Genomic DNA, 56,658 nt, shown 5'->3' on the forward strand with positions numbered 1-56,658 from the left:
TACGTCAACACCGTGCTCCGGCACCGACGCGATGAGGCGACGGTGATCGGTCCGTCGACCGACGCCTTCACGATGCCGATCGAGACGATCCCGTCGACCGACACCGCCGCGTTCGCCGCGCTCGACCCCGACGACGACGGCGACTGGCGCGCGAACGTCTGACCCCGCCACTCGCGCCTCGACCGGCGGTGCGGGGGGGCCCGCTACTCGGCGCGGAGCTTGGAGATCTCGTAGAGCGTGACCGATGCGGCGATGCCGGCGTTCAGGGATTCGGTCGCCGCGGTGATCGGAATCGAGACGATCGCGTCGCACGTCTCGGCGACGAGCCGCGAGAGCCCCTTGCCCTCGCTGCCGACGACGACCACGATCGGACGGTCGGCCCAGGTGAGACCGGGCAGCGAGACGTCGCCGTCGCCGTCGAGGCCGAGCACGAAGACCCCGCGCTCCTTCAGCGCCTTGAGCGTCTGGGTGAGGTTCGGTGCCATCGCCACGGGCACACGGGCGGCGGCGCCGGCCGAGGTCTTCCATGCGGCCGAGTTCACGCCCACCGAGCGGCGCTGCGGCACGATCACGCCCTGCCCGCCGAACGCGCCGGTCGAACGCAGGATCGCGCCGAGGTTGCGCGGGTCGGTGATGCCGTCGAGCGCGACGAAGAGCGGCGTCTCATCACGGGCGAGCACCTCGTCGAGCAGTTCGATCGGGTGCGCGTACTCGTAGGGCGGCACCTTGAGGGCGAGGCCCTGGTGCACGCCGCCCTCGCCGGCGAGGCGGTCGAGCTCGGGCCGCATGACCTCGAGAATCGGGATTTCACGATTGGTGGCGATCTTGATCGCCTCGCGCACCCGGTCGTCCATCTCGACGCGGGCTGCGACGTACAGGGTGGTCGCGGGGATGCGCGCCCGCAGTGCCTCGACGACCGAATTGCGGCCCGTCACGATCTCGGACTCGTCGCCGGACTTCGCGCGGCGCGCCGCGCCCGATGCGCCACGCGGTGCGCCGGCACGCTGACCCGAGCCCTGACCGGCGACCCTCTTGCCGCCTGAGGCGCGGTATCGCTCCTCGGCGGCCTTGCGCTTGCCGGCGGGGTGCCACGCACGGTCTTCCGCCTTCGGCGTCGGCCCCTTGCCCTCGAGCGCCTGCCGGCCCTGCCCGCCGGAACCGACCTGATTGCTCTTGCCCTTGCGCACGGCTCCGGCCCGCGACTTTCCGCTGCTGCCCTTCATAGTCCCAAGCTCCAATGTGTTCCGGTCTGGCTGTCTTCGATGGTGATGCCCGCGGCCGAGAGTTCGGCGCGGATGCGGTCTGCGGCAGCGTAGTCCTTCGACTCGCGCGCAGCCTGGCGGTCTTCGATGAGTCGGGTGACGAGCGCGTCGAGCGCGGATGCCGCGGGGCCGACGTCGGCCGACGCCCACCGCGGGTCGCGCGGATCGATGCCGAGCACCTCGACCATGGCGACGACCTGGCCGTGCGCCACTGCGGCGTCGTGCAGTTCGTCGGCGTCGAGCGCCTGGTTTCCGGCGCGCACGGTGTCGTGCAGCACGGCGAGCGCCTGCGGCACGCCGAGGTCGTCGTCCATCGCCGCAGCGAACGGCTCGGGGATGATCGGGCCGCCGACTCCGGCGTACCGGGTACCGGCGAGCCGCCGTTCGACCCGGGCGAGGAACCCGCGGATGCGGTCGACCGCCGCCTCGGCCTCGGTGAGCGAGCCGGGCGCGTAATCGAGCGTCGAGCGGTAATGCGCCGCCCCGAGGAGGTAGCGCACGGCGAGCGGCGAGGCGAGGTCGAACAACTCCGCGGCGTAGACGGAGTTGCCGAGCGACTTCGACATCTTCTGCCCGCCGACGTTCACCAGGCCGTTGTGCACCCAGTACCGTGCGTACCCGTCGCCGGCGGCCGTCGATTGGGCGAGCTCGTTCTCATGGTGCGGGAATCTGAGGTCGAGGCCGCCGCCATGGAGGTCGAACTCGGTGCCGAGATAGCGGGTGGCCATGGCCGAGCACTCGATGTGCCAGCCCGGGCGGCCGTCGCCCCACGGTGACGACCAGCTCGCCGAGTCGGGTTCCGTCTCCTTGCGGCCCTTCCAGAGTGCGAAGTCGCGGGGGTCGCGCTTGCCGCGCGGGTCGGCGTCGGCCGCCGCCTCCATGTTCTCGCGGGCCTGACGCGTGAGTTCGCCGTAGCCGGGCCAGCTCGCCGTGTCGAAGTACACGTCGCCCGAGGCATCCTGCGCCGCATAGGCGTGCCCGCGCTCGATGAGGCGAGCGATGAGTTGCTGCATCTGCGAGACGCTCGCGGTCGCCCGCGGCTCGTACGTGGGGGCCATGATGCCGAGCGAGGTATACGCAGCCGTGAACTCGAGTTCGACGCGGTAGGCGAGCGCCCACCACTGTTCGCCCCCTGAGTCGTCGATCGCGGCGTTCAGGATCTTGTCGTCGATGTCGGTCACGTTGCGCACGAAGGTGACGTCGTTGCCGCGGTAGGCGAACCAGCGCCGCATGAGGTCGTAGACGAGTGCGCTCCGGAGGTGCCCGATGTGCGGGCTCGATTGCACCGTCGGACCGCAGACGTACATGCCGACGTGTCCCTCGCGGAGGGGCACGAAGTCACGCAGGGCCTGGGCCTTCGAGTCGTAGAGTCGCACGGTCACTCGGCAAGCCTACCGGCCGGGTGTGTCGGGACCCGCGCGAGCCCCGGCTCAGCCGACGGGGAGCAGGAGCGCTGTCGCGATCGCCGCGACGCCCTCGCCGCGGCCCGTGAACCCCAGCGCGTCGCTCGTCGTCGCGGACACGCTCACCGGCGCGTCGAGCACTCGCGACAGGAGCACCTCTGCCTCGCCTCGCCGGGGGGCGAGCTTCGGCCGGTTGCCGATGATCTGCACCGAGACGTTGCCCACCCGCCATCCGGCCGCCTCGATGAGCCGCCTGGTCTCGGCCAGGAACACCTCGCCGTGCGCGCCCGCGAAACGTGCGTCGGCGGTGCCGAACACCTGCCCGACATCGCCGAGCCCGGCCGCGCCGAGCAGCGCATCGCAGATCGCATGCGCCGCGGCGTCGCCGTCGGAATGGCCGGAGAGGCCGCGCTCCCCCGGCCATTCGAGGCCGGCGAGCCACAGCGGCGTGCCGGCATCCTCGGCGAACGCGTGCACATCGGTGCCGGTGCCGATCCGCGGCGCCGGCGTGGCCGCGGCCACGCGCGCGCCGCGCTCGGCCACGAGCTGCTCGGCGCGGTGCAGGTCGGCGGGCACCGTGATCTTGAAGGCGCGCACGTCGCCGGGCACCACCTCGACGACGAGTCCGGCGGATGCCACGAGTGCCGCGTCATCCGTGAACTCGCCGTCGACCGTGGCATACGCGTGAGCGAGCGACGATAGAGGAAAGCCCTGCGGCGTCTGCACCGCTCGGAGGGTCGTGCGGTCGACCGTCTCGATCACCCGCCCGTCTTCCGAGACGCGCTTGACCGTGTCGACGACGTCGAGGGCGGGCACGATGCCGCGGCGGCGCGCTCGAACCGCACCGGCGACCTCGTCGAAGAGCAGGGCGGGAGCGAGGGCGCGGGCGGCGTCGTGCACGAGCACCGTGTCGACCGTCGCCGGGAGAACGGCGAGGCCGCTCGCGACCGACTCCTGACGGGTGGATCCGCCGGCGACGACATCGAGAGCTGCGGATGCCGCGGCCGCGACGGGCTCGAACCTCAACCGAGTGGAGTCGACCCGGTCGGCGGGCACCACGAGCACCAGGTGGGGCGTCTCGCGCATGCCGAGCACGGCATCGACGGCCACCGACAGGATCGTGCCGACGCCGAGGGGCACGAAGGCCTTGGGCTCGGAATGGCCGAGCCGGGTGCCGCTGCCCGCGGCGACGACGATGACGGCGATCACTGAACTCACGGTTCGAGCGTAGTCGCGTCGACGGTCGGGCGGTCCTCGAGACGGCGCCGGCGCCGGCTGCTCGGCCGGCGTCGGGGTGAAATGCCGAACGGCGGGTGCACCCTGCACCCGCCGTTCGGAGAGAGGACTCGCTAGGAGGCGAGCACCTCGTCGAGCACGGTCGAAGCCGCCTCTTCGTCGGTCTTCTCGGCGAGCGCGAGCTCGGAGATGAGGATCTGACGGGCCTTCGCGAGCATGCGCTTCTCGCCGGCCGAGAGGCCGCGATCCTGATCGCGGCGCCACAGGTCGCGCACGACCTCGGAGACCTTGATCACATCGCCCGAGGCGAGCTTCTCGAGATTCGCCTTGTAGCGGCGCGACCAGTTGGTCGGCTCCTCGGTGAACGGAGCGCGCAGTACCTCGAAGACCTTGTCGAGGCCCTCTTTGCCGATGACGTCGCGAACGCCGACCAGGTCGACGTTCTCTGCGGGCACCTCGATGACGAGGTCGCCCTGCGTGACGTTCAGCTTGAGGTAGAGCTTCTCTTCACCCTTGATGATGCGTTTCTTGACCTCGGTGATCGTTGCGGCACCGTGGTGGGGATAAACGACGGTTTCGCCAACCTCAAAAAGCATGAATAGATGTCCTTTCGGCAACTATCAGGATATCACATTCGGGATCATGCTAAGGTTCCGCCTCCCTTCCGGAGCGGTGCCGCCCGTACGATATGCTCGGATTCGATCCCAACGCGCCCGGGCGACTGCCCGCGCGCACGCAAGCACTTGGAGGTTCTGTGAAGGCGCGTATCGCGGCATCCGCTGCTCTGGCCCTCGGTATCGCGCTCGGCGCGAGCGGATGCTCGATGCTCACGTACCAGGCCACGACCGAGCACTACGACGCGAGCGACGGCGTCTCGGTCGACGTCGGCGAACTCGACCTCCGCAACATCCTCATCGTCTCCGATGACGGCGTCGACGGCACGCTCGTCATGACCGTCGTCAACAACGGCACCGAAGACGTCGACCTCGGCGTGCAGTTCGGCGTCGGCGGCGGCGAGACCGTCGACATCGAGGTCGAAGCCGGCTCCGAGGTCGTGTTCGGCGTCGACGACATCGAAGGCACCGACACCGTCGAGCCTGTCGTGCTCGAAGACATCGACACCCTGCCCGGAGCCTTCCTGCCGATGTACTTCCAGTACGGCAGCGCCGAAGGCGTCGAGAAGCTCGTGCCGGTGCTCGACGGGCGACTCCCCGAGTACAAGCGGCTCGTTCCCTGAGCTGACTGCAGAACCGGTCGAACGAACGGGTGGGGTGCTCCGGCACCCCACCCGTTCGTGTCGTCGCGCGGGCGCGAAGCCGCGTGTGCTCGAGGCTCGGAGGCCTCGAGGCTCGAAGGCCTCAGGCCTCAGGCCTCAGGCCTCAGGCCTCAGGCCTCAGGCCTCAGGCCTCAGGCCTCAGGCCTCGAAACGGTAGCCGAGGCCGCGCACCGTCACGAGCTGGACCGGCTCCGACGGCTGCTTCTCGATCTTCGAACGGATGCGCTTGATGTGCACGTCGAGCGTCTTGGTGTCGCCGAAGTAGTCGGATCCCCACACCCGGTCGATGAGCTGACCGCGGGTGAGCACTCGCCCGGGGTTGCGCATCAGCAGCTCGAGCAGCTCGAACTCTTTCAAGGGCATCGGCACCGGCTCGCCGTCGACCTGGACCGTGTGCCGGTCGACGTCCATGCGCACACGCCCGCCTTCGATCACCGCCTCGTCGAACTCCTCGATCTCGATGCGGCGGCGCAGCACGGCCCGGATGCGGGCCAGCAGCTCGCGCGTCGAGTACGGCTTCGTGACGTAGTCGTCGGCACCGAGCTCGAGACCGACCACGATGTCGATCTCGGAGTCCTTCGCCGTCAGCATGATGATCGGCACCGTCGAGCGGTTGCGGATCTCACGGCAGACCTCGGTACCCGGCAGCCCCGGCAGCATGAGGTCGAGCAGCACAAGGTCGGCACCCGACTGGTCGAACGCGGCGACCGCCGACGGCCCGTCGGCCGCCACCTCCACCTCGTATCCTTCACGCTCGAGCAGGAAGCTCAGGGGGTCGCTCAGAGCGATCTCGTCTTCGACGAGCAGGATGCGGGTCACGTACGGTCTCCTCGATCGGAGGCTGCGAACTTCGCAGCCGGGGGTGCTGATGCCCTGTTCTTCGGGGTGCGCGTGGGCGCGGCATCCGTTCGCCGGCGGGCACCGGAGCCGGTGTCGGGATCGGCGTCCGCGGTCTCAGGCTCGATCGCGGCCTCGGCCAGCGGAAGCCGGATCATGAAGGTCGCGCCGCGTCCGGGCTGCGACCACACTCGAACGTCGCCGCCGTGGTTCTGCACGGTGTGCTTGACGATGCTGAGGCCGAGACCGGAGCCGCCCGTGTTGCGCGAACGCGCCTGGTCGACGCGGTAGAACCGTTCGAAGACTCGCTCGAGGTCGTCGGCGTCGATGCCGATGCCCTGGTCGGTGACCGCGATCTCGACGACGTCGCCGTCGGTCTTGGCACCGACGCCGACCCGCCCGCTCGGATTCGAATAGGCGATCGCGTTGGCGATGAGGTTGTGCACCGCGACGACGAGGAGGTCGCGGTCGCCGTAGACCTCGGCCTTCGTCGAGGCCCGCACGACCACCTCGACGTCCTTCGCGCCCGCCACGATGCGGTTCTGGTCGACCGCGGCGGCGATGACCTCGTCGACGCGCACGAGCCGGTCGGGCCGCAACGCGTCCCGCGCCTGCAGGCGCGACAGTTCGATGACCTCGCTCGTGATGTGCGCGAGGCGGGCCGCCTCGACCGAGAGCCGGCCGGCGAAACGGCGCACCTGCTCGGGTTCGTCGGCAGCCTGATCGAGCGCCTCGGCGAGCAGGCTCACCGACGCGATCGGCGTCTTCAGTTCATGGCTGATGTTGGCGACGAAATCGCGGCGCACCTCATCGAGCCGATGCGCCTCGGTGCGATCCTCGGCGAGGAGGAGCACGAAGCGAGTGCCGAGCCTGGCGACCCGCACGTGCAGGCGCAGCGTCGAATCACCGAACGGCCCCCGCGCGACGGTCACCTCGTCGACCACGGGCTCGCCACCGCGGCGAACGGATCCCACGAGTTCGAGCAGTTCGGGATGCACGAGCGCCTGCTGCCGCACGAGCCCCATGGCGAGCGCACCGGGCGAGGCCCGGAGCACGTTGTTCGAGGGATCGAGGACGACGCCCGCGGACTCGAGCACATCGAGCACCTGATCGACGCCGTCGGGGATCGACGGCGCGACGACCTTCGCGGCGTTCGATCCGCGGCGCTCGGCCATGTGCAGCACGATCATGAATGCGGCGCCGAGGAAGATGCCGAAGGCAAGGGCGGTGAGCACCACCCAGGTGGGGTCCATGCCACAAGACTAACCAGCCGTTCGCGGGTGATCCGCCGTTGTTCCCCTGTGCGACGGTACGTTAACGAGTATTCAACGCCTCGGCACCTGTTGTTCATCTTGCGCCGAGAGGATGTCCCGGGGCCGGAACGAGCCGGCGCCTCCGCGTCCGGTTCACGGGCCAGAACAGACAAGGATCCACAGACATGCGTGAGGTGTTCCAGCAGGAACTTCGCGAGGTACGGGAGCGGCTCGTCCAGCTCGCCGAACTCGTGGCCGATTCGATCGAGAAGGCGACGCGTGCATTCAACGAGTCCGACGTCAGCCTCGCCGAGGAGGTGATCGCCGACGACGACCGCATCGATCAGCAGACCGTTGCGCTCGACGAGCTCGCCATCACGATCCTCGCTCGCCAGCAGCCGGTCGCCAGAGACCTGCGAATCGTCGTGAGCGCGCTGCGCATCAGCGCCTCCCTCGAGCGCATGGGCGACATGTCGACGCACATCGCCCAGCTCGCCCGCTACCGCTTCCCCGACAAGGTCGTGCCGAAGACCCTGCGGCCCACGTTCGCCGAGATGGGCCGGCTCGACGTCGCGATCGCGCGCAAGCTCGTCGAGCTGCTTCGCACCGAAGACGTGAAGCTCGCCGAGGAGATCCGCAACGAGGACGACGAGATCGACGCCCTGCACCTGCAGGTGTTCGACAAGGTGCTCGGCGAGACGTGGAAGGGGCAGGCCGTCGACACCGTCGACGCCACCCTCGCCAGCCGGTACCACGAGCGGTTCGCAGACCACGCCGTGTCGATCGCGAAGAAGGTGCAGTACCTCGCGACGGGCGACTGGGACCCCGAGAAGGCGGCGCTCTGACGCCTCGCGTCGACGCACTCGGCGCTCAGGACACCTCGTTTCGCACCGGACCCCGGTTATCCGGTGTCCCGTGCGAAACGACCGGTCCCGAGCGCGGGTGACACGCGGAAGGCCCGGTGGATGCGACATCCACCGGGCCTTCGTCGTGCTACTTCTTGCCCTGCGCGGCGACGGCGGCGGCTCCGGCGGCTGCGGCCTCGGGGTCGAGGTACTCCCCCGGACCGAGCGGCATGAAGTCGTCGCCGAGGCGGTAGACGAGCGGGATGCCGGTCGGGATGTTGAGCTCGGCGATGTCGTCGTCGCCGATGCCGTCGAGGTGCTTCACGAGCGCACGCAGCGAGTTGCCGTGCGCCGTGACGAGCACGGTCTTGCCTGCCTCGAGGTCGGGGACGATGTCGGACTGCCAGTAGGGCAGCATGCGGGCGATGACGTCTTTCAGACACTCGGTGCGCGGCAGCTCGTCGTCGGCCAGGTTCGCGTATCGCGGGTCGCCGACCTGCGAGTACTCGGCGTCATCGGCCAGCACGGGGGGCGGAACGTCGAACGAGCGACGCCAGAGCTGGAACTGCTCGGGGCCGTACTTCTCGAGCGTCTCCGCCTTGTCGAGGCCCTGCAGCGCCCCGTAGTGACGCTCGTTGAGGCGCCACGAACGACGCACGTCGATCCACGCTCGATCGGCGACGTCGAGGGCGATGTTCGCCGTCTGGATCGCCCGGGTGAGCACCGAGGTGTGCAGCACGTCGGGCAGCAGGCCCGACTCGGCGAGCAGCTCGCCGGCGCGGGCCGCCTCGGCGGTGCCGAGCTCGCTGAGCCGAACGTCGACCCAACCGGTGAACAGGTTCTTCTGGTTCCATTCGCTGTTGCCATGGCGGAGCAGCACGAGGGTGTGTGGCATGCGAACAGCCTACCGGCGAGGCATCCGCCGGCCGCGCCGATGAAGGCCGATGACGGTGCCGGATGTCGCGGCTCGACCCCTGCGAGCCGCCGCGGGCACCGCTACCGCTTGTGCACGCCGAGCCGCGGCAGTCGGGGAACCTCGACCGCCGCACCGGAATCGGCGGGCACGATCTCGACCTGGGCCGCCGCGACGTCGATGCCGTGGCTCAGCACGATGAGCGGCAACCGGGCCGGCACCGCACGTTTCACGACGGCGAGCGCGACGGGGCCGAGTTCGTGATGCATGACCGCCGTCGTGATGTGGCCGACCACCCGGCGTTCGGGCTCGTCACCCGCTTCGGGTTCGGGCCGTACCTTCTCGCCGACGACCTCGTCGCCGGGCACGGGCAGCACGGTATCGCTGCCGTCGAGGTGCAGCAGCACGAGCCGGCGCGGCGGGCGGCCGAGGTTCAGCACCTTCGCCACCGTCTCCTGCCCCTTGTAGCAGCCTTTGCCGAGGTCGACGGCGCTGCGCAGCCAGTCGAGTTCGTGCGGGATCGTGCGCTCGTCGACCTCGCTCGCGAGCCGCGGGCGCCATGCGGCGACCCGAAGGGCCTCGGCGGCGAGCGCACCGGCCGCCTCGACCCGCCCGGCCCGGACGGCGGCCGCCGCATCGGCGAGCACGGCACGCGGCACGATGCGTTCGATCCAGTGCCACTCGGATGCCGGGTGGCCGGCGTCGTGGGCGTACTGATGGCCCCCTGGGCGCGGCTGCGCCCACGGGTCGACCCAGTCGAGGGCGATGCCGGCCGGGGCGAACGCGGGCGTCGCGGCATCCAGCGCCGTCGTCGACATCGCACCGAGCACGGCGACGTCGGCGCCGGCATCGGCGACCTCGACGCGCAGCATGAACCGCATGCGGTCGAGGAAGGCGGAAAGCGGCGCCGCCTCGTCGCCTTCGACGATGAGCCAGGCCGTGACCCCGTCGTCGATGACGTGGGCGGCGTGCTCGATGCGACCTGAGGCGTCGAGGAAGAGGGCTTCGGTGCCCTCACCCGGAGCGAGCCGATCGAGGGCCTGGCTCGCCATGGAGTGCAGCCACGAGAGCCGGTCGGGGCCCGTCACGGTCACGACGCCGCGGTTGGAGAGATCGACGATCGCCGCGCCTCGCTCGAGATGACGCTGCTCGACGATCGGGTTGCCGTAGTGACCGGCGACCCCGGCATCGATGCCGTCGGCCGCGACGGCCCCGGGCAGGGCCATGAACGGGGATCCGGTCATCAGTCGACCTTCGCGAGACGGGCCGAGGCGTGCGTTCGCAGGTCTTGGCCGAGGGCGGCGATGTCCCACGCCCAGAGCAGGTGCCCGTCGACGAGGCCGTAGAGCCGGGTCGCCGCCGCGTAGTCTTTCGCACCGCGCGCACGCATCACCGCGTCGGTCGCGAGGTCGATGCGCGGCCCCTTGACCTGGCCGAGATAGAGCTCGCTGACCCCGCCGGGGTGCACGAGCGACACCTGGATGTCGAAGCCGCCGTCGGCGTTGCGCAACGACTCGACCGCCTCGGCGTCCTCGAATCGCGGCTCGCCGATCGCGGGCAGCATCGCCGGGCCCTGGTCGCCGTCGCCGAGTTCGCGATCGAGCCGCCAGTAGCCGGTCTCTGTGACGAGGGGCGTGGGATCGCCACCCTCTTCGGCCGGGAAGAGCCAGGTGTACGAGGTGTAGTTCAGGTGCGGGAGCCCGTCATGGCTGAAGCTCACCCGCTGCCCGAACTCGTGCGTGACCGAGCGCTCACCGACCTTGTAGTCGATGACGCCCGAGCCCTCCCAGACGCCGAGGAGCCAGGAGAGCGGCACGAGCTCTGCCGGGAGGTCGACGGGCAGCTCGATCATGGGGTCAACGCTGCCCCTTGAAGAGCTTGAAAACGACCACGCCGCTGACCCACGCGATCGCGAGGCTCGCGAGACCGAGCAGGCCGATGAAGAGGAGTTCGAGGGCGAGCAGCTCTGACATGCTCAGAGTCTAACCGCTCACGGCGACGGTGATGGGCGCGACGGCGATCGCGGCGATCGCGATGACGGCGGCGGCGCCGACGATGCTCCAGCTCGCCCGGATCACGAAGCCGTCGGGGCGCCGCGTCGCGAGCTGCACGATGAGCGCACCGATGACGGATGCCGCGAGCACGATGCCGAGCGCGCCGTAGACGCCGAGCCGGGTGTCGTCGCCGAACCAGGCCGCGGTCCCGGTGGCGGCGAGCGCCACGACCACGACGGCGCCGACGAGCGCGATCGCCCAGATGACGGCGATACCGAGCCATCCACTGCGCGTGTCGGTGTCGCCTGCCATCGTCTCCCCGTTCGTGTCGCAGGGCGCCCTTCGGCGTCCCGTAGTATTGACCGCACCTTACTACTGGAGTGTGTGCGTGGCGCAGCTGCTGATCTTGTCGCCGGCAGCCAACGATGACGTTCTTCCGGCCCTGTCGCTCCTGTCTCACCGAACGCGGATCATTCCCGCTTCGCCTGAGCAGCTGGTCAGAGCGCCCGAATCGGATCTCGTCTTCCTCGACGCCCGCACCAATCTGGCCGGCTCGAAGGCGCTGTCCCAGATCCTCCGCACCACCGGGCTCTCCGTCCCCCTGATCCTGATCGTCACCGAGGGCGGGCTCACCGCGGTCACCCCCGACTGGGGACTCGACGACGTCGTGCTCGAGCATGCCGGGCCGGCCGAGCTCGATGCGCGCATCAGGCTCGCGATCGGCCGCTCGCAGTCCTCGCAGCCGAGCGAGCGCATCCAGACCTCCGGCGTCGTCATCGATGAGGCGAGCTATTCGGCGAAGGTGCACGGACGCCCCCTCGACCTGACGTACAAGGAGTTCGAGCTGCTCCGGTTCCTCGCCGCGCATCCGTCACGGGTGTTCACCCGCGAGCAACTGCTCAGCGAAGTGTGGGGCTACGACTATTTCGGCGGCACTCGCACCGTCGACGTGCACGTGCGGCGACTCCGCGCGAAGCTCGGCGACCTCGACAGCCTCATCGGCACCGTGCGCAACGTCGGCTACCGCTTCAACGTGCACGAAGACGACGAGGGCGCCCCCGTCACCGCGCGATAGCGCAGCGGGCACCGGCCGCGCAATTGCGCGGCCGGCGCCGGCCGCCCGGCAGTTGCGTTACCGTCCGTTGACCAACACCTCATCTCCAGGTCATCCGCCAGTGGCATGATGAGAGGATGACCGCCGACAGCATCCTCGACGACCGCACGGCGAGCGACTTCGACGACGACTTCGAGCCCTTCGACCTCGAGGGTGCACCCGAACTCGCATCCGAGCGCTACCTCGACCGCGAGCTCAGCTGGCTCGCGTTCAATCAGCGCGTGCTCGAGCTGGCCGAGGATCCGAGAGTGCCGGTGCTCGAGCGGGCCAACTTCCTCGCGATCTTCGCCTCGAACCTCGACGAATTCTTCATGGTGCGCGTCGCCGGCCTCAAGCGCCGCATCGTCACCGGGCTCGCCGTGCCCACCAACGTCGGCCGCTCGCCGCTCGACGTGCTGAGCGACGTGTCGGCGAAGGCGCACGAACTGCAGGAGCGCCACGCGGCCGCCTACCAAGAGCTCGTGAAGCCCGCGCTCGCGGAGTCCGGCATCCGCATCATCACGTGGGCCGAACTCGGCGACGACGAGCACGCGCACCTGCGCGACTACTTCTCGAAGCAGATCTTCCCCGTGCTCATGCCGCTCGCGGTCGACCCGGCGCATCCCTTCCCCTACATCTCGGGGCTCTCGCTCAACCTCTCGGTGCGCGTTCGCAACAGCCGCACCGGCCGGCAGGAGTTCGCCCGCGTCAAGGTGCCGCAGATGCTGCCGCGGTTCGTGCGCGTCGAGCCCGCCGAGTCGATCGAAGACGCCCGCTACATCACCCTCGAAGACCTCATCGCCAACCACCTCGGCGATCTCTTCCCCGGCATGGAGATCGTCGAGCACCACGTCTTCCGCGTCACGCGCAACGAAGACGTCGAGATCGAGGAAGACGAGACCGAGAACCTGATCAAGGCGCTCGAGAAGGAGCTGCTGCGGCGCCGGTTCGGCCCGCCCATCCGCCTCGAGATCACCGACGACATGGACGAGGTGACGCTCGGGCTCCTCGTGCGCGAACTCGACGTGACCGAGCAGGAGGTCTTCCGCCTCCCTGCGCCGCTCGACCTCGGCGGACTCTTCGACCTCTCCCGTCTCGACCGGCCCGAGTTGCACTACCCCACGCACGTGCCGACCACCGCGCTGCAGCTGCAGCCGAGCGAATCCAATCTGCGGGCCGACGTCTTCAAGGCGATCTCGCGTCAAGACGTGCTGCTGCACCACCCGTACGAATCGTTCGCCACGAGTGTGCAGGCCTTCCTCGAGCAGGCCGCTGCCGACCCCGACGTGCTCGCCATCAAGCAGACGCTCTACCGCACCTCGGGCGACAGTCCCATCGTCGAGGCGCTCATCGACGCGGCCGAGTCGGGCAAGCAGGTGCTCGCCCTCGTCGAGATCAAGGCCAGGTTCGACGAGCAGGCGAACATCTCGTGGGCGCGCAAGCTCGAGAAGGCCGGCGTGCACGTCGTCTACGGCCTCGTCGGCTTGAAGACGCACTGCAAGCTCGCCCTCGTGATCCGCCAGGAGAAGGGCGGCCTGCGCCACTACAGCCACATCGGCACGGGCAACTACAACCCCAAGACGAGCCGCATCTACGAAGACCTCGGACTGCTCACCGCCGACGACCAGGTCGGCAAAGACCTCACCCGGCTCTTCAACGAGCTCTCGGGCTACGCCATCGAGAAGAAGTTCAAGCGGCTCCTCGTCGCGCCGCTGCACCTGCGCAAGGGGCTGCTCAAGCTCATCGCGGGCGAGATCGACAACGCGGTTGCCGGGCGGCCGTCCGGCATCCGCATCAAGGTCAACTCCATCGTCGACGAGGCCATCATCGACGCGCTCTACCGCGCCTCGAACGCGGGTGTGCCCGTCGACGTGTGGGTACGCGGCATCTGCAGTCTCCGGCCCGGCATTCCCGGCCTCAGCGAGAACATCCGGGTGCGCTCGATCCTCGGTCGCTACCTCGAGCACTCGCGCGTCTTCTCGTTCCTGAACGACGGCGACCCGCAGGTCTACATCGGCTCGGCCGACATGATGCACCGCAATCTCGACCGTCGGGTCGAGGCACTCGTGCGTCTCGCCGACCCGGCGCACCTCGCTGAGATCGACAGGCTCTTCGACCTCGCACTGGCCGAGACCACGAGTGCGTGGTGGCTCGACGGTTCGGGCGAGTGGTCGCGGCAGTCGGTCGACGCCGCGGGACATCCGCTCGACGACCTGCAGAATAGACTCATGCAGCAGATCGGCCAGCGTACCCGCTCTGGAAAGCGGCGGTGAAGACGGCGGTGTCGACGGCGGTCTATGCCGCGGGTGCCATCTGCTGGCGCATCATCGACGGCAAAGTGCACGTGCTGGTGATCCACCGCACGGTCCACGGCGATGTCACCATTCCCAAGGGAAAGGTCGATCCGGGCGAGTCGCTGCCGCAGACGGCCGTGCGCGAGATCGCCGAAGAGACCGGTCTCCAGGTCGCGCTCGGCGTGCCGCTCGGAGTCTCGAGGTATCCGCTGCCGAGCGGGCGCGAGAAGATCGTGCACTACTGGGCCGCCGAGGTGAGCGAACGGGCCCTGCAGCGGTCGACGTTCAAGCCCAACGGCGAGGTCGCCGCGATCGAGTGGGTCACGGTCAAGCGAGCACGCGGCTACCTCAGCTACGGACCCGACGTCGAGCTGCTCGACGCGTTCGCGAAGCTGCTCGACCAGGGCATCACGTCGACGTTCGCGCTCGCCGTCGTGCGGCACGGCAAGGCGGTCAGCCGCTCGAGCTGGAACGGTGAGGATGCCGCGCGGCCGCTCACCGAGCGCGGTGTCGAGCAGTCGGCGGGTCTGGTCGACACGCTCGGCGCGTGGGCTCCGAAGCGCATCGTGACGAGTCCCGCCGTGCGCTGCGTGACGACGGTCACGCCGCTCGCCGCGGCCACCGGCATCGAGATCAAGCGCGACTCCGGCATCAGCCAAGACGCGTGGGAGTCCGGCGACGACGAGGTGCGTCGAGTGGTCGGAAAACGGGTGCGGGCCGGCAAGAGCGCCGTCATCTGCAGTCACGGCCCCGTACTGCCCGAGATCATGCGCGAGATCGCCCTCGCCACCGGCACCCCGCTGGGGTCCTACGTGACGGATGCCGCGGGGCTCGAGGCGGGCGCGTTCAGCGTCGTGCACCTCTCCTCCGAGAGCCCGGGGTCGGGCATCATCGCGATCGAGACGCATGCACCGCGCGCCTGAGTCACGGCTGGCGGGCACCCGTTCCACGTGCGGGCGGGGTGAGCGCGACAGCGGTCGTTCACCTGCTGTTTACCGTCGTGGCGGAAGCTCGTAAGGCGCGCTCATTAGCCTCGCAGACGGGTCGGCACCGACCCACACCTGCAATCCAACCCCGGAAGGGAATCCACGTGAATCTCAAGCGTTTCGGCGTGCCCGCCGTTGTCGCCGTCACGGCCGCGATCGCGCTCAGCTCCTGTGCCTCGAACGAAGGCGGCGCAGCACCGTCGGAGTCGGCCTCCAAGCTCTCGGGCAACCTCGTCGGCGCCGGCGCCTCCTCGCAGGACGCGGCCCAGCAGACGTGGATCGCCGGTTTCCAGATCGCGAACCCCGAGGTCACCATCGACTACGACCCCTCCGGTTCGGGCGCAGGTCGTGAGACCTTCCTCGAGGGCGCCAGCGACTTCGCCGGCTCCGACCGTGCGTTCAAGGACGAGGAGATCGCCGCCGGCGGCTTCAAGAAGTGCGCCGCAGACTCGACCCTCGTCGAGCTGCCGCTCTACATCTCGCCGATCGCCGTGATCTTCAACCTCGAGGGCGTCGACTCGCTCGACCTCGACGCTGCGACCGTCGCGGGCATCTTCGCCGGCACGATCTCGAACTGGAACGACCCGGCGATCGCCGCGACGAACCCCGACGCGAAGCTCCCCGACCTCGCCATCACGCCCGTGCACCGCTCCGACGACTCGGGCACGACCGAGAACTTCACCGAGTACCTCGGCGCCGCTGCATCCGACGTCTGGACCTGGGAAGCTGACGGAGTCTGGCCGTTCGAAGGCGGCGAAGCCGCTCAGGGCACCTCGGGCCTCGTCGACGCCGTGACCAACGGCAACGGCACCATCGGTTACGCCGACGCCTCGCGCGCCGGTGACCTCGGTACCGTCTCGATCAAGGTCGGCGACGAGTTCGTGCCGTACTCCCCCGAGGCCGCTGCCGCCATCGTCGACGTTTCGCCGTTCGCCGAGGGCCGCGCCGAGGGCGACCTCGCCATCGACATCGACCGCACCTCGGAAGAGGCCGGCGTCTACCCGATCGTGCTCGTGAGCTACCTCATCGCGTGCGGCCAGTACGAAGACCCGGCGAACGTCGAACTCGTCAAGGGCTACCTCTCGTACATCGCGAGCCCCGAGGGCCAGGAGGTCTCCGCGACCGACGCCGGTTCGGCGCCGATCTCGGACACGCTCCGCGAGAAGGTCACCGCCGCGATCGACTCGATCAAGTAGTGACATCGTGCCCGACCTCGATCGTTCGCGGCGGGGTCGGGCACGTTCGCGTCTCAAGAACCCGACTCAACAACTCTGAGGATCGCACCAGATGACGTCCGTACCCGGCCCGATCAAGGCGAAGCTTCGCGTCGGCGACCTCGTCTTCTCCCGCTCCGCGGTGTTCGCGGGGTCGATGATCCTCGTCACCCTGGCCGCGGTGGCCATCTTCCTGATCGTGCAGAGCCTGCCGGCCATGGTGGCCTCCAAAGAGGATGCTTCGATCCTCACGACGAGTTTCTGGGACTACGTCGGTCCGCTCGTCTTCGGCACCGTCTGGGCCGCGGCGCTCGCGCTGCTCGTGGCCCTGCCGATCGCCATCGGCATCGCGCTCTTCATCTCGCACTACGCGCCGCGCCGCCTCGCCTCGGTGCTCGGCTACGTCGTCGACCTGCTCGCCGCCGTTCCGTCGGTCGTGTTCGGCCTCTGGGGCATCGGCGTCTTCGCCCCGGCGCTCGTCACCGCCTACGCCTGGCTGAACGAGAACCTCGGCTGGATCCCGCTCTTCAGCGGCACTCCGTCGGCGACCGGGCGCACCATCCTCACGGCCGCCCTCGTGCTCGCCGTCATGGTGCTGCCGATCATGACCGCCATCTGCCGCGAAGTGTTCCTGCAGACGCCAGTGCTGCATGAAGAAGCAGCGCTCGCGCTCGGCGCCACCCGCTGGGAGATGATCCGCACCGCGGTGCTGCCCTTCGGCCGCCCCGGCGTCATCTCGGCATCGGTGCTCGGCCTCGGGCGGGCGCTCGGTGAGACGATGGCCGTCGCGATGGTGCTCTCGGCGTCGCCCGTGATCACCTTCCAGCTGCTCACCTCGGTCAACCCCAACACGATCGCCGCGAACATCGCGCTCAGCTTTCCCGAGGCGTACGGACTGAACGTCAACGTCCTCATCGCCACCGGCCTCATCCTCTTCATCGTGACCTTCGCGGTCAACGCCTTCGCGCGCTGGATCGTCAGTCGCCGCAAGGAATTCTCGGGAGCCAACTGATGACCGTCCAGACCACCCAGGCCCCCGAGACCGGCGCACCCATCGCCAACTCGCTCACCGCCGGGCGACTTCCGAAGTCGGCTCCGTGGACGATTCTGCTCACCGCGGTCGCCGCCGCAGCCGTCGTCTTCGGCGTCATCGCCGCCGGCTCGGGTGGCGGCTACAACTGGGGCGGTGCGCTGTTCATCGGGGCCCTGCTCTACATCCCCTCGATCTGGCTGTTCTCGACGCTCGTCGAAGGACGTCGACGGGCGATGGACCGGCTGGTGACCGCACTGGTCACGGGCGCCTTCCTGCTCGCGATGATCCCGCTCGTCTCGCTCGCGATCACGGTCGTGAGCCTCGGGGCGGCCCGCTTCGACGCCGACTTCTTCTCGATGTCGATGCGAAACGTCACCGGCGAGGGCGGCGGAGCCCTGCACGCGATCATCGGCACCCTGCTGATGACGGGCGCCGCAGCGGTCATCTCCATCCCGATCGGCCTGATGACCTCGATCTACCTCGTCGAGTACGGGCGCGGTCGCCTCGCCCGGGGCGTCACCTTCCTCGTCGACGTCATGACCGGCATCCCGTCGATCGTCGCCGGTCTCTTCGCCTACTCGGTCTTCGCGATCTTCCTCGGGCCCGGCACGCGCACCGGCATCGCCGGCGCCGTCGCCCTCTCACTGCTGATGATCCCCGTCGTCGTGCGCTCGAGCGAGGAGATGCTCCGCCTCGTGCCGAACGAGCTCCGCGAAGCAGCCTTCGCCCTCGGCGTGCCGAAGTGGCTGACGATCGTCAAGGTCGTGCTGCCCACCTCGATCGCGGGCATCACGACGGGCATCATGCTCTCGATCGCGCGCGTCATCGGCGAGACGGCGCCACTGCTCATCGCCGCGGGCTTCACCGCGAGCGTGAACTACAACATCTTCTCAGACCGCATGCAGTCGCTGCCCGTGTACGTGTACACCCAGTACGCGAACCAGGGCAACCCGGCCGAGGCCTACATCGACCGGGCCTGGGCGGCCGCGCTCACCCTGATCCTCATCGTCATGGCGCTGAACCTCGTCGCGAGGCTCGTCGCCCGATTCTTCGCGCCGAAGTTCGGCCGCTGACCCCCGGCAAGCAAAGGAAACCAGTGTCCAAGCGCATCGAGGTCCGCGACCTCAACGTCTACTACTCGAAGTTCCTCGCCGTCGAAGGCGTGACGCTCGAGATCGAGCCCCGCAGCGTCACCGCGTTCATCGGCCCGTCGGGTTGCGGCAAGTCGACCTTCCTCCGCACCCTGAACCGCATGCACGAGGTCATCCCCGGTGCTCGCGTCGAGGGCGAAGTGCTCATCGACGGCAACAACCTCTACGACCCCGACGTCGACCCGGTGCTCGTGCGCCGCCAGGTGGGCATGGTCTTCCAGCGGCCGAACCCGTTCCCGACGATGTCGATCAAAGAGAACGTGCTCGCGGGCGTGAAGCTCAACAACAAGCGCATCTCGAAGTCCGACGCCGACGAACTCGTCGAGCGGTCGCTGCGCGGCGCGAACCTCTGGAACGAGGTCAAGGACCGCCTCGACCGCCCCGGCTCCGGCCTGTCGGGCGGTCAGCAGCAGCGACTCTGCATCGCACGGGCGATCGCGGTCTCGCCCGAGATCATCCTCATGGACGAGCCGTGCTCGGCCCTCGACCCGATCTCGACTCTCGCCATCGAGGACCTCATCGAGGAACTGAAGCTCCAGTACACGATCGTGATCGTGACCCACAACATGCAGCAGGCCTCTCGGGTCAGTGACAGGACGGCGTTCTTCAACATCGCCGGCACGGGCAAGCCCGGCAAGCTCATCGAGTACGCCGACACCACCACGATCTTCTCGAACCCGTCGGTGAAGGCGACTGAAGACTACGTCTCGGGCCGCTTCGGTTGAAACCGCGCCGCGTCAGTCGCGCGGCGAGAGCAGGTAGTCGTTGAACTCGCGCGTCTCCGCCGCGTCGTAGGAGACGGATGCCCCGTCGAGACGGGTCACTCCGACGGCGAGGCGCACACTCGACACGAGCCAGAGCGCGTCGGCCGTGCCGAGTTCGGCGATCGGGATGTCGCGATATTCCGTCGCCCGCCCGGTCGCGGCAAGGTGCTCGAAGAGACTCTGCTGCGTCGTGCCGTGCAGGATCGCGCCCGACGGCGCTGGCGTCGAGAAGACGTCGCCGTGACGCAGGATCACGCTCGACGTCGGCCCCTCCATGACGTACCCGTCTGAGGAGACGAAGATCGTGTCGTCGGCGCCGCGACGGCGCGCCTCGCGAAGCGCGGCCATGTTGGTCGCGTAGCTGAGCGTCTTCGCCCCGAGCAGGAGCCAGGGCGCGTGCTCGGCCGCGTCGTGCGCGTATCCGCGGTCGAGCGTCACGACGGCCACGCCGCGCTCGCGCACGGCGCTGAAGTCCGCCGCGCGGGACGCGTGCAGCCACGCGGTCGGCGCTGGTCCGTGTTCGACCCCGCGGCTCAGCACGAGCTTCAGCGCCCATTGGCCGCGGTCGGGCAGGCTCGCCACGGCTCGATCGATCGCGGCGCGCCACTGCGCGAGATTGGGCTCGGGCAGTTCGCAGATGACCGCCGAGTTGCGCAGCCGGTCGAGGTGCGGGCCGGTCTCCTGCGCATGGCCGTCGATGACGGCGAGCGTCTCGAAGACGCCGTCGCCGCGCTGCGTCGACAGCTCTCCGACCCGCAAGGCCGGCGCCGCCGCGTCGACCTCGCGGAGCGTCGACGCGAGATCGACGTCGCGCGCGTCGGCGGGCACTGGTTCGATGAGGAGGGTGACCGTCTCTGGCATGCTCCGATGCTACGCGGATGCGGCGCGGATGCGGCGCGGAAACGGCGCCCCGTGACATCCGGGCAGGAGAATGGCCGACCGCAGAACGCCTCTCGGCGCGAGGCCGCTCGGAGCGGCGAATATTGGAGCCCGGGGTTACTGCGGCCGGCCACGTCAATCATAAACGAGGTCGGGCCGCCATTCATTCCCGCGAGGCCAGCGGGCTCGGCCGCGCCGGGTGCCGACCCGTCGACTGCGCTGCCTAGTCGAGCGCGTCGCGGCGCCAGAGCCGCGCGCACGAGGCGAGTTCGTCTGCGAGCTCCGTGAGCCGAAACGCGCGGGTGGTGAGCGCGGCCGAGCGATCGGGGTGCGCGGAATCGGTCGCGTCGGCGTCGTCGGCGAGGCTCGCCATGCCCGCGGCGCTGACCCGGGCGAATGCGGCCGCCCGTTCGAGGGCGACCGCGAAGTCGCCGGTGAACAGGCCGTGCAGGATGCGGTCGGCGAGTTCGCGGACCTCATCGGGTCCGGCGGGAATGGCCGCGCCGGCGACGACCTGGTCGATCGTGCGCGAGACCTCGCTGCCGCGCTGGAAGGCGAGGCTCATGCTGCGTGGATCCTGCCGGATGAGGGTGCGCAGCAGGTAGACCCGCCAGAGGGCCCCGGGAAGGCTCTTGGCCGAGGCTCGCGACCAGAGTTCGGCGATCGCATCGATGCCGTGCTCGTCGGTGTACGAGACGAGGCGGGCGACCACCTCGGGGTCGGGGTCGGCGCGCACGCGTGAGAGCAGCGCGGCTGCGGTGTCATGGGCGACCCTGCTGAGGTGCGCCGGGTCTTCGGCGCCCTGGAAGGCCTCGAACATGCCGGGCGGGAACTTGGTGGGACGAGTGAAGTCTGAAGCCATCGCGGCACACCTTACTCGCCTTCGCACAATGCAGCGACGCGAGCAGGCTATTCTGGTTCGGCGGGCCTCTAGCTCAGTTGGCAGAGCAGCGGACTTTTAATCCGCGGGTCGTCGGTTCGAGCCCGACGGGGCCCACCGTCTCACCGCTTCGATTCCGCCCGGCGATGCTCCGCTCACCGGGCACCGCCTCGGCGGGAGTCCGAGCTACTCGACGACGTCGACGAGCGCGGAGTCGAACGCGTGCATCTGCACCGACCCGATGCCGTTCTTCGCGGCAGCCCTCGTCGTGTCGTCCTCGGATGCGGCGTTCAGCTGACCGATGCCGGCCTTCTGCCGGAACCTGATTCGTGCGCTCGCATCCTCGTAGAACTCGAACGTTCCCGCCATGGCGGCTCCTCCCCAGGTGTCCCTCGTGCCCACATCCTCGTGCGCACGCTCTCACGGTAGACCCGCTCCGCTCCTGCGCGCCAGAGCCTGGCCGGACTTCTCTCGGAACGCGCACGGCGACCGCCGCCCTGCCGGGGCCGCGATCGCGAGCGTCGCCGTCAGCCCACGAGCGAGCGGAAGCCCGACATCAACGCCACCCGCTCGGCGGAGCTGCGTGCGAGCGGCGTGACCGACAGCGTCGTGACGCCGGACTCCGCGAACGCGGCGACCCGCTCGGCGACATACGATGCCGGGCCGATGAGCGAGACGGCCCGAACGAGCTCGTCGGGCACCGCGGCGATCGCCTCCTCCTTGCGTCCCTCGAGGTAGAGGTCTTGGATGAGCGCCGCCTCGGCCTCGAAGCCGTAGCTCGAGATGAGCTCGTTGTAGAAGTTCTTGCCCCGGGCGCCCATGCCGCCGACGTAGAGCGCGAGCTGCGGCTTGACGAGCGGTAGCACGAGCTCGGGCTCGTCGGTGATCGCCAGTGCCGGGCTCGCGAAGATGTCGAGCGGCGCGAGCTCGGGCGCGCGCTTGGCGGCGCCGGCGGCGAGTGCGCCGCCCCAGACCGCAGCAGCCCGCTCGGGGTGGAAGAACATCGGCAGCCAGCCGTCGGCGATCTCGGCGGTCTGCTCGACCGACTTGAGGCCGAGCGAGGCGATCGTGATCGGGATGCGCTCGCGCACCGGGTGGTTGATGAGCTTCAGCGGCTTGCCGAGGCCCGTGCCCTCTCCCTCGGGGAGGGGGATGCGGTAGCGGCGCCCGTCGTGCACGACCGGCTCGCGGCGCCAGACCATGCGGCAGATCTCGACGAGTTCACGGGTGCGACCGAGCGGCGCGTCGTAGGGCACGCCGTGGAACCCCTCGATGACCTGCGGCCCGGATGCCCCGATGCCGAGCTCGAACCGGCCATCGGAGACGAAGTCGAGCCCGGCGGCGGTCATCGCCGTGAGCGTCGGCGTGCGCGTGTAGAGCTGCAGGATGCCGGACGCGAGCGTGACGGTCGACGTGCGGGCGGCGAGGAAGCCGAGCTGGCTCACCGCGTCGAAGGAGTACGCCTCGGGCACGGAGATCAGGTCGACCCCGGCGCGCTCGAGTTCGACGACCTCGTCGGCGACCTCCCGGAATCCGCCCGCGTAATTCAGGAACATGCCGACGCGCATCCGTCACTCCTCTTCGTGTGCTGGGCCCGGCCGGTCGGCCGCGGGCACTCAGACCCTAACCGAGGTGCGCGGGCGGGGCGGCATCCGTTGTCGCAGGTCGACTACGTGGGGATGACGACGATCGGATCGCTCGTGGGTTGCGGAGAACCGCCGGCCGGCTCGACCGTGACGCCGACCTCGACACCCGGCGCGAAGGCACCGTCGAGCACTCGCCAGGTCTCCTCCCCCTGCACGTCGAAGGTTCCGGCCGATTGCGGGCCGTCGTCGTCGATGTACCAGAGCTCGTAGGTCGACTCGGCGCCCACATCGGGCAGGCCCTCGACGATGACGCCCGAGCGGCCCTGCTCGGCCGACCAGTAGAGGGTGACGGCGCCGCCCCCGTCGACCTCGTGCGTCGATGACTGCACGTCGGAAGCCTCGGCGATCGCCGCCATCTCGCGCTGCGCACCCCAGCCGTTGGGTCCGGCCCAGCCGACGCCGATGATCGCCCCGGCGATGAGCGCGACGGATGCCGCCGCTGCCGCGATGATCGCTCCCGGACGCTGGAACCATCGGTGCTGTGCGACCCGCTCGGCACGCCCGGGTTCTCGGGCGTGCCGCGGGGCGGCGGCCTCGGGCTCGGGCGCCGCCGCAGCCGGCGGAGCGGGTGGCGCGGCCGTGGTCGCCGCGGCCTCGGGACGCTGCTGCGGCAGCGCGTCGAGCTGCGCCAGGAGCCGGGACTTCAGGGCGGGCGGGGGCTCCACGGGGGCGACTGCCGCTGCCAGCAGCGCCGAGGTCTCGGCGAAGCCGTCGGCCTCGTCGCGAAGCGCGGGGTCTGCAGCGAGCGCTCGCTCGACAGCGGCCCGTTCCTCGGCGTCGAGCGCGTCGAGGGCGTGCGCGGCGAGGGCACCGCGAAGCGCCTCGAAGGAGTCGGGGGCCGGCTCGTCGGCGCGGCGCTCGTCGCGCTCGTCGCGCGGGTCGTTCGTCTCGCTCATGTCGTCACCCCCAGTGCGGTTCGCAATCTGATCATCCCGTCTCGCAATCGGGTCTTGACTGTGCCGAGCGGCACCTCGAGCCGGTCGGCGATCTCGCTCTGCGTGAGCCCGCCGTAATAGGCCAGCGAAACACACTCGCGTTGCAGTTCACTGAGACCGACGAGCGCGTCGACCACGCGCTCGTGCTCGACCCGGATCTCGACGGCCTCTGCGACGGTGTCGACGGGCACCTCGAGGTCGCGCACCCCGACGCGGAGGTCTCGGTCGCGCGAGGCCTGCGACGCCCGGATGCGGTCGACGGAGCGGCGATGGGCGAGCGTGAACATCCACGCGAGTGCGTTGCCGCGCGCGGCGTCGAAACGCGGTGCGGACTGCCATATCTCGAGGTACACGTCTTGCGTCACCTCCTCGGCCTGCGCCGGATCGACCACGAGCCTGCGCACGAGTCCGAAGACCCGTGCCGCGGTCGCCTCGTAGAGCTCGCCGAAGGCCTCCCGGTCGCCCCTGCCGACCTGCGTGAGGAGCTCCTCCGCGGTCGGGCCGGACTCCGGGGCAGTGAGAGCCCTGTCGCGGTCGGCCATGCGACCCAGCATGCCAGATTGGCTGCCGGTCGTCGCCTGGGCGATGACGTCGTGGTGCGGTGCGCAGGCATGGCTCATCCGAAGGTGAAGGAGTAGGCGTCGACACCGGAGGCCACGGTGACGGTGATGACACCGGATGCCGAGGCATCCGTCTTCACGAGTTCGTACGACCTCGGCACGCCGCTGATCTCGATCCTGCGGCGCTCGCTGCCGTCGTCGACGACGATCGTCCCCTCGCCGCCGAGCACCATGCGCACCTCGCTCCCGGTGTAGTCGAGCCGCACTCGGGCGTCGCCCGCCGCCGGAGCGATCGACTGGGTGTCGAGCGTCCAGTCTCCGTCGAGCGCGAACGCGTCGTCGCCGAGCCTCGACGGGAACGCGAACCCGGTCGTGGCCCGGCGGTAGTCCTCGTCGCCGCCGAAGTTCACCTGCTTCGTCGTGCCGAGGAAGGTCTCCGGCGTGGTGGAACCCGCCTCGGGGGTGTCATCGGCCAGCTCGGTGGCGGGCGGCAGCGTCACGCCGGGATCGGCGTCGCCCAGGAGCTCGCGGATGAGTCCCTCGGTGGCGAGGTCGTTGCCCTCGCCGAACGAGATGTGCCGCACGACGCCCTCGGCGTCGATCAGGTAGTGCGCCGGCCAGTAGCGGTTGCGGTAGTTCGTCCACGTCGAGAGCGAGTTGTCGACGCCGACGGGGTAGTCGATGCCGAACGCGGCGATGCCGGCCTCGACGTTGCGCGGCTCCTTCTCGAAGGCGTACTCGGGCGAGTGGATGCCCACCACGGCGAGTCCGGCGTCGCGGTAGGCCTCGTCCCAGGCGACGACGTGCGGGATGGAGCGCTGGCAGTTGATGCACGAGTACGCCCAGAAGTCGATGAGCACGACCCGGCCGCGGAGGGTCGCGAGGTCGACGGCCGCCCCGCCGTCGGTGTTGAACCACTGCTGGATTCCCCTGATCGACGGCGCACTGCCGCACGACTCGAGCTCGGCGGCCCCGTTCGTGCACTGGTCGAGCTCCGCGTTCTCCTCGTTGACGAGGCCGCCGAGATCGAGCGCCCGGGCCACCTCCTCCGAGTCGGCGAGCTCCTGCTGGAACGCGCTCGTGTAGTCGGGAACGAGTCGTTGCAGCAGCTGCGGCAGGTTGAAGACGAGCCCCACGGCGAGCCCGATCATGACGACGCCGCCGGTGATGCGGATGGCCCGCTGGTGCGTGCGGAACGACTTCACCCGCTCGGCGACCCGCCGTCCGGCGAGGGCGAAGACGAGCAACGGCAGGGCGGCGCCGACCGCGAACGCGACGGTGAGCACGACCGTCTCGAGCCCGATGCGGCCCGTCGACCCGGCCACCGTGATCGCCGCGAGCACCGGCCCGGCGCACGGCACGTAGACGGCGCCCAGGGCGAGGCCCAGCGGGAACCCGCCCTGCTCGGTGCCGACGTTCTTCCGCGGGATCCAGGAGAACGGCTTCTCGAGCAGCTCCTCGAAGCGCGGCACGATGAGGCCGACGCCGATGAGCACGAGAACGACGATCCCGGCCCAGCGCAGCACGTCCTGCGGAAGTCCGAGCAGGGCGAGCAGGAGCGATCCGACGAGGGTGAAGACGCTGAAGCTCAGCACCAGCCCCGCGATGACGAGGTAGGGGCGGAAGCGTCCGGCCTGCGGGGCATCCACTGCGCCTCTCGCGCTCTGCGCACCGCCGGAGAGGAAGATCACCGGCAGCACGGGCAGGATGCACGGCGAGATGCCGGTGATGAGACCTCCGAGGAGACCGATGAGGGCGAGCGTGATCACAGGGTCCTGCTTTCTCGGGTCGCCGGTGGTTCGCAGCGGAGGCCGGATCCGATTGGTCGGCCGCCCCGTTCGACGTCGACCGATCCGACGGCATCGACCAATCCGATCGGAGACGGGCACCGAACCCCTCGCAACGACCCGCTCCCGTGGTCGTGTTCAACGAAGGAGTCGACCGATGCGTTCCACGTCCCGCAGCACCCGCACCGCCCTCGCGGCGTTCTCGATCACGGCCGTCGCCGTGCTCGGCCTCGCCGGTTGCAGCATGGGCGGCGCCGCCGCCGAGAGCGACGAACCCGCGATGTCCGAGCAGAGCCAGCCGACGGAGCAGGCGACGGAGGCCGATCCCGCCGCCGACCTCGTCGGCCCGGGCTGCGCCGCCTATGCCGAGGCAGTGCCCGACGGACCCGGGTCCGTCGTCGGCATGTCCACCGATCCGGTGGCCGTCGCCGCCTCGAACAACCCGCTGTTGACGACCCTCGTCGCCGCGGTCTCCGGTCAGTTGAACCCCGACGTCGACCTCGTCGACACGCTGAACGGCGACGAGTTCACCGTCTTCGCGCCGGTCGACGAGGCGTTCGCCAAGATCGATGCCGCGACCATCGAGTCGCTGAAGACCGATTCGGCGACGCTGACGAAGATCCTCACCTACCACGTGGTGCCCGGCCAGCTCTCGCCCGATGAGGTCGTCGGCACGCAGACCACGGTCGAGGGCGGCACCGTCGAGGTGACCGGCTCGGGCGACGCCCTCATGGTCAACGACGCCGCGGTCGTCTGCGGCGGCGTGCGCACCGCGAACGCGACGGTCTACCTCATCGACACCGTGCTGATGCCCGCGATGTAGCACCGCCCGCGGCGAACGGCCCCGTCGGACCGACGACGGGGCCGTCCCCGCGCCCGGCGTCCGCGCGCGCCTTCAGCACTCTCGAAGACGGATGCCGCAGGCTTGAGATCCCCGGCCTCGAAGGGAGCCCCCGTGGTCTGGAGCATCCTGCTCGACGTCGCCCTCGTGCTCGTCTTCATCGGCGCGGTCGTGAACGGCTGGCGGGCCGGCCTCCTGCGAACCGCCGCCGGCCTCATCGGGCTCGTGGCCGCGGGTGTCGCCGCCTACTTCGTCATGCCGTGGGTCGCGGGCCTCGTGCCCTCGCCCGAGTGGCGGGCACCGGCCGCGATCACCGCCGCCATCGTGCTGCTCTGCCTCGGCACCTGGCTCGGAGCGGTCATCGGCCGCGCCCTGTGGCGCGGCGCGCGCGCAGTGAAGCTCGGCGCCTTCGACCGGGTCCTCGGCGCCATCGGCAACCTGCTCGTCACCGCGTTCGTCGTCGCCCTCGTCTCCTCCGGCATCTCGGCGATGGGCGTTCCGGTGCTCTCCCCCGCCGTCGCCGGATCCCGGGTGCTGCAGGCCCTCGACGCGATCACCCCTGCACCGACCCGCAGCCTGTTGGCCGAGATCCGCACCGCCGCGCTCGGCGAGGGCATCCCGTGGCTCGCCGACGTGCTCGACGGTCCGACCGAGAGCCCGGCGCTGCCGACGTTCGCCGTCGACGACCCCGAACTCGCCCGCGCGGCGGCATCCGTCGTGCGCATCACCGGAAGCGCCTTCCAGTGCGGTTCGACGCTCTCGGGCAGCGGTTTCGTGGTCGCCGCCGACCGCATCGTCACGAACGCCCACGTCGTCGCCGGTGTCACCGAGCCGATCGTCGAGGCGCCGGGCCAACCGGCCCTGCCCGGGCGGGTCGTGGCGTACGACGAGGCGAACGACCTCGCGCTCATCGCCGTCGCCGGGCTCGCGACCCCTCCGCTGCCGCTCGCGATGGCCACGCCCGGCCAGGAGGTCGCCGTGGCGGGCTACCCCTTCGGCGGACCGTTCGAACTGCGCCCGGCGAACGTCATGTCGAGCGGCCCCCTCACGATCGAGGCGGCGGGCCGGGCCTCGACGCGCGACGTGATGACGCTCGCCGCCGACGTCGACCACGGCAACTCGGGCGGCCCCGTGCTCACGGGCGACGGCGCGGTCGGCGGGGTCGTCTTCGCGAAGTCGGAATCGGTCGACAACGTCGGATTCGCGATTCCGACGTCGACCCTCGCCCCGCTCGCGAGCGAAGCGCCGAGCCTCGAGGCCCCCGTCGACTCGGGCTCGTGCGTCGTCGGGTGACGGCTGACGGCTGACGGCTGACGGCTGACGGCTGACGGCTGACAGCCTCGACTACTCGGCCGTGAACCCCTCGAAGCGGATGCCCCACGAGACCTGCCACTCTTCGCCCGGATCGAGCCAGCGCAGGCCCCGGCCGGAGTTGAAGGCCTCGGCCGGTGCGGTCATCGGCTCAACGGCGATGGCGGCGTCGCCGTCTTCACCCGGGAACGCGCGCGAGGTGTACACCTGCACGTACTCGAACTCGTCGTCGGCCCAGATCGACACGCTGCGGCCGTCGGGCGCGGTGAGCGTGTGCAGCACCTGCCCGTCTTCGCTCGCGAGCTCGCCGAACGCGTCGTCGAGTGAGAGCTCGCCCACCCGCCGGCCCTCGCGGAAGTCCCACTCGGTGCCGTCGACCGGCACCTCGCCGGTGGGCAGCAGGCGGTCGTCGACCTCGATGTGGCTCGCGGCGTCGAGGCGCAGCGTGAGGTCAGCCGTCGGAACGCCGCCGATCTTCAGGTACGGGTGGGTGCCGATCGCGACGGGCGCGGGATCGGCGCCGAGGTTCTCGACGAAGTGGGTGACCCGCAGCCCGTCGGCGACGAGCTCGTAATGCACGGCGGTGCCGAGCAGGAACGGGTAGCCGAGCTGCGGGTAGACCGTCGCGGAGAGGGTCACCGAATCGCGCTCGCGGGCGATCGGCCGATACTCGGTGTAGCGCAGCAGCCCGTGGATCGCGTTGGCCCTGGCCGGCTCGGTGATCGCGAGTTGGTACTCGACCCCGTCGTGGCTCCACCGGCCGTCGCGGATGCGATTCGGCCACGGCACGAGCACGATGCCGGCGCCCATGGGCGGTGTCTGGTCTTCGCCGAACGACGGCACGAGGTCGATGCCGTTGATGCTCAAGGTGCGGATGCCTGCGGCGACGGAGGTGATGGTCGCGTGCAGGTCACCGCTCGACGTCGAAGTCTCGAGGACGAACTGTTCGCCCGTGGGAAGGGTCATGAATCCACTCTAGAGTCTCGCGCGGAGTGCACCGCGAGCCCCGCCTCGACGAGCTCGGCGACGATCTGCTGCGGCGCCGCGGCATCCGTGACGAGCGCATCGAACGCGTCGATCGGGGCGACCCGGCCGAGGTGCACCTCACCGAGCTTCGTCGCGTCGGCGACGACGATCGAGCGCGCGGCGGCCCGCATCATGAGCGATTTCACCGCGGCTTCCGGCAGGTTCGCGTTCGTGACGCCGTGCACGGGGTCGACGCCGTTGCAGCCGATGAAGGCGAGGTCGACGTGCACCTCGTCGAGCATCGAGCCCGCGAGCGGGTGCACGAGCGAGTGCTGCTTGGGGCGCAGCGTGCCTCCGGTGACGATGACCGTGAAGCGCGGGATCTCGGCCTCGAGCTCGAGGGCGATCGAGAGCCCGTTGGTGAAGACCACCACGTCGTCGAGCTCGGCACGGGCGCGCAGCGCGCGGGCGACCTGCAGCGTCGTCGTGCCGACGTCGAGGATGATGCTCTGCCCGCTGCGCACGAGCGAAGCCGCCTGCTCCCCGATGAGTCGCTTCGGTTCGACGGATGCCTCGAGCGCCTCTTCGAAGCTCGGTTCGCGTTCGGGGCGCTCGGCGGCGAGCGGCGAGGAGACCGGAACGGCGCCGCCGTGCACCCGGCGGATGCCGCCCTGCCGCTCGAGCGCGTCGAGGTCGGCACGAGCCGTGACGGTCGTGACGCCGAAGGCGGTCGAGAGCTCGGCGACGCGCACGAACCCGCGTTCGGCGACGAGGGCGAGCGCGAGTTCGCGGCGGCGCGGCGCCGCGAGGGGTGCGCCTTCGGCGGCATCGGTCTCTGCGGCGTCGGACACGGCGCGCTCGGCCGCAGTCGCGGCGGCATCGGTGGTCATACCGGAATCATGCGGCCTGCGGGGGCGACTTTGCAATACGAAACCGAGTTGTTTGCGAAACGAAAGACGCGTAGGGTGTGGCGCGTGACCGACTCGAACGACGTCGCCGGCGAGGCATCCGCTGCCCCCGTCGACCCCCGCATCATCGTGACCACGACGCAGCTGGCCGACGGCCGCGAGCTCATCTACTTCGACGATGTCGACTCCGCACTGCCCGCCGAGCGCGCCGTCGACGGCCGTGCACTCGACCCGCGACCGGCCAATGCCGAGATGCGGCAGGACCCGCTCACCGGCGAGTGGATCTCGATCGCCGCCGCACGCCAGAACCGCGTCTTCCTGCCGCCCTCAGACCTCGACCCGCTCGCGCCGCAACGGCCGAGCAACCCCTCCGAGATCCCGAGCAATTACGACGTCGCCGTCTTCGAGAACCGGTCGCCCTCGTTCGGGCCGGCACTCGGCGAGCCGGATGCCTCGAACGCCGACGCCCTCGCCGAGCTCCGCCGGGTCGGGCTCGAACGAACGCGCCCGTCGATCGGGCGCTGCGAGGTCGTGTGCTTCAGCCCCGAGCACGAGGGCTCGTTCGGCACCCAGACCGTCTCGCGTGCGCGCACGGTCATCGAGGCGTGGGCGCAGCGCACCGCCGCCCTCTCGGCGCTGCCGGGCGTGCAGCAGGTGTTCCCGTTCGAGAACCGCGGCCAGGAGATCGGCGTGACCCTCGGCCATCCGCACGGCCAGATCTACTCGTATCCCTACATCACCCCGCGCACCGAGCGACTGCTCGCCTCGATCGACGCCTACGGGCCGACGCTCTTCGCCGATCTGCTGGAGCGCGAGCGCAGCGGCCCCCGCGTCGTGCTGTCGGGCGAGCACTGGACGGCGTTCGTTCCCTTCGCGGCGCGCTGGCCGATCGAGGTGCACCTGCTCCCCCACCGGCACGTGCCCGACCTCGCCGAGACGACCCTCGCCGAGCGCGACGAGCTCGCCTCGCTCTACCTGCGCCTGCTGCGCGGCATCGACCTGCTCTACGGCACCCCGACGCCCTACATCGCCGCCTGGCACCAGGCGCCCGTGCACGAGCGCCGCGACGAGGTTCGGCTCATGCTGCAGCTGACCAGCCCGCGGCGGGCCGCCGACCGGCTCAAGTATCTCGCGGGGTCGGAAGCGGCGATGGGAGCATGGATCGGGGACGTTCCTCCCGAGTCCCAGGCGGAGGCGCTGCGCGTCGCGATCGGAAAGGCCGAAGCATGAACGAGACCCCGAACGCCGGCGCCGGATCGGCGACGACCGCCCTGGCGGCGCACGGCTTCGCCGAATGGTACGGCCGCCGGCCCGCGGGCGTCTGGTCGGCGCCCGGGCGAGTGAACCTCATCGGCGAGCACACCGACTACAACGACGGCTACGTCTTCCCGTTCGCCATCGACCGGCGCACGGCCGTCGCCCTCGGCGATCGCGACGATCGCGTCATCCGCGTCGCCTCGGCCTTCTCACCCGAGGCCGTCACCGTCCACCTCGACGAGCTCACCCCCGATGCCGTGAGCGGCTGGGCCGCCTACCCGCTCGGCGTCGCGTGGGCGCTGGGCGAATTCGGCGCCGACCTCGCACACGTGCGCGGGGTCGATCTCTACGTCGCCTCCGACGTGCCGATCGGCGCCGGATTGTCGTCGTCGGCCGCGATCGAATGCGCCGTGGCGCTCGCCCTCGACGAGCACTGGGGGCTGGGCCTCGACCGCCCCACCCTCGCCAAGGTCGGCAGGCTCGCCGAGAACCGCGCCGTCGGCGCGCCGACCGGCATCATGGACCAGTCCGCTTCACTCCTCGGCGAGGCCGACACCGGCGTCTTCCTCGACTGCCGCAGCCTCGACGCCGACGTGATCCCCCTCGGCTTCACGGCCGACGGCCTCTCGGTGCTCGTCATCGACACCCGCGTCGAGCATGCGCACGCCTCGGGCGGGTACGCCGCCCGCCGGGCCTCGTGCGAGGCGGGCGCCCGGGCCCTCGGTGTGGAGTCGCTGCGCGACATCGGGCCCGACGATCTCGCCCGCGCGGCCGAGCTGCTCGACGACGAGACCTTCCGCCGGGTGCGCCACGTCGTCACCGAGAACCAGCGCGTGCTCGACACCGTGCGCACCCTGCGCGAGCAGGGCCCCGGGGCGATCGGCCCGTTCCTCGACGCCTCGCACGTCTCGATGCGCGACGACTTCGAGATCTCGGTGCCCGAGCTCGACCTCGCCGTGGCGACCGCGCAGGCCAACGGGGCGATCGGGGCCCGAATGACCGGCGGCGGCTTCGGCGGTGCGGCGATCGCGCTCATGATCGACGCCCTCGTGCCGATCGTGACGGCAGAAGTGCTCGCGGCGTTCGCCGAGCGCGGGTACCGCGAGCCGGCGGTGTTCACCGTGCAGGCCGACGAAGGCGCCCGGCGCGACGGCTGAGCCCGCTCGGCGACCGCCGATCGCGGCAGGACGGCTGGACGACGACGGCTGAACGCGCAAAGCGACCGCCGGCTCCGGCAGCAGGACGCTAGACGACGGCCGATCGCGGCTCGACCGCGCTCGGCATGCCGCCTGTGATGCGCACGAGCTCGTCGAACGAGGTCGGGAACACCGTTCTCGCGTGCCCCGCCGCCGCCCAGACGACCGGGAACTCGGCGAGCTGCACATCGACGATCGTGCGCACCGGCGCGGGATGACCGAGCGGTGCGACACCCCCGATCACCTGACCGGTCGCCTGCTTCACCGTCTCCTTCGAGGCGCGGCCGATGACGCCGCCGAGCTGCTCGCCGAGCCAGTCGGTGTCGACCCGGTGCGACCCCGAGGTGAGCACCAGGATCGGTTCGTCATCGATCGTGAAGACGAGGGAGTTCGCGATCTGGCCGACCTCGACGCCGAGCGCCTCGGCGGCGAGCTGGGCGGTCGTGACGGCATCGTCGAACCAGACGATCTCGGGGGTGAGACCGTGCCCGGCGAGGGCGCCGGTGACCCGGTCGACAGCGGGGTGGCTGGGCGATGGCATGCGAGACATCGTAGTGCCGCGCACCCGCACGTTCACCCGCGTGCCCTACAGTGCGAGCGTGGATCAGCCCGCCCTCGCCCGCCGCCTCGGATTGCGCGACGCCGTCACGATCGGCCTCGCCGCGATGATCGGCGCCGGCGTCTTCGCGGCCTTCGCCCCTGCTGCCAGGGCTGCGGGCGCGGGCCTCATCATCGGCCTCGCGATCGCGGCGTTCGTGGCGTTCGCGAATGCGAGTTCGACCGCCCAGCTCGCCGCACGGTATCCCGAGTCGGGCGGCGCCTACCGCTACGGCCGCGAGCGGCTCGGCGAATGGCCCGGCTTCCTCGCCGGCTGGAGTTTCGTCATCGGCAAGACGGCGAGCTGCGCCGCCATGGCGATCACCTTCGCCGCGTACCTCGCGCCCCCCGCGTGGCAGCGCCCGATCGCGGTGCTCGCCGTGATCGCCGTCGCGGCCGTCAACCTGCGCGGCATCACGCGCACGGCGCGTGCGGCGACCGTCATCGTCGTCGGCGTGCTCTTGGTGCTCCTGCTCGTCGTCACGGCGGGCACGGCGGCCTGGCTCGGGAGCGACGGCTCGGGCTCGGCGGGGTCGGGCGCGGCGGCGTTCGGCCCGACGGTGTTCGGCGCGGAACTGCTCGCCCACGGCTGGCTCGGCATCCTGCAATCGGCGGGCCTGCTCTTCTTCGCGTTCGCCGGCTATGCCCGGATCGCGACGCTCGGCGAAGAGGTGCGCGACCCGTCGCGCACGATCCCCCGGTCGATCGGCATCGCGCTCGGCATCGCGGTGCTCGTCTACGCGGCCGTCGGCGCGGCGTCACTCGGGGCTCTCGGGCCCGATGGGCTCGCGGCATCCGTCGCCCCGCTCGTCGACGTCGTGGATGCCGCGGGGTGGCAGTGGGCGGCCCCGATCGTGCGCGTCGGAGCCGCGGTGGCCGCACTCGGGGCGCTGCTCGCCCTCATCGCGGGCATCGGACGAACCGCCCTCGCGATGGCGCGAGACGACGAGCTGCCGCGGGCGCTCGCCCGGGTGCACCCGCGCTTCCACGTGCCGCACGTCGCCGAGATCGCGGTCGCGGTCGTCATCGTCGCGCTCGTCGCGACCGTCGACCTCCGCGGTGCGATCGGCTTCTCGTCGTTCGGCGTGCTGCTCTACTACTTCGTCGCCAATCTCGCGGCGATCACGCAGCCGCGCACCGAGCGCCGCGTGCCACGGGCGTTGTCGGCGGCAGGGGCGGTCGGATGCCTCGCGCTCGTCGCCACCCTCCCACTCGTCTCCATCGCGGCCGGCGTCGGCGTGCTGGCCGTCGGCGCCGCCTACCGGCTGATCGCCCGTGTAGTGCGCACGCGCCGCGACCTCGGCCGTGCGCACACACCCTGACCCGACCGGGCCTCGTGGGCACGCGTAGGCTGGCGGCATGTCTGCAGACCCCTCGGCTCGCATCCTGACCATCGCCGGGGTGCCCGCCCCCGCGCTCGACGAGACGGCCTTCGTGGCGGCCGGCGCCGTCATCGTCGGCGATGTGCGGCTCGCCGCCGGGTCGAGCGTCTGGTACAACGCCGTGCTCCGCGCCGAGGCCGAACCGATCACCATCGGCGAGAACTCGAACCTGCAGGACACGGTCGTCGGTCACGTCGACGCCGGCTACCCGCTGACCCTCGGACGCGGCGTCTCGGTCGGGCACGGTGCCGTGCTGCACGGCTGCACGGTGGAGGACGACTGCCTCATCGGCATGAGCGCCACGGTGCTGAACGGCGCCGTCATCGGTGCCGGCTCGCTCGTCGCCGCGGGCGCCGTGGTGCTCGAGGGCACTGTCGTGCCGCCGGGATCGCTCGTCGCGGGGGTGCCGGCGAAGGTGCGGCGGGAGCTCAGCGAGACCGAGCGGGCCGGCATCCAGCGCAACGCCGCCGCCTACCTGCGCCACGTCGAGGCGCACTCCTCGCCGGTCGACTGAACGGCCCGCTCACCGGGGCGCCGCGACGCTCACACCTCGAGCACGCCTCCGCGCAGCGCGAACACCCGTCGTCGCAGCCTGCGAACCCGGCGAAGCACCCATCGGGCCGGCACCGCGACGAGCATCGATACCGCGCCCGCGAACGAGCGGTCGTGCTTGCCGAGCATGCGTTTGCGCTCGAAGGCGCGGCGGAGCGCCCCACCGGTGAGGTTGCGACTGCGTTCCCGCGGCTCGAGCGCCGCGTCGGCGCGCCGTTCGAGGAGCAGCGCGAGCCGACGTGCCCAGTCGTCGTGCTCGCGGCCGTGGAAGTAGTTGTCGGCGAGCCAGTCGGGATTCGGGTGGCGCGTCTCCCAGCCGGCGAGCGCCTCGGCGCCGCCGAACAGTCCGCTGCCCTCGAAGACGGTGTTGATGAGCTTCGCGTCGATCCCGAACTCGTCGACGAGCAGCGCCGGGATCCCGGCCGCGACGGCCTCGAGCACCGCGGTCGAGCTCACCGTCACGAGGCCCGCCGCGCTCGACAGGTGCTGCGACATCGGCCCGTCTTCGACGACGAGGTTCGGCGGCAGCGAGCCACCGAGCTCGCGGCGCACCTCGGCGTCGGCGAGCAGCTCGGCGAAGTCGAACGCCTCGGCATGCGTCTGCGCCTCGCCCGGGCGCGCCCGCACCTTGACGACGACCCGCCGTGACGGGCGACGGCGGGCGGCATCGGCGAGCCAGCCGAGCAGCCGCACCCGGTCCTCACGCTCAGCGGGCACCTTGGCCTGCGCCGCGAAGACGAGGTCACGGCGCGCGGGGTCCGCCGCGGCATCCGTCACCGCCGTCTCGGGGAGGAACGGGAGCGTCGCGAGGCCGAACTCGACGGCGACCCCCAGACCCACCGCGTTGGCACGGAACTCGCGCACCTCGCGCCGACTGTGCAAGACGATGAGGTCGACGAGTTCGCGGTAGACGATCGCCTTCGGCGCGGCCGGAATGGTCAGGCCGGGGAAGCCGCTGACGATGACCGGCCGATCGGCGCTGCGATTCACGATCGGTGCGACGACCCGCACGAGCGGGCCGCGAAGTGCAAGCAGCACCGCGTCGGGGCGAGTGCGCGCGAGCAGCCCGGGCAACTCGCCGAGGTGGACCGTCGACGCCGAATCGGGGGTGAACTCCGATCCGGCGAGCGCAGCGGCCAGCTGTCGCGGGCTCGGCCGCACGGGCGACTCGAGCACGATCAGCTCGGTGCGCCACTCCGCCGGAAACCGCGACGCGAGGGCCGCGCCCCACTTCACATACGAGTCCGAGTCGGCGACCACGAGGAGGCGGTGGCCGGCTCCTCCCGGTACGGCCGGCGCATCCGTCGGGCTCGTCGGGTTCGCTCCGCCGTCGTCGGGTCCGTCACTCACAGCGCAGGAACGCGGCGCAGCTTCGCCCGCGGCGCCTCTTCGCCGGGGAAGACCCGCTTCACGCCGTCGCCCATGGCTTCGCCGATCACGCGGATATCGCGCACGAGGTGCTCGAAGCCGGTGGGCTCGAGCGAGGCGGCCTGGTCGGAACCCCACATCGCCCGGTCGAGCGTGATGTGCCGCTCGACCGCGACGGCGCCGAGGGCGACCGCCGCCAACGAGATCTGCAGGCCGCGCTCGTGACCTGAGTAGCCGATCGGCACGCCGGGGTAGCGGACGCGCAGCGTGTCGATGGTGCGCAGGTTCGCCTCCTCGGACGGCATCGGGTAGCTCGAGGTCGCGTGCAGCATGACGAGCCGGTCGGTGCCGAGCGTCTCGACGGCGCGGTCGATCTCGTCGAGCGTCGACATCCCCGTCGAGAGGATGACCGGCTTGCCGGTGCGCGCGATCGCCTCGAGCAGCGCGATGTCGGTGACCGACGCCGAGGCCACCTTGTGCGCGACCACGTCGAGCCCTTCGAGGAACTCGACCGACGGGACATCCCACGGCGACGCGAACCAGTCGATGCCGGCGCGAAGCGCGTACGAGGCGATCTCGAGGTACTCGGCCTCGCCGAACTCCACGCGGTACCGGTAGTCGAGGTAGCTCATCGTGCCCCACGGCGTCTCCCGCTGCACGTCGCGCATGTGCTCGGGGGTGGCGATCTCGGGCGTGCGCTTCTGGAACTTCACGGCCTGCGCGCCCGCCTCGACCGCGACGTCGATGAGCCGCTTGGCGATCTCCACATCGCCGTTGTGGTTCAGGCCGATCTCGCCGATGACGTAGACGGGGTGTTCGGAGCCGACCGTCGATCGGCCGATGCGCACAGACATGTGGTTCTCTTTCATTCAGGATCGCGCACGGTGCGCGGGGTCGGGACGGCGCTCGACGCACCGGATTCGCGGGCGGCGAGGATCAAGTCGGCGAGCTCGCGCACCGCACCGTGGCCACCCGGCTGGGTGAGCACGTGGCGTGCCGCCGCAAGCGCTTCGGGCGCAGCATCCGGCACCGCGACGGGCCAGCCGACGAGCTCGAGCGCCGGCAGGTCGCCGCGATCGTTGCCGAGGTAGGCGATGCGGTCGAGACGGATGCTTCGTGCCTCCGCCCAGTCGCGCAGCACCGCGCCCTTCTCGCCCACCCCCTGCACGCACTCGACCCCGAGCTTCTCAGCTCGGCGGCCGACGACCGGGTTCTCTTCGGCTGAGAGGATCAGCACGGGCAGGCCGGCCTTGCGGAGCCGGGCGATGCCGTGGCCGTCGCTGCGACTCACCCGCACCGACTCCCGGCCGAGCTGGTCGACCATGACGGTGTCATCGGTGTGCACGCCGTCGAAGTCGGTGACGAGCGCGTCGACGTCGATGCACGGGCGCTCGCGGTCGAGCACGACGCTGCGGCCGGCGGATGCCGCGATGCCGCGATCCACGTGGGCGGCGAGCGCTTGGGCCCGCTCGAGGTCGGCGAGGTCGTCGATCTCGATCGCGTGGTCGGCCTCGACCGGCTGGATGCCGATGCGCCCGAAGAAGCGGTGCTGCGCGGCGCGGAACCCGTCGGTGCTGAAGACGTAGAACGCCCCGGTCTCGCGGTATTCGGGCTCGCGTTCCTGACGACGCGGACGACGGGCCGAGTCGTGGTTCACGCCGACGGCGGTGCCCGAACCGGCGTCGTCGCGCCAGAGGAACACGTGCGTCGCGGCGGCGGCGAAGACGACGTCGCGCTCGCCCGAGGCGACACGGCCGATCGCCGTGTCGAGGTCGGCCGGATGGATGAACGGAGACGTCGCCTGGATGAAGACGGTGACGGGATGCTGAGCGGCCGTAAGCGAATCGGGCGAGGCCTGCTCGAGCGAGGCGTGCTCGGGCGAGGCCTGCTCGAGCGCTACCGGCTCCGCCGGCTCTACCGGGTCCAGCGCGTCGAGCGCGTGCAGCAGCGCCGACTCGCTCGACGCCTCGCCCCCGGCGAGCTCGACCGGTCGGTCGATGACCTCGGCGCCCGCCGCACGAGCCGCAGCGGCGATGTCGCGGTCATCGGTCGTGACGACGACCCGGTCGATGCGCTGCGCGGCGAGGGCGGCGCGCACGGCACGTGCCACGAGCGGAACCCCGCCGACCCGCGCGATGTTCTTGCCGGGGAGCCCGAGCGACCCGCCCCGGGCCGGGATGATCGCGGTGGCGCGGATCGCCGAGGCATCCGATCGCGGGGCGCCGGCCTCAGCTCGTTCGGCGAAGCCGCCTCGCGCAGGGCGCGGAGGTGCCTCGGTGACCGCCGGATCGACCGCCGCTTCGGTGCGATGTGCTTCGACGGAGTCGGCTCGGGCCATGGCGTGAAGCTACTAGCGGAAGGCGGACGGCCGGTGCACAGATGGTGAACACCGGGCTACTGGGAGGTCGACTAACGGTGCAGGCGCTGCTCCGCTGCCTTCACGACGTTCGCGAGCAGCATCGCGCGTGTCATCGGGCCGACGCCGCCCGGATTCGGCGACAGGTGGCCCGCGACGCCGGCCACGCCCGGGTCGACATCGCCCGTGAGCCTGCCCTTGCCGGTGTCGTCGTCTTGCACGCGCGTGATGCCGACGTCGAGCACGGCCGCGCCGGGCTTGATCCAATCGGCCTTCACGAGATGCGGCACGCCGACGGCTGCCACGACGATGTCGGCGCGGCGCACCTCGGCGGCGAGGTCTTGCGTGCGCGAGTGCGTGAGCGTGACCGTCGCGTCGAGTCCCTTGCGGGTGAAGAGCAGGCCGAGCGGACGGCCCACCGTGAGGCCGCGGCCGATCACCGTCACGTGCTGTCCGCGGATCGGCACGTCGTAGCGGCGCAGCATCTCGACGATGCCGGCGGGCGTGCACGGCAGCGGTGAGTGCAGCTCGCCCTCGATGCCGAGCACGAGCCGGCCGAGGTTCGTCGGGTGCAGCCCATCGGCGTCTTTGTCGGGGTCGATGAGCTCGAGCATCGCGTTCTCGTCGTGCCCGGCCGGCAGCGGCAGTTGCACGATGTAGCCGGTGACACCCGAGGCCGCGTTGAGGTCCTTGATCGCCGCGCGCACGTCGGCCGTCGTGGCCGAGGCCGGCAGGTCGACCCTGATCGATTCGATGCCGACCTCGGCGCAGTCGCGATGCTTGCCGGCGACGTAGGAACGCGATGCCGGGTCGTCGCCCACGAGCAGCGTGCCGAGTCCGGGCACGACGCCGTGCGCCTTCAGCAGCTGGATTCGCGCGGCGAGTTCGGACTTGACGGCCGACGCCGTGGCGACGCCGTCGAGGGTGATGGCGGTCATACGTCTCTCTCTTTCCTGCAGCTTCTTCGTGCAGCTTCGGTGTTCAGGAGATCTCGGGCGACACGCCGGGGGCGGCGGGCCGAACCCCGGCGTGTCGCACCGAGTCTCGTGAACAGCGTCTGACGCCGCGAGCTACTGCGCGAGCCCCGGGTACAGCGGGAACGCCGCCGTGAGGGCTTGCACGCGGGAGCGGAGCGCCGCGACATCCGCTTCGCCCTGCAGCGTGAGCGCGATGATGTCGGCGACCTCGGTGAACTCGGCGTCGCCGAAGCCGCGGGTCGCGAGCGCGGGCGTGCCGATGCGCAGGCCCGAGGTGACCATCGGCGGGCGCGGGTCGAACGGCACCGCGTTGCGGTTCACGGTGATGAGCGCCTCGTGCAGCAGGTCTTCGGCCTGCTGGCCGTCGATCTTCGAGTGGCGGAGGTCGGCGAGCACGAGGTGCACGTCGGTGCCGCCCGTGAGCACGTCGACGCCCGCCGCACGCGAGTCGTCGGCCGTGAGACGGTCGGCGAGGATCTGCGCGCCGCGGATGGTGCGCTCCTGACGGTCTCTGAAGTCGGCGGATGCAGCGATCTTGAACGCCGTGGCCTTCGCCGCGATGACGTGCATGAGCGGGCCGCCCTGCTGGCCCGGGAACACGTTGGAGTTCAGCTTCTTCGCGAGCTCGGTGTCGCGCGCGACGATGAAGCCCGAGCGGGGGCCGCCGATCGTCTTGTGCACCGTCGAGGAGACGACGTCGGCGTGCGGCACCGGGCTCGGGTGCAGGCCCGCGGCGACGAGGCCGGCGAAGTGCGCCATGTCGACCCAGAGCTTCGCGCCGACCTCATCGGCGATCGCGCGGAACGCGGCGAAGTCGAGGTGGCGGGGGTAGGCCGACCAGCCGGCGATGATGACCTGCGGCTTGTGCTCGAGGGCCTTGTCGCGCACGACGTTCATGTCGACGAGGAAGGTCTCGGGGTCGACGCCGTACGAGACGGCGTTGTAGAGCTTGCCCGAGAAGTTCAGCTTCATGCCGTGCGTGAGGTGGCCGCCGTGCGCGAGCTCGAGGCCGAGGATGGTGTCGCCCGGCGTGGCGATCGCGGAGAGCACCGCGGCGTTGGCGGTGGCGCCCGAGTGCGGCTGCACGTTGGCGTACTCGGCGCCGAACAGCGACTTCGCCCGCTCGATCGCGAGCGACTCGGCGATGTCGACGTACTCGCAGCCGCCGTAGTAGCGGCGCCCGGGGTAGCCCTCGGCGTACTTGTTCGTGAGCACGCTGCCCTGGGACTGCAGCACGGAGACGGGAACGAAGTTCTCGCTCGCGATCATCTCGAGGTAGTCGCGCTGGCGGCCCAGCTCGAGCTCGAGAACCTCGGCGATCTCGGGATCGACTTCGGACAGCGGCGCATTGAAAACGGATTCGGCCAAGACTGGCTCCTTCATGACAAACGGACCTACGTGGGGTGCTGCCTCGCGCGCGCCAGCGCCGAGGAATGCGTACCGGCCCAGGCGTGCGGTCGGTCCGTGCCAGTCGCTCCCCGATGGTATCCATCTGAACGCCAGTTGCGACGAACGAAGCTTAGCAACGGATGCGGCCCGCTGCAGCGATCGCTGCAATGATCAAGTGCGCGATGGCCCGCGTCGAATTGCGTACCTGCACCGCCCTGCAACAGAACGGAGAGGCCGTGACCGGCATCATCCCCGCCCCCGTCGACATCGAGTACACGGATGCTGCGCCCTTCGTGCTGACGGGGCGGTCCCGCTTCGTCGCGGTCGGCGACGCCGCGTCCGTCGCCGAGACCTTCGCCGCCCGGGCGCGCATCGCCACCGGGTTCGACCTGCCCGTCGTCGCTGGCGAGGCCGCGGCATCCGACATCGCGCTCGTCATCGACGCCGACGCCGGTGCCGGCTTCGAGGCATACACGCTCACGAGCGGCGCCGACGGCGTCCGCATCTCGGCGCCAGGCCCCGCAGGACTCTTCTGGGGCACGCAGACGCTCCGGCAGCTCCTGCCGGCCGAGATCGAGCGAGCGGATGCCGCGCGGGTGCCCGCCGAGGGATGGATCGTGCCCGCGGCATCCGTCGCGGACGCCCCTCGCTTCGCCTACCGCGGCTCGATGCTCGACGTGGCGCGCCACTTCTTCCCGGTGGAGGACGTGCTCGACCACATCGACCGCATCGCCCTGCTGAAGCTCAACGTGCTGCACCTGCACCTCACCGACGACCAGGGGTGGCGGCTGCAGATCGACGCGTGGCCCGAACTCACCGGCATCGGCGCATCGACCTCGACCGGCGGCGACGGCGGCGGCTTCTACACGAAGGCGGACTACCGGCGCATCGTCGAGCACGCCGCCGAGCGATTCGTGACCGTCGTGCCCGAGATCGACCTGCCCGGCCACACGAACGCCGCGCTCAGCGCCTACCCCGAACTGAACTGCGACGGCGTCGCTCCGAAGCCGTACGAGGGCACCGAGGTCGGGTTCTCGTCGCTGTGCGCGTCCGCCGAGCGCGCGGAGGCCACCGACCGGTTCCTCGCCGATGTCATGAACGAACTCGCCGCGATGACGCCCGGACCGTGGCTGCACGTCGGCGGCGACGAGTCGCTCGCGACCTCGGAGGCCGACTACCTCGACCTCGTGCGGCGCATCACGGCCGCCGGGGCCGCGACCGGCAAGACCGTGATCGGCTGGCACGAGATGGGCGCGTCGCGCGAACTGCCCGCCGGCACCGTCGGCCAGTACTGGGACTTCGTGACCCCGCGCGAGCGGGCTGCCGAGCTCACGACCTCCTTCGTCGAGCAGGGCGGGAGCGTCATCCTCTCCCCTGCCGACGTCGCCTATCTCGACATGAAGTACCCCGACGACCCCGACGGGCCGCTCGGCCGCAAGCTCGGGCAGCTGTGGGCCGACGGGCCGACGACCCTCGAGGAGGCGTATTCCTGGGAGCCGGCGTCGATCGTGCCCGGCCTCGCGGAGGCCGACATCCTCGGCGTCGAGGCGCCCGTGTGGACCGAGACGATCGCCGCCGCGCCCGAACTCGAATTCATGGTGTTCCCGCGCATCACGGCGATCGCCGAGATCGCCTGGTCGCCCGCGCCGGCCGGCGGGTCCCGCGACGAAGCCGACTTCCACGCCAGGCTCGCCTCGCTCGGCACGCACCTCGACGCCCTCGGCATCGCAGCGCGCAAGGTCGCCGGGGTGACCTGGCTCGAGTAGCGCGACGGGCGCACTCCTCGAGGCGCCGTCCCGCACCGGGCGTCCTCCGGCCCCTACCGGCGTCTCACTGCGCGGGCTAGGCTCTGGCCGGCACGGGAGTGCCGTGCCGCGGAAGGGGAGGATGACGATGTCCGGAGTCGTGCATTTCGAGATCCCGGCTGACGACCAGGACCGGGCGCGGGCGTTCTATTCCAGCGCATTCGACTGGCGCCTCGACGCCATGCCGGAACTGCAGTATACGAACGTCGTGACGACCCCCGTCGACGAGGCGACACAGACGCCGCTCGAGTCGGGGGCGATCAACGGCGGCATGTTCGAGCGCACCGCCGCACTCGCGAATCCGATCATCACCGTCGATGTCGCCGACATCGACGCCGCTCTCGATCGGATCGTCGGGCTCGGCGGAGCGGTGGTGCAGGCGAAGACCGCGATACCGGGCATGGGGTACTTCGGCTACTTCCGCGACACCGAGGGCAACGTCCTCGGACTGTGGACCACGGCTCCCGACGCCGCGGCCGACGCCTGATCCCTCTCGAGGCGCGGGTGGCGGATGCCGCGGCATCCGCTCGGCGTCACGTGACGCTGCTCGCCGTGAGTCCGCCGACGAGGCGCTTCTCGATGATCATGAACAAATGACCACGGGCTTCTGCACCTGATCGACTCGCACGTCATGTCGCGAAACGATCACATGCCTGATCGAAAATTCTGGTTATGCTCAGTTGCAATCACTTTTCGGGCAATGTGGAGGAACGATGATCACGGGCGAACGCGAACAGATGGCAATCGAGCTCGGCTCGCAGCCCGAGATGTGGGCCAGGGCCGCCGAGCTCCGTGCCGAGCAGTCGCTGCTCCCCGCGCGCGGCGAACGCATCGCCGTGGTGGGGTGCGGCACCTCCTGGTTCATCGCGCAGTCGTACGCATCGCTGCGCGAAGCCGGCGGTCACGGCGAGACCGATGCCTTCGCGGCATCCGAGGCCTTCGTCGACCGCGGCTACGACGCCGTCATCGCACTGACCCGGTCGGGCACCACGACCGAGGTGCTGCAGCTGATCGACGGCCTGCGCGGCCGGGTGCGCACCATCGGCCTCATCGGCGACGCCGAATCACCGCTCGTCGACCTCGTCGACCAGGCCGTGACCATTCCCTTCGCCGATGAACGATCGGTCGTGCAGACCCGATTCGCCACAACGGCGTTCGCGCTGTTCCGCGCCGCGCTCGGTGAAGACCTGACCGGCGCGATCGCCGATGCCGAACGCGCCGTCGCCGAAGAGCTCGACCCCGTGCTGACCGACGCGGAGCAGTACACCTTCCTCGGCCGCAACTGGTCGGTCGGCCTCGTCCAGGAGGCGGCCATCAAGATGCGCGAGGTCTCGCAGTCGTGGACCGAGTCGTACCCGTCGATGGAGTACCGGCACGGCCCGATCGCGATCGCCGCACCCGGCCGGGTGACCTGGCAGTTCGGCGAGGCTCCCGAGGGCCTCGCCGACGACGTGGCCGCGACGGGCGCCCACTTCGAGGCCGGCGCGCTCGATCCGATGGCCGAGCTCGTGCGCGTGCAGCGCGTGGCACTCGCCCGCGCCCGCGCCCGTGGCCTCGATCCCGATGCGCCGCGCAACCTCAGCCGTTCCGTCGTCCTCGACGCGTGATGGTCGAGCACCCGACGCACGCCCCGACACTGCTCGGCCCGGGCGACGCGGTGCTCGCCTTCGACGTCGGCGGCACCGACACGAAGTCGGCCCTCGTCGACGCGTCGGGTCGCGTGCTCGGGCTCCGTCGCACACCGACGCCGCTCGATCCGTCAGACCCCGCCGGCACGATCGTCGCGAAGCTCGCCTCGCTCGCGGGCGAGCATCTGGCCGGCGCCCCGGGCGTCCGGCCGATGGCCGCCGCGATCAGCGTGCCCGGCCTCGTCGACGAGGTCACCGGTGTCGGCATGTTCGCCTCGAACCTCGGCTGGCGCGACGCCCCCATCCGATCGCTCGCCGAGGCGGCGCTCGGCCTCCCGGTCGCATTCGGCCACGACGTGCGCGCGGCGGGCGACGCCGAGCACCGGCTCGGTGCCGCTCGCGCGTACGGCGACGTCGTCGTGCTCGCGATCGGCACCGGCATCGCGAGCGCGCTCGTGCTCGGCGGCCGCCCGTACGCGGGCGGCGGCTACGCCGGCGAGATCGGCCATTCGCTCGCCGACCCGTTCGGCGAGCGGTGCGCGTGCGGCGCCATCGGATGCCTGGAGACGATCGCCTCCGCGGGCGCGATCGCACGGCGGTACTCCGTGGCATCCGGCACGCCCGTGGCCGGAGCACGCGAGGTGCTCGACGCGGCGACCGCGGGAGATCCCGTCGCCAGACGGGTGTGGGACGACGCCGTCGAGGCACTCGCCGAAGCGCTCGCGCGCCTCGTCGCGGTGCTCGCCCCCGAGGCCGTGGTGATCGGCGGCGGCCTCGCCCAAGCGGGCCACGCACTCTTCTCGCCGCTCGGCGAGCGACTCGACGCGCTGCTCAGCTTCCACCGCCGCCCAGTGCTCGTGCACGCCGAACTCGGCGACGACGCGGGGCTCCTCGGCACGGCGCTCGCGGCCCGCGACCTCGCTGCCGCGCGAGCCCGGGGCGGTGCGCCGTGATCCTCACCGTGACGCCGAACCCGGCACTCGACCCGACCTGGCGCGTCGATCAGCGGCGACCGGGTGAGACCCGTCTCCTGCGCCTCTTCGCCGGAAAGGACCCCAACGGATGAACCGTGCAGAGCGCCTGAGCGCCGTGCTCGACCTCCTCGCCGAGGGCGGCCAGGTCGACGTCGACCAGATCGTTGCGCGTCTCGAGGTCTCGCCAGCGACGGCGCGACGAGATCTCGATGCGCTCGCCCGGCAGCAGCTCCTCACCCGCACCCGCGGCGGCGCGGTCGCCCACTCGGTCGCCTACGACCTGCCGATCCGCTACAAGAACCAGCAGAATCCGGGCGCGAAAGCCGCCATCGCCGCGGCGGCGAGCGCGCTCGTGCCGCGCGGCGCGGTGGTGGGACTCTGCGGCGGCACCACGGCCACCGCGATCGCCGACGCGCTCATGTCGCGCGCCGACATCATGGAGCCGGCCCCCGACCCGAGCGTCACGGTCGTCACCAATGCGATCAACATCGCCATGCAGCTCGCGATGCGCCCGCAGATCAAGACGGTCGTGACGGGCGGCGTCGTGCACGCCCGCTCCTACGAGCTCGTCGGCGCCTACGCCGACACGGTGCTCGGCAGCATCACCCTCGACCTCGCCTTCATCGGCGTGAACGGCATCGACCCGGCCATCGGGCCCACTTCGCACGACGAACGCGAGGCCGCGGTCAACGCGCTCATGGCGAGCCGGGCCGCGCGTGCGGTGCTCGTGGCCGACTCGTCGAAGATCGACAAGCGGGCGTTCGCGGCGATCGGTCCACGCAGGCTCTTCTCCACCGTCATCACCGACTCGGGGCTGACCCGCGACCAGCACGATCGACTCGTCGACGCGGGCTACGACGTTATCGTTGCTTAGGTGAGCACCGCGCCCGTCATCATCCACTCCGCGCTCCTCGTGAGCGGCACCGACACCGTCGCCGATGCCTGGGTTCGGTTCGACGGCGACCGGGTGGCCGCTCGCGGCATCGGCGACGACTGGCGCGACGAGGTGGCCGAGGTCGCCGAGGTGACGGATGCCGCGGGGCGCTTCCTCACCGCCGGATTCATCGACATCCATTGCCACGGGGCCGGCGGAGCGGCCGTCGACGAAGGCGACGACGGCATCGAGACCGTGCTCGCCGTGCACAACGCGCACGGCACGACCCGCTCGGTGCTCTCGCTCGTGACGGCGCCGGTCGAACGGCTGGCGAACCAGCTGTCGACGATCGCCCGGTTCGCGGAGCGCGATCCGCGCGTGCTCGGCGCTCACCTCGAGGGGCCGTTCCTCGACCGGGAGTTCCGCGGTGCGCACGACCCCGGCCTGCTCCGCGCCCCCGACGAGGCGTCCGTCGAACTGCTGCTCGATGCGGCCGGCGGCACCCTTCGGCAGATCACGATCGCCCCCGAGCACGACGGCGCGATGCAGGCGATCGCGCGGTTCGCCGAGGCTGACGTCAAGGTCGCCGTCGGGCACACCGGCGCCGACTTCGAGACGGCACTCGCCGCCTTCGACGCGGGGGCCACGATCCTCACCCATGCCTTCAACGGCATGCGCGGCATCCACCATCGCGCCCCCGGGCCGGTCGTCGCCGCGATGCGCGCAGACCAGGTCACCCTCGAGATCATCAACGACGGAGTGCACGTGCATCCCGATGTGGTGAGACTCGCCTTCGCCGGCGCCCCGGGCCGAGTGGCGCTCGTCACCGACGCGATGGCCGCGACCGGCTCGGCAGACGGGGTGTACGTGCTGGGCTCGCTCGAGGTCGTCGTCACCGACGGCGTCGCGCGCCTCCGAGAGGGCGGCTCGATCGCGGGTTCGACGCTCACGCAAGACGACGCCCTGCGGCGCGCGGTGTTCGACTGCGGCATCTCGCTCCACGAGGCGGTGGGTGCGCTCACGGTCACACCCGCCGCCGCGATCGGTCGGGCGGGCGACCTCGGCCTGCTCGACCGGGGATTCGCCGCGGACGCGGTGCTCCTCGACGCGGAGCTGCGTGTCGAGGCGGTGTGGGGCGCCGGGCGGCGTCTGGCCTGACCGAGACGGGGTTCGGAGGCGTGTTCCCCATCGCCTCCGAAACCCCAGCCCGTTCGAGCGCGTGCATCGTTCCCCCGATGCTCATCGCTCGGGTGCCGGCTCGGCCGGCGCCCGCCTCGGACGGTTCGCCCGGGACGGCGGTGGAGCGGAATTCGCCTCCACCTGAGAGACGGCGCGCAGAGGGATCTATGACGCGCATTGGCGGAGAAAATCCCGATCGAGCGTTTCCCAGGGATTTCTGCTGGAATGTACCCACCCCGCCACTCGCGTCGTGAACCCGTCTCGACGCGTCTCTCCTGTGGAGCCGATGCGCTCCATGGCGAGTCCCCTTACCCGAAGGAGGCCGTCGTGCCGCCGCTGCGTACCGACCGTACGGCCGACGCCACGCTCATCGAACGCGCGCGCACTGGCGACCGTTCGGCGTACGCCGAGCTCTGGGAGCGGCACTCGGCCTCGGCCCGCACGGTCGCGCGCTCGTACAGCTCGCTCGACCCCGACGACCTGGTCGCCGAGTCGTTCACGAAGATCTACAGCGCGATCCTGGCCGGCGGCGGGCCGAGCGGCGCCTTCCGCCCGTACCTCTTCACGACGATCCGCAACACGGCCGCGGGGTGGGGCCGCGCCCGCCACGAGACCACGCTCGAGACCCTCGAATCCTTCGAGGACCCGGCGACGAGCGAATCGGCCGCGCTCGATGCGCTCGACCGCGGGGCCACCGCGCAGGCGTTCCGCGCGCTGCCGACGCGATGGCAGGAGGTGCTCTGGTACTCCGAGGTCGAGAACATGACCCCCCAGCAGATCGCGCCCCTGCTCGGCATGAGTGCCAACAGCACGGCGGCCCTCGCCTATCGTGCCCGCGAGGGTCTGCGACAGGCGTGGATCCAGGCGCACCTGCGCAATCCCGCCAACGACCCCGAGTGCCGGTGGACGATCGATCGGCTCGGCAGCTACACGCGCGGCAAGCTCCGCGGCCGTGAGACGACTCGCCTCGAGGCGCACCTCGACGACTGCGCCCGGTGCACGATCGTCGCGGCGGAGGCCCGCGACGTCGGCTCGCGCCTCGCACTCGTGCTGCTGCCGCTGACCGCCGGCATCGGCGGGGCGACCGCGTATGCGGCCTGGCTCTCGCAGGGCGCACCGGCCACCGACCTCGCGCTCGGTGCCGCCGGTTCGACCGCGGTGGTCTCGGGTATGCACGGCACCGCCGGTGCCGCCGGTGCCGCCGGTGCCGCCGGTGGGACCGGTACTGCCGGCGGGTCGGCCGGCGCCGGCTCCGGGGCTGGTGGTGCCGCGAGCGCGGGTGCCGGCGGCGCGGGAGCCGCCGGGGTGGGCGCCACGGGGGCTTCGACGGCCGCGGGCATCGCCGGAGCCGTCGGAGGCACCGGGGTCGCCATCGGCGCCGGGGTCGGCGTGCTCGCCATCGCGGCAGCGGCGGTCGCCGCGGTCATCATCGTTCCGACCCTCACCCCGGTCGAACAGCCCGCCCCGAACGCCATCGTCGCCGAGGCGGCGCCCGACTCGGCCCGCAGCATCATTCCCGACGTCGCGGACGACGCTCCGCTCCCGGTCGTGCAGCCGATCCTGCCGGTGCCGGAGACCCTGCTGCCGATTCCCGGCGACGGGGCGGAACCGGACCTGCCGGGCCCGCTGCCCGCACCCGTCCCCGCCCCGGCGCCGAGCATCGGCCCGATACCCGTTTCGCAACCCGAGCCCAAACCCGAACCGGAACCCGTCGACATCGAGGCGCTGCCGCCGGTGCTGTTCGAACCCGACACGGCGAACAACCGCGTCGACCCCGATCTCAGCGGCACCGCCGAACCCGCAGCCGTCGTGGTCGTCACGGCCGATGATGCGCGCACCTGGACGACGACCGCCGACGAAGCCGGCGCCTGGACCGCCGCGCCTCGCGGGCTGCGCGCCGGCACGACGACGCTGTCGGTCGTGCAGACCGACTCCGCCGGCAACACCTCGGCGCCGACGGTCGTGCAGGTGACCCTGCTCGCCCCCGCCATGTCGGTTCGCCCCGGCCGCGCGGAGTTCACCGGTCAGGGCGGAGCCTTCGTCGTGGTCGAGCTCGACGGCGCCCGCTACGGCTGGTCGTTCACGCTCGACGCCGGGGGCCGGGCCCACGACACGAATCGGCCGTCGTGGCTCTGGTGGGCCTTCCCCGAGCGGGTCACGGTGCGCTACGAGGTCGATGGCCGCACCGGTCCCGTCTCGCACCCCGTGCGAGCACCGTGGTTCGAGAGCGACGAGGGCCTCACCGAGGCGCCAGAAGCGCCAGAGGCCCCCGAAGCATCCGAAGCGCCCGACGTGCCCGAGGCCCCCGAGGTGCCCAAGGCACCCGACGTGCCCGACGTGCCCGAGGCACCCGACGTGCCCGAGGCCCCCGAGGTGCCCGAGACACCGCTGCCGGCCGGTAATCTGGGCGGATGACCTCCCGCGCATCCACCGAACACCTGCACCACTGGGTCGTCACGCTCAGCTGCACCGACGGCCCGGGCATCGTGCACGCGGTGAGCGGAGCGATCGTCGCCGCGCGCGGCAACATCACCGAGAGCCAGCAGTTCGCGAGCCTCGACACGGGTCACTTCTTCATGCGCCTCCAGGTGGAGTCGCCGGCCGATCGCGAGGAGATCGAGGCGGCCCTGCACCCGGTCACCGAACACTGGAGCATGCAGTGGCACCTCGATGAGGTCGGCCGACCGCTGCGCACCCTCGTGCTCGCCTCGACGGCCGGGCACTGCGTCAACGACCTGCTGTTCCGCCAGCGTGCCGGGCAGTTGCCCGTGGAAATCCCGCTCGTGCTCTCCAACCACGGCACGCTCCGCGATCTCGTCGACTTCTACGGAGTGCCCTTCGAATCCCACGCGGTGACGGATGCCGCGTCGAAGGCCGATTTCGAACGGCGGGTGCTCGCCGCGGTCGACGACCACGACATCGAGCTCGTCGTGCTGGCCCGCTACATGCAGATCCTCTCCCCTGAGCTCTGCGCCGCCCTCGAGGGTCGCTGCATCAACATCCACCATTCGTTCCTGCCGGGCTTCAAGGGTGCGAACCCCTACCGGCAGGCGCACGCCCGCGGCGTCAAGCTCATCGGGGCGACGGCGCACTTCGTGACGAGCGACCTCGACGAGGGCCCGATCATCGAGCAGAACGTCGTGCGGGTCGATCACTCGCGCAGCCCGAGTGAACTCGTCGCGATCGGTCAAGACGAGGAGAGCCGCACGCTCAGCCAGGCGGTCAAGTGGTTCTCCGAACGCCGGGTGCTCGTCGACGGCGCGCGCACGATCATCTTCCGCTGACGACGCGGGTAGGCTTGAACGTCGTGAGCGACGCACGACAGCACGACGACCGGCAGCCGAAGATCGGGCCGAACGACATCCTCCGCTTCTTCCTCGAGCTCTTCGCGTTCGTCTCGCTCGGCATCTGGGGGTTCGTGGCCTTCCCCCTGCCGTGGCCGGGGGTGCTCGTCGGCATCGGCGCGCCGCTGCTCGCAATCCTCGTTTGGGCGCTGTTCGTCTCGCCCAAGGCCGTGCTCCGCATCGACACCTTCGGCAAGGCGATCGTGGAGATCGCGGTGTTCTCCGCTGCCGCAATCGGCTGGTGGACCCTCGGCCAGCCCGTCGTGGCGATCATTTTCGCCGTGGTCGCCGCGGTCAGCGGCATCCTGCACGGCCGCAAGGAACTCGCGGGCTGACGCTCAGGCGACGACGCCCCGACCGACGACGATGGGGTGGGCGAATGCCGCGGCATCCACTCACCCCATCGGGAGCGCTCGGCTCAGATGCCCTGCCAGGCGGGCTTGTTCGCCCAGGCGTGGCGGTAGTAGTCGAGGTGCTCGAGCTGTGAGGCGGCGGCCTCGTCGACGATGACCGTCGTGTGCGGGTGCAGCTGGATCGCCGAACCGGGCTGGTTGGCCGAGACGGCCCCCTCGACGGCTGCGGCGACGGCGTGCGCCTTGACCTCGCCGAAGGCGAGCAGCACGAGGTGGCGGGCGCGCAGGATCGTTCCGATGCCCTGCGTGATGCAGTGCATCGGCACGTCGTCGGGGGAATCGAAGAACCGCGCGTTGTCGGCTCGGGTCGCTTCGGTGAGGGTCTTGACCCGCGTGTGCGAGGCGAGCGAGGAGCCCGGCTCGTTGAAGCCGATGTGGCCCGTGCGTCCGATGCCGAGAATCTGCAGGTCGACGCCGCCGGCGGCCGTGAGCGCCACCTCGTAGTCGGCTCCCGCGTGCTCGATCGTCGCCGGGTCGCCGTTCGGAACGCGCACGAGTTCGGGCGTGAGCCCGAGGGGCTCGACGACCTCGCGCGTGATCACCGCGCGATAGCTCTCGGGGTGGCCGGCCGGCAGCCCGACATACTCGTCGAGCGCGAAGCCGCGCACGCCGCGCACGTCGATCGAGTCGTCTGCGATGCGACGCGCGAGGGCACGGTAGCTCGCGAGCGGCGTGGAACCGGTCGCGAGACCGAGCACGACGTCGGGCTTCGAGCGGATGAGTGAGACGATCGTGTCGGCGACGAGGGCGCCGGCGGCGGCCTCGTTCTCTACGATGACGACTTCAGCCATTGATGTTCTCCTACGAGGGCGGCGCCGACGGCGGCCGCGGGGAATCCGAGTGGGATGACCTGCACGCGAGTCGCGAGGTCGAGAGATGCGAGGAAGGCCGACTCGGCCGCCCACTGGTTCAGGATACGGCGTGTGGCGAACAGGAGCGGTTCACCGAGGGCGGCGAGCCCGCCGCCGATCACCACGGCGTCGACGTCGACGGCGAGCACGAGCAGGCGAACGGCCGCGGCGACGCCCTCGAGGAACTCCTCGCGCACCGCGACCGCGCGAGCGTCGCCCGCCTCCGCCGCGTCGAAGAGCTCCCGCGCCGGATGCTCGGAATTCGTGGGCCACGCTCGCGCGATCGCGAGACCCGAGGCGATGGTCTCGAGGCATCCTCGCTGACCGCAGCCGCAGCGCACCCCTGACGGGTCGACGGGCACATGGCCGATCTCGCCGGCGACCCCGTGCCCGCCGCGCAGGAGCCGACCTTCGAGCACCACGCCGGCGGCGAGCCCCGTGCCGAGGTTCAGGTACGCCATCGAGCTCGCGCGGGTGCCGCCGGCGACGCCGAGCAGATGGTGGGCGCCGACCGCCGCCGCCTTCACGTCGTTCTCGACGCGCACGTCGACCCCGAGACGATCGGCCAGACGCGGGCCGAGGTCGAGCCCCTCGAGGCCGAGGTTCACCGCGTGCTCCACCCGGCCCGTCTCACTGTCGACCGCACCCGGGATGCCGATGCCGATCGAGGTGAACGACGAGGCGTCGACCCCCGCGAGTTCGGTCATGCGCTCGACCGTGCGGATCGCGGTCGCGAAGACCGCCTCCGCGCCGAAGCCGGTTGGCATCCGCACCTGATCGCTCAGCTCGCCGTCGGCACCGATCGCCACCGCAGCGGTCTTGGTGCCGCCGATGTCGATGCCGAGCCTCACGGCGCGGCCACCGCGGCCCTGAGCGCGTCGTCGACGAACGCGATCACCGCTTCGCCCAGCAGGCGGGAGGCTCCGAACGTCGCGACGTCGGCGTAGGCCCGGTCATTCGACGGCCAGCCCATGTCGACGGTCACGACGTCGTCGCGAACATGACGCAATGCGTCGATCGCCGCCCGGGCGAAGGGATGCCGGTGCAGGTCCTTGCCCACCACGAGCACCGTTCCGGCGAGCCCTGCCGGGTCGGCGAGTCCGTGCTGCTCCGAGACGGCGACCGTCACGGCGTCGCCGAGCCACGAGGGCCGGCGCGCCGCGTCTTCAGCAGCGAAGGGACCCCACGGGGCGACGCCGACGGCGATGTTCACGACCGTGTCGATGCGCACGACCGTGCCGATGCGGGGGGCCTGCGCCAGACGCGACCGGGCGGCATCCGACACGTCGAACGCGGAGATGACCCGGTCGATCTCGCCCGCGTCGTGCTGCGGTTCGACCGACGCCGCTGCCGTCGGCCCGGCGGGAACCGGCCGCGCCTCTGCGGCGAGCGCGCGCACCCGTGCGGCCGACTCGCGGACCCGCTCCGCCGGGAGACGACCCGCCTGCACCGCGGCCTCGACGGCCTCGACGATCTCGATCATCTGCTCGTGCGAGTTGTCGGAGCCGATGCAGAGCAGGTCGCAACCGGCGGCGAGGGCGCGCACCGCAGCTTCGGGGATGCCGTGCACGCCACTCGCCCCCTTCATGTCGAGGGCGTCGGTGACGATGACGCCGTCGAACCCCAGCTCCCCGCGGAGCAGGCTGTTGAGAATGTGCGGGGAGAGGGTGGCCGGATTCCGGGCATCGAGCTGCGGAATCAGGATGTGCGAGGTCATGATGGTGCGGGTCCCGGCCGCGATCGCGGCGCGGAAGGGTGCGAGTTCGCGCTCGCGGAGGGTCTCGAGCGGCAGGTCGACCACCGGCAGCGCGAGGTGCGAGTCGGTCGCGGTGTCGCCGTGCCCCGGGAAGTGCTTGGCACTGGCCGCGACGCCCGTCTGCTGCAGCGCCGTCACCCACGCCGCGGAATGCCGGGCGACGAGCTCGGGATCGGCGCCGAAGCTCCGCACCCCGATGACGGGGTTGTCGGGGTTCGCGTTCACGTCGACATCGGGTGCGAACGTCACGGTGCATCCGGTCGCGACGAGCGCCTCGCCGACCGCCTGCGCCACCCTGGCCGTCAACTCGAGGTCGTCGATGCGGCCGAGCACGGCGTTGCCGGGGAACGGCGCCCCGCGGTCGTAGAAGAGGCGCGTGACATCCCCGCCCTCTTCGTCGATCGCGATGACGGCGAGCGGGTTGGCCCCGCGGAGCGACGCGTTCAGCGTGCGGAGCTGCTCGGGAGAGGAGATGTTCGGGCCGAAGAGGCAGAGCCCGCCGAGGCCGTCGCGCAGCAGCTCGAGCACCCAGTCGGGCGCTTCGAGACCGTCGAAGCCGGGCAGCAGTGTCGTGAGGATGTCCCGGCGGAGGGTGACGCCCGCGCCGGTCGTGTCGATGGCGGTCATCCCTTGACCGCTCCCGCGACGAGGCCGCCGGTCATGCGGCCCTGCACGAACATGAAGAAGATGACGACGGGCAGGGCGATGAGCGTCGACCCGGCCATGACCGCGCCCCAGTTCGTCGCCTCGGTGGCCGATTGGAACGAGTTCAGCCACGGCGGGAGGGTGAGGTTGTAGCCCTTCAGCAGCAGCAGTGCCATCAGGAACTCGTTCCAGCTCTGGATGAAGGCGAAGATGCCCGTGGAGACGAGGCCCGGCGCGAGCAGCGGGAAGGTGACCCGCCAGAAGGCCTGCGCCTTCGTGCAGCCGTCGATCTGGGCCGCCTCCTCGAGTTCGACCGGCACCCCGGCGACGAAGCCGCGCAGGGTCCAGATCGTGAACGGCACGACCGCGGCGAGGTGCACGATGAACAGGCCGATGAGGGTGTTCATCAGTCGCCAGTCGTCGATCATGTTGTAGATCGTGAACATCATCGCCTCGCCGGGCACCATCTGCACGACGAGCACGCTCACGATGAAGACGACGCGGCCGCGGAAGGCGAATCGGGCGATCGCGATCGACGCCAGGAAGGCGAAGATCGCGCAGACGATGACGACGGTGATGGCCACGATGAGGCTCGAGGCGAGGGCGTGCGGGAAGTCGGTCTGGCCGGGCGCCGCCTCGCGGGTCCACGCCGTGATGTAGTTCTTGACCGTGAAGTCGAGCGGCAGGAAGCTCGGCGTGCGGCTGATGATCTGGTTCGGCGGGGTGAACGAGAGGTTCACCATCCAGTAGACCGGGAAGACCGAGGAGATGAAGACGATCAGGGCGAGGATGTTGAACCCGACGCGCCCCATGCGGCGCCGGCCGTGCCCTGGGCGATTGCCGCGGAGGGCGCGATGCTCGACGACCCCGAGGTCGGTGCGGGCGGGCTGCTCGGCGATCTGGATGGCGGGCGTGATGCTCACAGCTCCTCCTCCTTCAGGGTGTTGCGGACGTTGAAGTAGGAGATGGCCATGAGCAGGACCACCATGAACACGCCGATGGCGGCGGTCACGCCGAACTCGCCGAGGCCCTGACGGAACAGGTAGGTGCCGAGCACGTTCGTCTCGCTCGCGATGCCGCCCTGCTGCTGCAGCGCGTAGACCTGTGTGAAGATGCGCATGTTCCAGATCGTCTCCAGCACGATCACCGCGGTGATGATGTTGCGCATGTACGGCAGCACGATCAGCCTGAAGCGCTGCCAGGCGCTCGCGCCGTCGAGCGCGGAGGCCTCGAGCACCTCGTCGGGCACCTGGCCGAGACCGGCGTAGAAGGTGAATGCGGCGAACGGCACGCTCTGCCACACGATGAGGATCGTGAGCACCATCATGAACGACCACGGGTCGATGAGCCACGAGTGGCCGCGGAAGTCGTTGGTGCCGGTCATGGTGTTGAGGGCCCAGTTGACGAGGCCGTAGTCGGTGTCGAAGATCCAGCCCCAGACGACCGTCGCCGAGAGCGGCGGCATCGCCCAGGCGAGCAGCAGGCCGATCGAGACGGTGAGGCGCCAGCCCTTCGTGAGCTTGGTCATGAGCATGGCGACGAGCATGCCGAGCGCGATGATGAGCACCGTCAGCACGACCATGAGGCCGAGGCTGCGAGCGAGCACCGCCGGGAAGTCCGACTTCGTGAAGACCTCGATGTAGTTGTCGAAGCCCACGAAGTCGGGCGCGGTGCCGAGCATCTTGTTCTTGATCTCGAGGTTCGTGAACGAGTTGATGAACATCACGATCGTCGGGTAGACGACCATGACGCCGAGCAGCACGATGCTCGGGGCGAGCAGCAGCCATGGCGCCCAGGGCAGCGGCGCCTTGCCGTGTCGGTCGCCCGAGGCGCTGCGCGATGAACGGG

At 70.7% G+C, this 56,658-nt stretch carries 55 protein-coding genes, 1 tRNA gene and 1 riboswitch (2 of these 57 running past the window's edge); of the genes, 26 read left to right on the plus strand and 30 right to left on the minus strand.

Translation table 11 applies throughout. The annotated features are described in order from the left end of the window. A protein-coding gene (locus DCE93_RS10785; RefSeq protein ID WP_108595882.1) for a DUF4032 domain-containing protein crosses the window boundary here: on the plus strand, positions 1–162 show its end. The gene continues 1,161 nt to the left of window position 1, outside the view; only the last 162 of its 1,323 coding nucleotides appear in the window; its start codon lies off the left edge, out of view; its stop codon occupies positions 160–162. A 41-nt stretch (positions 163–203) separates the two neighbouring features. Here DCE93_RS10785 and rlmB read toward each other — a convergent pair whose 3' ends face one another. Genes rlmB through DCE93_RS10805 form a run of 4 tightly spaced genes read right to left on the minus strand, consistent with a single transcriptional unit; the run spans position 204 to position 4,497 of the window. Further along, on the minus strand, positions 204–1,223 hold the full coding sequence (rlmB, locus tag DCE93_RS10790) for a 23S rRNA (guanosine(2251)-2'-O)-methyltransferase RlmB (protein WP_108595883.1): 1,020 nt from the start codon (positions 1,221–1,223) through the stop codon (positions 204–206). After that, a complete protein-coding gene (gene cysS / locus DCE93_RS10795; protein WP_108595884.1) occupies positions 1,220–2,644 on the minus strand; it encodes a cysteine--tRNA ligase in 1,425 nt (474 codons plus the stop codon). Before cysS ends, rlmB begins: the two co-directional genes overlap by 4 nt. 48 nt (positions 2,645–2,692) lie before the next feature. Further along, on the minus strand, positions 2,693–3,991 hold the full coding sequence (ispD, locus tag DCE93_RS10800) for a 2-C-methyl-D-erythritol 4-phosphate cytidylyltransferase (RefSeq protein ID WP_420836955.1): 1,299 nt from the start codon (positions 3,989–3,991) through the stop codon (positions 2,693–2,695). A gap of 23 nt (positions 3,992–4,014) precedes the next feature. Then, the gene (locus DCE93_RS10805) at positions 4,015–4,497 is read right to left on the minus strand and encodes a CarD family transcriptional regulator (RefSeq protein WP_022889889.1); all 483 of its coding nucleotides are present in this window, start codon (positions 4,495–4,497) and stop codon (positions 4,015–4,017) included. 158 nt (positions 4,498–4,655) lie between these two features. Between DCE93_RS10805 and DCE93_RS10810 the strand changes: the two genes are divergently transcribed. Further along, positions 4,656–5,138, plus strand: a complete 483-nt coding sequence (locus DCE93_RS10810) for a hypothetical protein (protein WP_108595886.1) — start codon at positions 4,656–4,658, stop codon at positions 5,136–5,138. Positions 5,139–5,315: 177 nt separating this feature from the next. Here the strand turns inward: DCE93_RS10810 and DCE93_RS10815 are convergent, their stop codons facing one another. Together DCE93_RS10815 and DCE93_RS10820 are read right to left on the minus strand one after the other, a co-directional pair. Further along, a complete protein-coding gene (locus tag DCE93_RS10815) occupies positions 5,316–5,996 on the minus strand; it encodes a response regulator transcription factor (RefSeq protein WP_108595887.1) in 681 nt (226 codons plus the stop codon). Next, positions 5,993–7,267, minus strand: coding sequence for a sensor histidine kinase (locus tag DCE93_RS10820; protein ID WP_108595888.1), 1,275 nt, complete (start codon positions 7,265–7,267; stop codon positions 5,993–5,995). The genes DCE93_RS10815 and DCE93_RS10820 overlap by 4 nt, the downstream gene beginning before the upstream one ends. Positions 7,268–7,452: 185 nt before the next feature. Between DCE93_RS10820 and phoU the strand changes: the two genes are divergently transcribed. Then, positions 7,453–8,112, plus strand: coding sequence for a phosphate signaling complex protein PhoU (phoU, locus tag DCE93_RS10825; RefSeq protein ID WP_108595889.1), 660 nt, complete (start codon positions 7,453–7,455; stop codon positions 8,110–8,112). Between the two features lie 148 nt (positions 8,113–8,260). Here phoU and DCE93_RS10830 read toward each other — a convergent pair whose 3' ends face one another. The 4 genes from DCE93_RS10830 to DCE93_RS10845 form a co-directional block, all read right to left on the minus strand. After that, positions 8,261–9,007 carry a phosphoglyceromutase gene (locus DCE93_RS10830; RefSeq protein ID WP_108595890.1) on the minus strand — a complete coding sequence of 249 codons (747 nt, stop codon included), beginning with the start codon at positions 9,005–9,007 and terminating at the stop codon, positions 8,261–8,263. 101 nt (positions 9,008–9,108) lie between these two features. After that, positions 9,109–10,269, minus strand: a complete 1,161-nt coding sequence (gene ygfZ / locus DCE93_RS10835) for a CAF17-like 4Fe-4S cluster assembly/insertion protein YgfZ (protein WP_108595891.1) — start codon at positions 10,267–10,269, stop codon at positions 9,109–9,111. After that, a complete protein-coding gene (locus DCE93_RS10840) occupies positions 10,269–10,877 on the minus strand; it encodes a nitrobindin family protein (RefSeq protein ID WP_108595892.1) in 609 nt (202 codons plus the stop codon). The genes ygfZ and DCE93_RS10840 overlap by 1 nt, the downstream gene beginning before the upstream one ends. Positions 10,878–11,007: 130 nt before the next feature. Beyond that, positions 11,008–11,331, minus strand: a complete 324-nt coding sequence (locus tag DCE93_RS10845) for a hypothetical protein (protein ID WP_108595893.1) — start codon at positions 11,329–11,331, stop codon at positions 11,008–11,010. Positions 11,332–11,407: 76 nt separating this feature from the next. On the opposite strand from DCE93_RS10845, the gene DCE93_RS10850 reads away from it, so the two are divergent. From DCE93_RS10850 to pstB, 7 genes are all read left to right on the plus strand, one after another. After that, entirely contained in the window at positions 11,408–12,094 is a 687-nt protein-coding gene (locus tag DCE93_RS10850; protein WP_108595894.1) for a response regulator transcription factor, read from the plus strand. 116 nt (positions 12,095–12,210) lie between these two features. Continuing rightward, on the plus strand, positions 12,211–14,385 hold the full coding sequence (locus DCE93_RS10855) for an RNA degradosome polyphosphate kinase (protein ID WP_108595895.1): 2,175 nt from the start codon (positions 12,211–12,213) through the stop codon (positions 14,383–14,385). After that, positions 14,382–15,329: an NUDIX hydrolase gene (locus tag DCE93_RS10860; protein WP_244284154.1), complete on the plus strand. Its 948-nt coding sequence runs from the start codon at positions 14,382–14,384 to the stop codon at positions 15,327–15,329. Before DCE93_RS10855 ends, DCE93_RS10860 begins: the two co-directional genes overlap by 4 nt. 167 nt (positions 15,330–15,496) lie before the next feature. Further along, complete coding sequence (locus DCE93_RS10865) at positions 15,497–16,588, plus strand: phosphate ABC transporter substrate-binding protein PstS (RefSeq protein ID WP_108595896.1); 1,092 nt, start codon at positions 15,497–15,499, stop codon at positions 16,586–16,588. A 91-nt stretch (positions 16,589–16,679) separates the two neighbouring features. Beyond that, the gene (gene pstC / locus DCE93_RS10870; protein WP_108595897.1) at positions 16,680–17,618 is read left to right on the plus strand and encodes a phosphate ABC transporter permease subunit PstC; all 939 of its coding nucleotides are present in this window, start codon (positions 16,680–16,682) and stop codon (positions 17,616–17,618) included. Continuing rightward, positions 17,618–18,712 carry a phosphate ABC transporter permease PstA gene (gene pstA / locus DCE93_RS10875; protein ID WP_108595898.1) on the plus strand — a complete coding sequence of 365 codons (1,095 nt, stop codon included), beginning with the start codon at positions 17,618–17,620 and terminating at the stop codon, positions 18,710–18,712. Before pstC ends, pstA begins: the two co-directional genes overlap by 1 nt. A 23-nt stretch (positions 18,713–18,735) precedes the next feature. Next, a complete protein-coding gene (gene pstB, locus DCE93_RS10880) occupies positions 18,736–19,515 on the plus strand; it encodes a phosphate ABC transporter ATP-binding protein PstB (RefSeq protein WP_108595899.1) in 780 nt (259 codons plus the stop codon). A 12-nt stretch (positions 19,516–19,527) separates the two neighbouring features. On the opposite strand, the gene DCE93_RS10885 is transcribed toward pstB, so the two are convergent. Continuing rightward, positions 19,528–20,415: an aminodeoxychorismate lyase gene (locus DCE93_RS10885; RefSeq protein WP_108595900.1), complete on the minus strand. Its 888-nt coding sequence runs from the start codon at positions 20,413–20,415 to the stop codon at positions 19,528–19,530. A gap of 241 nt (positions 20,416–20,656) precedes the next feature. Continuing rightward, positions 20,657–21,295, minus strand: a complete 639-nt coding sequence (locus tag DCE93_RS10890; RefSeq protein WP_108595901.1) for a DNA-directed RNA polymerase subunit beta — start codon at positions 21,293–21,295, stop codon at positions 20,657–20,659. 62 nt (positions 21,296–21,357) lie between these two features. On the opposite strand from DCE93_RS10890, the gene DCE93_RS10895 reads away from it, so the two are divergent. Continuing rightward, positions 21,358–21,430, plus strand: a tRNA-Lys gene (locus DCE93_RS10895). Between the two features lie 69 nt (positions 21,431–21,499). On the opposite strand, the gene DCE93_RS10900 is transcribed toward DCE93_RS10895, so the two are convergent. From DCE93_RS10900 to DCE93_RS10920, 5 genes are all read right to left on the minus strand, one after another. Then, on the minus strand, positions 21,500–21,682 hold the full coding sequence (locus DCE93_RS10900; protein ID WP_108595902.1) for a YegP family protein: 183 nt from the start codon (positions 21,680–21,682) through the stop codon (positions 21,500–21,502). A gap of 158 nt (positions 21,683–21,840) precedes the next feature. After that, positions 21,841–22,881, minus strand: coding sequence for an LLM class F420-dependent oxidoreductase (locus DCE93_RS10905; protein WP_108595903.1), 1,041 nt, complete (start codon positions 22,879–22,881; stop codon positions 21,841–21,843). Positions 22,882–22,982: 101 nt separating this feature from the next. Next, positions 22,983–23,855: an anti-sigma factor gene (locus tag DCE93_RS10910; protein WP_108595904.1), complete on the minus strand. Its 873-nt coding sequence runs from the start codon at positions 23,853–23,855 to the stop codon at positions 22,983–22,985. Further along, complete coding sequence (gene sigK / locus DCE93_RS10915) at positions 23,852–24,436, minus strand: ECF RNA polymerase sigma factor SigK (protein ID WP_244284155.1); 585 nt, start codon at positions 24,434–24,436, stop codon at positions 23,852–23,854. Before sigK ends, DCE93_RS10910 begins: the two co-directional genes overlap by 4 nt. Positions 24,437–24,510: 74 nt before the next feature. Next, complete coding sequence (locus DCE93_RS10920) at positions 24,511–26,223, minus strand: cytochrome c biogenesis protein CcdA (protein WP_168186207.1); 1,713 nt, start codon at positions 26,221–26,223, stop codon at positions 24,511–24,513. Positions 26,224–26,398: 175 nt separating this feature from the next. On the opposite strand from DCE93_RS10920, the gene DCE93_RS10925 reads away from it, so the two are divergent. Both DCE93_RS10925 and DCE93_RS10930 read left to right on the plus strand, forming a co-directional pair. Beyond that, a complete protein-coding gene (locus DCE93_RS10925; protein ID WP_108595905.1) occupies positions 26,399–27,064 on the plus strand; it encodes a fasciclin domain-containing protein in 666 nt (221 codons plus the stop codon). Positions 27,065–27,196: 132 nt separating this feature from the next. Beyond that, a complete protein-coding gene (locus DCE93_RS10930) occupies positions 27,197–28,375 on the plus strand; it encodes a MarP family serine protease (protein WP_168186208.1) in 1,179 nt (392 codons plus the stop codon). A gap of 51 nt (positions 28,376–28,426) precedes the next feature. Here DCE93_RS10930 and DCE93_RS10935 read toward each other — a convergent pair whose 3' ends face one another. Continuing rightward, positions 28,427–29,359, minus strand: coding sequence for an aldose 1-epimerase family protein (locus tag DCE93_RS10935; protein WP_108595907.1), 933 nt, complete (start codon positions 29,357–29,359; stop codon positions 28,427–28,429). Continuing rightward, a complete protein-coding gene (locus tag DCE93_RS10940) occupies positions 29,356–30,249 on the minus strand; it encodes a DeoR/GlpR family DNA-binding transcription regulator (protein ID WP_108595908.1) in 894 nt (297 codons plus the stop codon). The genes DCE93_RS10935 and DCE93_RS10940 overlap by 4 nt, the downstream gene beginning before the upstream one ends. 141 nt (positions 30,250–30,390) lie before the next feature. On the opposite strand from DCE93_RS10940, the gene galT reads away from it, so the two are divergent. Together galT and galK are read left to right on the plus strand one after the other, a co-directional pair. Then, positions 30,391–31,497 (plus strand): galactose-1-phosphate uridylyltransferase, encoded by a 1,107-nt coding sequence (gene galT / locus DCE93_RS10945; RefSeq protein ID WP_244284293.1) that lies wholly within the window; start codon positions 30,391–30,393, stop codon positions 31,495–31,497. Then, complete coding sequence (gene galK / locus DCE93_RS10950) at positions 31,494–32,681, plus strand: galactokinase (RefSeq protein ID WP_108595910.1); 1,188 nt, start codon at positions 31,494–31,496, stop codon at positions 32,679–32,681. Before galT ends, galK begins: the two co-directional genes overlap by 4 nt. Before the next feature lie 88 nt (positions 32,682–32,769). On the opposite strand, the gene DCE93_RS10955 is transcribed toward galK, so the two are convergent. Next, on the minus strand, positions 32,770–33,270 hold the full coding sequence (locus tag DCE93_RS10955) for a YbaK/EbsC family protein (RefSeq protein WP_108595911.1): 501 nt from the start codon (positions 33,268–33,270) through the stop codon (positions 32,770–32,772). Between the two features lie 49 nt (positions 33,271–33,319). On the opposite strand from DCE93_RS10955, the gene DCE93_RS10960 reads away from it, so the two are divergent. Then, the gene (locus tag DCE93_RS10960; RefSeq protein ID WP_108596732.1) at positions 33,320–34,639 is read left to right on the plus strand and encodes an APC family permease; all 1,320 of its coding nucleotides are present in this window, start codon (positions 33,320–33,322) and stop codon (positions 34,637–34,639) included. Positions 34,640–34,676: 37 nt separating this feature from the next. Then, positions 34,677–35,213, plus strand: coding sequence for a gamma carbonic anhydrase family protein (locus DCE93_RS10965; RefSeq protein WP_108595912.1), 537 nt, complete (start codon positions 34,677–34,679; stop codon positions 35,211–35,213). Between the two features lie 29 nt (positions 35,214–35,242). Here DCE93_RS10965 and DCE93_RS10970 read toward each other — a convergent pair whose 3' ends face one another. The 5 genes from DCE93_RS10970 to glyA all read right to left on the minus strand — a co-directional run bounded on the left by DCE93_RS10970 (position 35,243) and on the right by glyA (position 41,320). Further along, positions 35,243–36,601, minus strand: a complete 1,359-nt coding sequence (locus DCE93_RS10970; protein WP_108595913.1) for a DUF6716 putative glycosyltransferase — start codon at positions 36,599–36,601, stop codon at positions 35,243–35,245. Beyond that, on the minus strand, positions 36,598–37,473 hold the full coding sequence (locus DCE93_RS10975) for an N-acetylneuraminate synthase family protein (protein ID WP_108596733.1): 876 nt from the start codon (positions 37,471–37,473) through the stop codon (positions 36,598–36,600). Before DCE93_RS10975 ends, DCE93_RS10970 begins: the two co-directional genes overlap by 4 nt. A gap of 11 nt (positions 37,474–37,484) precedes the next feature. Beyond that, a complete protein-coding gene (locus DCE93_RS10980) occupies positions 37,485–38,957 on the minus strand; it encodes an acylneuraminate cytidylyltransferase (RefSeq protein WP_108595914.1) in 1,473 nt (490 codons plus the stop codon). Positions 38,958–39,028: 71 nt separating this feature from the next. Beyond that, positions 39,029–39,913: a bifunctional methylenetetrahydrofolate dehydrogenase/methenyltetrahydrofolate cyclohydrolase gene (locus tag DCE93_RS10985; protein ID WP_108595915.1), complete on the minus strand. Its 885-nt coding sequence runs from the start codon at positions 39,911–39,913 to the stop codon at positions 39,029–39,031. 132 nt (positions 39,914–40,045) lie between these two features. Then, positions 40,046–41,320 carry a serine hydroxymethyltransferase gene (gene glyA, locus DCE93_RS10990; protein ID WP_276329501.1) on the minus strand — a complete coding sequence of 425 codons (1,275 nt, stop codon included), beginning with the start codon at positions 41,318–41,320 and terminating at the stop codon, positions 40,046–40,048. Positions 41,321–41,388: 68 nt separating this feature from the next. Beyond that, positions 41,389–41,469: riboswitch (ZMP/ZTP riboswitch) on the minus strand. A 108-nt stretch (positions 41,470–41,577) separates the two neighbouring features. On the opposite strand from glyA, the gene DCE93_RS10995 reads away from it, so the two are divergent. The 9 genes from DCE93_RS10995 (at position 41,578) to DCE93_RS11035 (ending at position 51,480) form a co-directional block, all read left to right on the plus strand. Then, on the plus strand, positions 41,578–43,107 hold the full coding sequence (locus tag DCE93_RS10995; RefSeq protein ID WP_244284157.1) for a beta-N-acetylhexosaminidase: 1,530 nt from the start codon (positions 41,578–41,580) through the stop codon (positions 43,105–43,107). A 127-nt stretch (positions 43,108–43,234) separates the two neighbouring features. Continuing rightward, entirely contained in the window at positions 43,235–43,633 is a 399-nt protein-coding gene (locus DCE93_RS11000; protein ID WP_108596735.1) for a VOC family protein, read from the plus strand. A 250-nt stretch (positions 43,634–43,883) separates the two neighbouring features. Continuing rightward, positions 43,884–44,753: an SIS domain-containing protein gene (locus DCE93_RS11005; protein WP_108596736.1), complete on the plus strand. Its 870-nt coding sequence runs from the start codon at positions 43,884–43,886 to the stop codon at positions 44,751–44,753. Further along, positions 44,753–45,727, plus strand: coding sequence for an ROK family protein (locus tag DCE93_RS11010; RefSeq protein WP_108595917.1), 975 nt, complete (start codon positions 44,753–44,755; stop codon positions 45,725–45,727). Before DCE93_RS11005 ends, DCE93_RS11010 begins: the two co-directional genes overlap by 1 nt. Positions 45,728–45,836: 109 nt before the next feature. Continuing rightward, positions 45,837–46,622: a DeoR/GlpR family DNA-binding transcription regulator gene (locus DCE93_RS11015; protein ID WP_108595918.1), complete on the plus strand. Its 786-nt coding sequence runs from the start codon at positions 45,837–45,839 to the stop codon at positions 46,620–46,622. Beyond that, on the plus strand, positions 46,623–47,780 hold the full coding sequence (gene nagA / locus DCE93_RS11020; protein WP_244284158.1) for an N-acetylglucosamine-6-phosphate deacetylase: 1,158 nt from the start codon (positions 46,623–46,625) through the stop codon (positions 47,778–47,780). It begins immediately after the preceding gene. A gap of 348 nt (positions 47,781–48,128) precedes the next feature. Next, complete coding sequence (locus DCE93_RS14610) at positions 48,129–50,216, plus strand: sigma-70 family RNA polymerase sigma factor (protein WP_168186209.1); 2,088 nt, start codon at positions 48,129–48,131, stop codon at positions 50,214–50,216. Further along, positions 50,213–51,085: a formyltetrahydrofolate deformylase gene (gene purU, locus DCE93_RS11030; RefSeq protein WP_108595920.1), complete on the plus strand. Its 873-nt coding sequence runs from the start codon at positions 50,213–50,215 to the stop codon at positions 51,083–51,085. The genes DCE93_RS14610 and purU overlap by 4 nt, the downstream gene beginning before the upstream one ends. A 23-nt stretch (positions 51,086–51,108) precedes the next feature. Continuing rightward, the gene (locus DCE93_RS11035; RefSeq protein ID WP_108596738.1) at positions 51,109–51,480 is read left to right on the plus strand and encodes a YrdB family protein; all 372 of its coding nucleotides are present in this window, start codon (positions 51,109–51,111) and stop codon (positions 51,478–51,480) included. Positions 51,481–51,563: 83 nt separating this feature from the next. On the opposite strand, the gene DCE93_RS11040 is transcribed toward DCE93_RS11035, so the two are convergent. The 5 genes from DCE93_RS11040 to DCE93_RS11060 all read right to left on the minus strand — a co-directional run. After that, positions 51,564–52,349 (minus strand): glucosamine-6-phosphate deaminase, encoded by a 786-nt coding sequence (locus tag DCE93_RS11040; RefSeq protein WP_108595921.1) that lies wholly within the window; start codon positions 52,347–52,349, stop codon positions 51,564–51,566. Then, positions 52,328–53,260 (minus strand): ROK family protein, encoded by a 933-nt coding sequence (locus DCE93_RS11045; RefSeq protein WP_108595922.1) that lies wholly within the window; start codon positions 53,258–53,260, stop codon positions 52,328–52,330. The genes DCE93_RS11040 and DCE93_RS11045 overlap by 22 nt, the downstream gene beginning before the upstream one ends. Next, complete coding sequence (locus DCE93_RS11050) at positions 53,257–54,792, minus strand: glycoside hydrolase family 3 protein (RefSeq protein WP_108595923.1); 1,536 nt, start codon at positions 54,790–54,792, stop codon at positions 53,257–53,259. The genes DCE93_RS11045 and DCE93_RS11050 overlap by 4 nt, the downstream gene beginning before the upstream one ends. Further along, a complete protein-coding gene (locus DCE93_RS11055) occupies positions 54,789–55,622 on the minus strand; it encodes a carbohydrate ABC transporter permease (RefSeq protein ID WP_108596739.1) in 834 nt (277 codons plus the stop codon). The genes DCE93_RS11050 and DCE93_RS11055 overlap by 4 nt, the downstream gene beginning before the upstream one ends. Positions 55,623–55,729: 107 nt before the next feature. After that, positions 55,730–56,658 carry the 3' portion of a carbohydrate ABC transporter permease gene (locus DCE93_RS11060; protein WP_108595924.1) on the minus strand. Its footprint extends 58 nt past the window's final position, so the window shows 929 of its 987 coding nt (coding positions 59–987); the start codon falls outside the window, past its right edge; it ends in the stop codon at positions 55,730–55,732.

The organism is Agromyces badenianii (assembly GCF_003070885.1).
Classification (GTDB): Bacteria; Actinomycetota; Actinomycetes; order Actinomycetales; family Microbacteriaceae; genus Agromyces; species Agromyces badenianii.

Coding starts and splice junctions, on each gene's coding strand:
- rlmB (WP_108595883.1), bottom strand. CDS start 1,223: ATGAAGGGCAGCAGCGGAAAGTCGCGGGCCGGAGCCGTGCGCAAGGGC.
- DCE93_RS10805 (WP_022889889.1), bottom strand. CDS start 4,497: ATGCTTTTTGAGGTTGGCGAAACCGTCGTTTATCCCCACCACGGTGCC.
- DCE93_RS10820 (WP_108595888.1), bottom strand. CDS start 7,267: ATGGACCCCACCTGGGTGGTGCTCACCGCCCTTGCCTTCGGCATCTTC.
- phoU (WP_108595889.1), top strand. CDS start 7,453: ATGCGTGAGGTGTTCCAGCAGGAACTTCGCGAGGTACGGGAGCGGCTC.
- DCE93_RS10830 (WP_108595890.1), bottom strand. CDS start 9,007: ATGCCACACACCCTCGTGCTGCTCCGCCATGGCAACAGCGAATGGAAC.
- ygfZ (WP_108595891.1), bottom strand. CDS start 10,269: ATGACCGGATCCCCGTTCATGGCCCTGCCCGGGGCCGTCGCGGCCGAC.
- DCE93_RS10840 (WP_108595892.1), bottom strand. CDS start 10,877: ATGATCGAGCTGCCCGTCGACCTCCCGGCAGAGCTCGTGCCGCTCTCC.
- DCE93_RS10845 (WP_108595893.1), bottom strand. CDS start 11,331: ATGGCAGGCGACACCGACACGCGCAGTGGATGGCTCGGTATCGCCGTC.
- DCE93_RS10855 (WP_108595895.1), top strand. CDS start 12,211: ATGACCGCCGACAGCATCCTCGACGACCGCACGGCGAGCGACTTCGAC.
- pstC (WP_108595897.1), top strand. CDS start 16,680: ATGACGTCCGTACCCGGCCCGATCAAGGCGAAGCTTCGCGTCGGCGAC.
- pstA (WP_108595898.1), top strand. CDS start 17,618: ATGACCGTCCAGACCACCCAGGCCCCCGAGACCGGCGCACCCATCGCC.
- DCE93_RS10885 (WP_108595900.1), bottom strand. CDS start 20,415: ATGCCAGAGACGGTCACCCTCCTCATCGAACCAGTGCCCGCCGACGCG.
- DCE93_RS10890 (WP_108595901.1), bottom strand. CDS start 21,295: ATGGCTTCAGACTTCACTCGTCCCACCAAGTTCCCGCCCGGCATGTTC.
- DCE93_RS10900 (WP_108595902.1), bottom strand. CDS start 21,682: ATGGCGGGAACGTTCGAGTTCTACGAGGATGCGAGCGCACGAATCAGG.
- DCE93_RS10905 (WP_108595903.1), bottom strand. CDS start 22,881: ATGCGCGTCGGCATGTTCCTGAATTACGCGGGCGGATTCCGGGAGGTC.
- DCE93_RS10910 (WP_108595904.1), bottom strand. CDS start 23,855: ATGAGCGAGACGAACGACCCGCGCGACGAGCGCGACGAGCGCCGCGCC.
- sigK (WP_244284155.1), bottom strand. CDS start 24,436: ATGGCCGACCGCGACAGGGCTCTCACTGCCCCGGAGTCCGGCCCGACC.
- DCE93_RS10925 (WP_108595905.1), top strand. CDS start 26,399: ATGCGTTCCACGTCCCGCAGCACCCGCACCGCCCTCGCGGCGTTCTCG.
- DCE93_RS10935 (WP_108595907.1), bottom strand. CDS start 29,359: ATGACCCTTCCCACGGGCGAACAGTTCGTCCTCGAGACTTCGACGTCG.
- DCE93_RS10940 (WP_108595908.1), bottom strand. CDS start 30,249: ATGACCACCGATGCCGCCGCGACTGCGGCCGAGCGCGCCGTGTCCGAC.
- galK (WP_108595910.1), top strand. CDS start 31,494: ATGAACGAGACCCCGAACGCCGGCGCCGGATCGGCGACGACCGCCCTG.
- DCE93_RS10955 (WP_108595911.1), bottom strand. CDS start 33,270: ATGTCTCGCATGCCATCGCCCAGCCACCCCGCTGTCGACCGGGTCACC.
- DCE93_RS10965 (WP_108595912.1), top strand. CDS start 34,677: ATGTCTGCAGACCCCTCGGCTCGCATCCTGACCATCGCCGGGGTGCCC.
- DCE93_RS10975 (WP_108596733.1), bottom strand. CDS start 37,473: ATGTCTGTGCGCATCGGCCGATCGACGGTCGGCTCCGAACACCCCGTC.
- DCE93_RS10980 (WP_108595914.1), bottom strand. CDS start 38,957: ATGGCCCGAGCCGACTCCGTCGAAGCACATCGCACCGAAGCGGCGGTC.
- DCE93_RS10985 (WP_108595915.1), bottom strand. CDS start 39,913: ATGACCGCCATCACCCTCGACGGCGTCGCCACGGCGTCGGCCGTCAAG.
- DCE93_RS11000 (WP_108596735.1), top strand. CDS start 43,235: ATGTCCGGAGTCGTGCATTTCGAGATCCCGGCTGACGACCAGGACCGG.
- DCE93_RS11005 (WP_108596736.1), top strand. CDS start 43,884: ATGGCAATCGAGCTCGGCTCGCAGCCCGAGATGTGGGCCAGGGCCGCC.
- DCE93_RS11010 (WP_108595917.1), top strand. CDS start 44,753: ATGGTCGAGCACCCGACGCACGCCCCGACACTGCTCGGCCCGGGCGAC.
- DCE93_RS11015 (WP_108595918.1), top strand. CDS start 45,837: ATGAACCGTGCAGAGCGCCTGAGCGCCGTGCTCGACCTCCTCGCCGAG.
- purU (WP_108595920.1), top strand. CDS start 50,213: ATGACCTCCCGCGCATCCACCGAACACCTGCACCACTGGGTCGTCACG.
- DCE93_RS11040 (WP_108595921.1), bottom strand. CDS start 52,349: ATGGCTGAAGTCGTCATCGTAGAGAACGAGGCCGCCGCCGGCGCCCTC.
- DCE93_RS11050 (WP_108595923.1), bottom strand. CDS start 54,792: ATGACCGCCATCGACACGACCGGCGCGGGCGTCACCCTCCGCCGGGAC.
- DCE93_RS11055 (WP_108596739.1), bottom strand. CDS start 55,622: ATGGGGCGCGTCGGGTTCAACATCCTCGCCCTGATCGTCTTCATCTCC.